Source organism: Rathayibacter sp. AY1B4, from assembly GCF_002932815.1.
Lineage (GTDB): Bacteria > Actinomycetota > Actinomycetes > Actinomycetales > Microbacteriaceae > Rathayibacter.
This window is the reverse complement of the sequence record NZ_PSWN01000015.1, coordinates 1-56,428: the sequence shown is the minus strand read 5'-3', so window position 1 is coordinate 56,428 and position 56,428 is coordinate 1. Positions and strand designations below refer to the sequence as shown.

The following is a 56,428-nucleotide window of genomic DNA, read 5'->3' as shown; positions in this document are numbered from 1 at the left end:
CGGCCGGGGCGACGGGCTCGACGGTCGGCTGCCGGCCCGTCACGGGTTCGGGCCAGACGTACTCCCGGGTCGGCTGGGGTCCGGTTCCGCCGGACGTCTCGGTCGCGGAGGGGATCCGCGTGGTCTCGGCGTCGCTGCTCCAGGTCACCCGGACAGCATAGGCACGCCTTCCGCCGCGCCCGGTGCGCCGCGCGGCTCCCCGTCGACGGGGGACAGCGCCGACCGTCTACTCGAGCGGGTGGAGGAGGCGGTGCAGGAACTGCCGGGTGCGCGCCTCGCGCGGCTCCCGGAGGATCTGCGCAGGGGCGCCCCGCTCGACGACCACGCCGTCGGCCATGAAGACGACCTCCGAGGCCACCTGCCGGGCGAACTCGAGCTCGTGCGTCACGACGAGCATGGTCCAGCCCTCCCCCGCCAGCTCCCGCATCAGCGAGAGCACGTCGCCGACCAGCTCCGGGTCCAGCGCCGAGGTGGGCTCGTCGAAGAGGAGCAGATCGGGCCGCAGCGCGAGCGCCCGGACGATGCCCACGCGCTGCTGCTGACCGCCGGAGAGCTCAAAGGGGTAGGCGCTCCCCCGGCCGCCGAGGCCGACGCGCTCGAGCAGGCGCTCCGCCTCCGGGACCACCTCGGACGCGGAACGGCGCTGCACTCGCAGCGGCCCCTCCGTCACGTTCTGGAGGACGGTCAGGTGCGGGAAGAGGTTGAAGTGCTGGAAGACCATCGCGGAGTGGTCGCGCAGCCCGGTCAGCGCCTTCCGTCCGACGCCGCGGTCGAAGTCGAGGACGCTGCCGTCGGCGAGCTCGACCACCCCGCCGTCCGGCACCTCGAGGCTGTTCAGCGAGCGCAGGACGGTGGTCTTGCCCGAGCCGGACGGCCCGATCAGGGCGACGACCTCGCCGCGGTGGACCTCCAGGTCGATGCCGCGCAGCACCTCCACCCCGCCGAACGACTTGCGGAGGCCGCGGGCCTTGAGCACGGGCCGGGCGTCGGTCGGAGTGTCAGCGGGCGACATAGCGGTCCAATCGCTTCTCGAGCAGGCCCTGGCCGCTGGAGAGCACCAGGCAGATGAGCCAGTAGATCAGAGCGGCCTCGAGGTAGAGGAGCATGAACTCGCTCGACGCGGTGGCGATCTTCTGCGCCTGCCGGAAGAGCTCGGTCACCAGGATGAGGGAGGCCAGCGAGGTGTCCTTCACCAGCGAGATGAAGGTGTTCGACAGCGGCGGGACGGAGACGCGCGCGGCCTGCGGGAGGATGATGCGCCGCAGCGAGAGCGAGCGGCTCATGCCGATCGTGTGCGCCGCCTCCCACTGCCCCTTCGGGACGCTGAGGATCGCCGCGCGGATCACCTCCGCCGCGTAGCCGCCCACGTTGAGGGCGAACGCGATGGTGGCGCTGGGCCAGGGGTCGATCTTCAGTCCGAGGCTCGGCAGCCCGTAGAAGATCACGAACAGCTGCACCAGGAGCGGCGTGCCCCGGATGACGGAGATGTAGGCACGCGCGATCCAGGAGAGGATCCGCACCCGGGAGAGCCGCATCAGGGCGACCGCCAGCGCGAGCACGAGCCCGATGGCGAAGCTCGCCAGCGCGAGCGGGATCGTCCCGACGATGCCCCCGGAGAGGATCGGCCAGAACGACCGGAGGACGAGGTCCATTGTGTTCTCCCGCCTTCGCGGGAGGATCCGCGGTCGGCTCGATCGGGTGGTGGCGTCGGGGGCGGATCGTGTCCGCCTCCTGGGGAATGCTGGCACGCTTCGCGCCGGGGCGGGCGCCCTTGCAGGCGGACCCGCGGCCTGAGCCGCTCCGCCGCTCCCCCGCGACGGGACCGCTCACGCACGAGACGGCCCCTCCCGGAAGGGGAGGAGCCGTCTCGGGGTGGGGCTACTGGGAGACGTCGGCTCCGAAGTAGCGCTCGGAGATGGAGGCGAGGGTGCCGTCCTCGCGCAGCTCGTCGAGGGCGGAGTCGACGGCCTCGACGAGGTCGTCCGAGCCCTTCGGGAAGGTGAAGGCGCTCTCGGAGGTGTCGTCGGTGGTGACGGCGACCTTGAGGCCCGCGGCCTGGTCGGGGTAGGTCGTGGACCAGTCGAGCCAGGTGAGGCGGTCGTTCACGGTCGCGTCGACGCGGCCCTGCTCGACGAGGGCGATGGCCTGCGCCCAGCCCTCGACGCCCTCGACCTCGGCGCCGTTCTCCTGCGCGACGGTGTACCAGTTGCTCGAGAGCGACTGCGCGGTGGTCTTGCCGGAGAGGCCGGCGAGGTCGGTGATCGAGGTGTCGCTCGAGGGGACGATCACGACGCCGGGGCTGACCGAGTACGGCTCCGAGAAGTCGTACTTCGCCTCGCGCTCGTCGTTGATCGAGACCTGGTTCGCGATCACGTCGAAGCGCGCTCCGTCCAGGCCCGCGAACATCGCGTCCCACTGCGTCTCCTGGAAGTCGGGTTCGACGCCCAGCTTCTCGGCCACGGCGGTGATCACGTCGACGTCGTAGCCGGTGAGAGCTCCCGTCCCGCCGTCGGCGTGGAAGGAGAAGGGCGGGTAGGTGCCCTCGGTGCCGATGGTGAGCTTCCCCGACTCCTCGACCTCGGCCAGGGTCAGGCCGGAGCTCGCGGAGGCGGTGCCCTCGCCGCTCGAGCCGTAGACCACGTCGTCGGTCGAGGCGGGCGCGCAGCCGGCGAGGACCAGGGCGGCGGCGGCGGCGGTCGTGCCGAGCAGGACGCGCAGAGAGGTGCGGGCGGAGAGGGTCACGGTGTTGTCCTTCGGTGCATCACGGAGTCGTGGCGGTCCCGCTGCGCCGGATGCGGCGCGGGGATCGACGAGGGGACGGGTCGTCCCGGGGCGGACCGCTGCTCGGCGGAACCGCCCGGAGTGACGATAACCAGTGGAGGGGGCGGCCCTATTCCCGGATGTCGCCGTGTGACGCCGGGAGTCCGGCCAGGAAGTGCTCGGCACCGGCGACCTCGTCGCTCGTGAGGCCCGTCGCCGACTCCGGACGCACCAGGTGGAAGGGGGTGCTCTGCTCGCGGGCCCAGTCGTACGCGTCCTCGTGGAGGTTGTCGTCGATCCACACCACGGCGTCGATCGCGCCGCGCTCGGCGGCCGCCTCCAGCCACACCGCGACGGGCTGGAGCTTGCCCGTCCGGCCCGGGAACCGCGGGTCGCGCGGGAGGCCGCCGTCGAAGGCGATCGCTTCCGTGCCCGCCGGCAGCCCGAGGTCCTGGGCGAGGACCCGCGTCAAGCGCGGCGGCCAGGTCGTGGCCCACACGATCGTGCCGACCGCGGCCAGGCGGGAGACGAGCGCCGCCCGCTCCGGCTCGAGCTCCAGGCGGTGCGAGCCCGAGGCGCGATCGCTGCGGACGGAGGGGTTCAGGACGCCGTCGACGTCGAGCAGGATCAGGGCGGCCATGCCTGTCACCGTAGCGGCGGCGGGGCGGATCGCGCGAGGAGCGCTAGCGTGACGGGATGCCTCCGTCCCTCCTGCTGCCGGGAGGCCGCACAGCCGTGCTGGGGCCGGATCCCGTGCGACCGGAGGCGCTGCTGCTCACGGTCGACGGCGCGGAGCAGTCGCTGATCGATCCGGGCGATCCCCGGGCTCTGCACCTCGAGTACCTCGCGCGCCTCGGCGCGGTGGTCGACGCCGCCGCCCCGCCCGGCGAGCCGCTGCGCGTGCTGCACCTCGGAGCCGGAGCCCTGGCCCTGGCCCGGTACGTCGCCGCGACCCGGCCGGGCTCCGAGCAGCTCGCGGTGGAGAGCGCGGCGGGACTCGTGGAGTTCGTGCTCGAGCACGCGCCGCTCCCCCGCGGCGCGCGCGTCCGGCTCCTCACGGCCGACGCCGCAGGGCCCCTGCCGCCCTGGAGCGCCGACCTCGTCGTGCTCGACGTCTACGACGGGGACGAGATCCCGGAGGCGTTCTACCGCCCGTCCGTCCTCGCTCCGCTCGCCGCCCGGGTCGGCGCCGACGGGCTCCTCGCGGTCAACGTCGCCGACGACGCCGACCACCGGAGGCTGGACCGCCTGCGCGGGGTCGTCCGGGAGCTGCTCCCGGTCACCGCAGCGGTCGGATCGACGGCCTTCGTCGAGGGGCGCACCGGCGGGAACGCGATCCTGCTCGCCTCAGGCTCGGCGCTCGCCGACCACGTCGCCGGCCGCCTGCTGCGCGCCGGCCCGCACCCGGTCTCCGCCGCGGCGGATGGCGACGTCGTGGTCGCCGAGGTGGCGGTAGAAGTCGACCCGTGAGTCGAGAGTGACGCCGGTCTCGAGGTACTTGGCGCGGATCCGCTTGATGTAGGTGCGGACGGTGTGCTCGGCGACGCTGAGGTCGACCGCGACGGTGCGGACCGCGGCACCCGCTCCGTAGGCGCGCATCACACGGCTCTCCTGCGGGCTCAGCACCGGGCGGCGCTCCTCGCGCCCGTGCACGAGCCGGTGGCGGGCGGTGTCCGAGATCCAGGTGCGGCCGGAGGCGACCGAGACGACCGCCGCCGCGAGCTCGCTGGGGTCGTCGCCCTTCCAGACGTACGCCGCCCTCTCCCGTCGCAGCACGGCCCGCACCGGCTCCAGGGAGTCGGAGGAGGAGAGCACGACGAGGCCGACGGTCCGGGCCGCCGCACGCTCGAGGGTGTCGGCCACCTCCTCGCCGGGCACGCCGTCCAGGTCGAGGACCGCGATGCGGTCGACGCCCTCCTCGTCGTGCGAGAACTGCGGCAGCAGCTGCGCGAGCAGCGCCTGCAGCGCGGCGCGCTCGATCGCTGGTCCGTCGACAACGGCCAGCGTGAACCGATCGAATCCGGTCACGGGGGTCCCCTAGCAGGGGCAGGTTCGGGTCCGCCCCGGCTGCACCGTAGCGGTCCGCGACGTCGTCGTGCACGTGATGGGACATTTCGTCTCAGTGGGAGGACGCCCCCAGAGCGCTCCGGATCGGCTCACGGAGCGCGTGGAGGACCACCCGCGGCACCGTCTCCGGCTAGTGTCCCTCTCCATGGACGACAGCGCAGAGGGCTCCCGGCGGGCCCGGAGGATCCCCGCGGAGCAGGTCCGCAGCCGCATGATCGCCACGGCGCGCGACGTCGTCTCCGACCACGGCCTCACGGTGAGCTTCGCGCACCTGCCCATGGAGGAGTACATCCGCCTGGCCGGCGTGCCGCGCAGCTCCGTCTACCGGATCTGGAGCACGCGCGAGGAGTTCGTGGCCGACCTCGTCGGCGAGGTCTTCGTGCGGGACCGGTACGCGGAGGGCGCCGATCCCGAGGCCCAGCAGGAGATGCGCGAGGTCTACGAGCGCTCCACCGATCTGCTCTCCACGGCCGCCGGCCGCCGCCGGGTCGCCTGGGAGACCATCCGCATCGGCGCGCGGGCCAATGCCGAGTCGCTCCGCCGCTCCGCCGACTGGTCCTCGTACAACGCGCTGCTCGCCTGCACCTTCTCGATGGAGGAGGGGCCTGCACGCGACGCCGTGCGCGCCACGGCGAAGCGGATCGAGGGCATGCTCACTCGCCGGATGCGCGACTTCTACGAGGAGACCCTGCAGGTCTTCGGCGGGACGATGCGCCCGGGATTCACGACGCTCCAGCTCGCCCACCTCACCGCGATCGTGATCGACGGGCTCGCGCACCGCGGCCGTCTCCTCGACGACGACCTCGACGCTCCGGTGACCGCCCCCGGCCTCGACGGCGAGCCGGTCGAGTGGACCCTGGCGGCCTGGACGATCCGCTCGATCGTCGACGGGATGCTGGAGCCGGTCGTGGAGGACTGAGCGGACCCCGCGACCCGGATCACTCGTCCGGTTCGGTGAACCCGTCGATCAGCAGCAGCACCGACACCACCGCGAGCGACGGTCCGTCGGGATCGGCCGGGTCGAGCGGGCCGGTCACCAGCTCCGGTGCCGCGATCCGCGCGATGCACAGCCCCTCGATCAGGGCCGAGACGGCGGAGGCGAGAGCGGAGGCGCCGCGGTCCGGGCGCAGCCGGAGCCCCGCCTCGGCGAGGGTGTGCTCGTAGTACTTCGCCATGTTGTCGATGAAGTGCAGCTGGCGGGACCGCAGAGCGGATCCGATGGCGGTCCGTGCCGGCTCTTCGTGCGATCCCACCGCGCCGGCGAGAGCGATGAAGTTGCGCCAGTGCTGCGACGAGAAGACGTTGTCGACGTTCGCGTCGACGGCGACCCGGACGGAGGCGGTCAGGGCCTCGCGGCGCTGCGCCGGGGTCGGCTCGGGGTCGAGGCTGCGGTGGAGGTGGGAGTTCCCGGCCCGCAGGGACGGCTGGTCGAGGCGGGTGGCGAGGACCCTCTCCGGGATCGCGGCGATCAGCTCGTCGTAGAACGACTGGCGGGTGGGCCAGATCCGGTACACGGTGCTGCGCGGAACACCCGCCGAGCGGATGACGTCCTCGAGGGGCAGGTGGGCGACTCCGACGCGCAGGCCCTCGGCGCGGACGACTGCGAGAGCGGCGTCCAGCAGGCGGGTGCGGACCTGCTCGCGGGTCAGGCGGGGAGGACGCGCCGACTCCTCCGCATCGAGGGGGTCGTCGCTCATCAGGCCTCCGGCGCCGGGATGCACGGAGGGAGTCTCCGACATCTGCTGTCCAGCCGAGCGTACCCGGAGGGAGGGCGGAACGTGAGAGGAGATCGGGGACGGGCGCGGCCCGCGCATGCGGCTCGGGTGCCGCGCGGGCCGCGCTGCCTGTCCCCCAGGCGGCCTCCCCATGGGCCGGTTCGACCGTATGCTTCCCGACAGACGTCCGTCAACTCACGCGACATGATGTCTCCTCGGCGGCGTCCGCCGACCGGTCACGAGAACCGCCTCCGGGACTCCTCCGCCGCCGGGAGCGGCCTCGCCGCGGTCTGCGCTCGAGAGGCGTGCGGAGCGGACAGCTCGCCCGCGACGACGTCCGACACGACGCCGGTGGCGTGCTCGACGAGGTCGACGTTCCGGGTCAGCCGCGCGTGGTGGCACGGGCTCGCGTCGACGTCGACCACGAGCTTCGCGAAGCGCAGAGCGTCGCCGAGCCGCGCGAACGGCGAGAGCTCGGCGACGAGGGACGGCACGTCCGCTGCGGCGAGGTAGGTGTAGCGGCAGGTCGAGACCACGTAGTCGTCGACCCCGGCCGTCGCCGATCCGGTCGCGACCATGATGTCGCCGAGGTCGACCGGGGCGCTGGCCAGGCCGAGCGCCACCGCGGCGGTCACCTGGATATCACCCACCAGCGCCGTCACGTGCACGCCGGCGGGCCAGGGCGGCAGGGAGCCGAGCTCGGTCGACCCCGTCCGCAGTCCCTTGCCCGCCGCCGAGGCGAGGGCGTCGATCATCGGCACTCCCGTGCACTCCCCCGCGTGCTCGGCGTCCTCCGAGACGGCGTCCCCGCAGGAGGCGAGCATCGCCGAGACGCTCAGCCGGCTCTGCGGGTCCAGTCCTGCGATCACCGCGGGGCTGACCTGACCGGAGTCGTCGACCATCCGTCCGAGGCGCTCCGCGACGTCGGATCCCGTGTTCGGGGTGCCGAAGGTGAGGACGGACGAGACCATCGAGGCGACGGCGGTCCCGTCGACCGAGCCGCTCAGCGCCTGGCGGGCGGCGAGCCCTCCCATCGAGTGCGCGACGACGACGGCGCGGTGCCCGGTCGCGGAGACGAGGCAGGCGATCGAGGAGGCGAGCGCGTCGCTGATCCCCGGGTCGGTGACCCAGCGCGCGGCGAGCCGGCGGTAGTCGAAGGTGTAGACCGCGGCGCCGTCGATCTGCTGCAGCCGGCCGAGGAGGGACGGCTCGGGAGCGTCGAGCGGAGCGGTCGCCGACTCCGACGACACCATGTCGACGAGATGGGAGAAGGCCCCTGTGCGGTCGGCGTCGTGCGTCGCCGTGCCCAGCCAGCCGTGCAGCATCACGATGGGGACCAGGGCGGCGGCGGAGCGCGGCCGGACGTCGTCGCCCGTGAGCACGGGAGCCAGCTCCGCGACGCCGCAGGACGAGGGTGCGACCGCCTCGGCCGCCTCCGCCCGCTCCGCGGGCACCACGACGACGCCGACCACCACGAGCAGTGCGGCCAGCACGACGATCACGAGTCTCATCCGCGCGTTTCCTCACGTGCCGCGACCAGGACGGGGAACGGGTACAGGCTCGACCCGACGAGCACGCATCGAGTCAATCACCCCGCTCCTGCGGGGGAGGACGCTCGTCGCGAACGGGCGGCCCCCCGTGCGGGTGACCGCGGGCCGGGGACGACGAAGGCCCCGCCGGTGTCCCGACGGGGCCTTCGATCGTTCAGCTCACCTGGATCAGCTGTAGTTGCCCGGCTCGTAGCCGTCGCTCGAGAACGAGTCGAAGTCGACGAACGAGAGGTCGGCGTCGCTGAACGCGGCGTCGTCGGCGAAGATGCGGTTGGGGTACCGCTCGGCCTTCGCCTCCTCGGTCGCCTCGACCGACACGTTCCGGTACTTGGGCAGACCGGTTCCCGCCGGGATCAGCTTTCCGATGATCACGTTCTCCTTCAGGCCCATCAGCGGGTCGCGCTTGCCCTCCATGGCCGCCTGCGTCAGGACGCGGGTGGTCTCCTGGAAGGACGCGGCCGACAGCCACGACTCGGTCGCGAGCGAGGCCTTGGTGATGCCCATGACCTCCTGGCGGGCGGACGCGGTCCGCTTGCCCTCGGTCAGAGCCGCACGGTTGACCTCGCTGTAGCGCGAGCGGTCGACGAGCTCGCCCGGCAGCAGCTCCGTGTCGCCGTGGTCGACCACGGTGACCTTGCGGAGCATCTGACGCACGATGACCTCGATGTGCTTGTCGTGGATCGGCACACCCTGCGAGCGGTAGACGCCCTGGACGCCGCCCACCAGGTGCTTCTGGACCTCGCGGACGCCCAGCACGCGCAGGACCTCCTTGGGGTCGACCGTTCCGACGTGCAGCTGCTGCCCGAGCTCGACGTGCTGGCCGTCCTCGATGAGGAGCTGCGAGCGCTTGAGCACCGGGTAGATGACCGCCTCGTCGCCGTTGTCCGGCTGGAGGATGACGCGGCGGGCACGGTCGGTGTCCTCGATGGTGATCCGGCCGGCGGCCTCCGCGATCGGCGACGCGCCCTTGGGGGTGCGGGCCTCGAAGAGCTCCTGCACGCGGGGAAGACCCTGCGTGATGTCGTCGGCCGAGGCCGATCCACCGGTGTGGAAGGTGCGCATCGTGAGCTGCGTGCCGGGCTCGCCGATCGACTGGGCCGCGATGATGCCGACGGCCTCTCCGATGTCGACGAGCTTGCCGGTGGCGAGCGAGCGGCCGTAGCAGGCCGCGCAGACGCCGACGGCGGACTCGCAGGTCAGGACGGAGCGCACCTTGATGTGGCGCACGCCCGCTCCGACCAGCTTCTCGATGAGCACGTCGCCCACGTCCTCGCCGGCCTCGGCGACGAGCTCGCCGGCCTCGTTCGACGCCGGAGTGGCGAGCGAACGGGCGTAGACGGAGTTCTCGACGTTGGAGTCCTTGATCCAGGCGCCGGTGGCGTCCTGGAGCATGATCGGCAGGTCGAGGCCCTTCGAGGTGCCGCAGTCCTCCTCGCGGATGATGACGTCCTGCGAGACGTCGACGAGTCGACGCGTCAGGTAGCCCGAGTCCGCGGTGCGGAGCGCGGTGTCGGCCAGGCCCTTGCGGGCACCGTGCGTGGCGATGAAGTACTCGGCGACCGACAGGCCCTCGCGGTACGAGGAGATGATCGGTCGGGCGATGATCTCGCCCTTCGGGTTGTTCACCAGGCCTCGCATGCCGGCGATGTTGCGCACCTGCAGCCAGTTGCCGCGGGCACCGGAGGTGACCATGCGGTTGATGGTGTTGTCCGTCGGGAAGTTCGCGCGCATGGCCTTGGCGACCTCGTCGGTCGCCTCGGTCCAGATCTTCACGAGCTCCTGGCGGCGCTCGGCCTGAGTGGTCAGACCCTTGTCGTACTCGGACTCGACCTTCGCGGCCTTCTTCTCGTAGCCCGCGATGATCTCGGGCTTCGACGGAGGCGTGAGGATGTCGGACAGCGCCACGGTGACACCCGAGCGGGTGGCCCAGTAGAAGCCGGCGTCCTTGATCCGGTCGAGCGAGGCGGCGACCTCCACCTTCGGGTAGCGCTCCGCGAGGTCGTTGACGATCCCGGAGATGGTCGTCTTGTCGGCGACCTGCTCGAAGTAGGGGTAGTCGACCGGCAGCGCCTCGTTGAAGAGGGCGCGGCCGAGCGTGGTCTCGAGGAGGACCGGCGCGGTGACCTTGCCGTTCTCGTCGATCTCGACGCCCTCGGGTGCCTGACCCTGCGCGAAGTACACGTCCGACATGCGGATCCTGACCTTCGAGTTCAGGTGCAGCGAGCCCTGGTCCTTCGCGAGGATCGCCTCCGAGACGGAGGAGAACGCGCGGCCCTCGCCGGCGGCGCCCTCGCGGATCGTCGTCAGGTGGTGGAGGCCGATGATCATGTCCTGCGTGGGCAGGGTGACCGGACGGCCGTCCGAGGGCTTGAGGATGTTGTTCGACGCGAGCATCAGGATGCGCGCCTCGGCCTGGGCCTCGACGGACAGCGGCAGGTGGACGGCCATCTGGTCGCCGTCGAAGTCCGCGTTGAACGCGGCGCAGACGAGCGGGTGCAGCTGGATCGCCTTGCCCTCGACCAGCTGGGGCTCGAAGGCCTGGATGCCGAGACGGTGCAGCGTGGGCGCGCGGTTCAGCAGGACGGGGCGCTCGCGGATGATCTCCTCGAGCACGTCCCACACCTGCGGGCGCGAGCGCTCCACCATGCGCTTGGCGGCCTTGATGTTCTGCGCGTGCGACAGGTCGATCAGGCGCTTGATCACGAACGGCTTGAACAGCTCCAGCGCCATCTGCTTGGGCAGACCGCACTGGTGCAGCTTGAGCTGCGGGCCGACGATGATGACCGAGCGGCCCGAGTAGTCGACGCGCTTGCCCAGCAGGTTCTGGCGGAAGCGACCCTGCTTTCCCTTGAGCATGTCGCTCAGGGACTTCAGGGCGCGGTTGCCGGTTCCGGTGACGGGGCGGCCGCGGCGGCCGTTGTCGAAGAGGGCGTCGACCGCCTCCTGGAGCATGCGCTTCTCGTTGTTCACGATGATCTCGGGGGCACCGAGGTCGAGCAGGCGACGGAGTCGGTTGTTGCGGTTGATCACGCGACGGTAGAGGTCGTTCAGGTCGCTGGTCGCGAACCGGCCTCCGTCGAGCTGCACCATCGGGCGCAGCTCCGGCGGGATGACCGGGACGACGTCGAGGACCATCGCGGCCGGCGAGTTGCCGGTGGCGAGGAAAGAGTTGACGACGCGCAGGCGCTTGATGGCGCGGATCTTCTTCTGACCCTTGCCCTCGGCGATCTGCAGGTGCAGCGTCTCGGCCTCGGCCTGGAGGTCGAACTGCTCGAGGCGCTTCTTGATCGCCTCGGCGCCCATGTAGGCCTCGAAGTAGACGCCGTACCGGTCGACGAGCTCGTTGAAGACCGCGTCCTCGGGCTTGAGGTCGCCGACCTTGAGGGTGCGGAACTGCTCCCACACGCTCTCGAGCCGCGCGATGTCCTCGTCGAAGGACTTGCGGATCTGGCCCATCTCCTTCTCGGCGCCGTCCTTGGTGCGGCGCTTCTGGTCGCTCTTGGCGCCCTCCGCCTCCAGGGCGGCGAGGTCGGTCTCCAGGCGCGCCAGACGGTCCGCGATGCGGGAGTCGCGCTGGTCCGAGAGGGTCTTGATCTCGAGCCGGAGCTCGTTCTCGAGCCCGGGCATGTCGGCGTGACGGCCGTCGTCGTCCACGTCGATGATCATGTACGCCGCGAAGTAGATGACCTTCTCGAGGTCCTTCGGCGCCATGTCCAGCAGGTATCCGAGGCGCGAGGGGACGCCCTTGAAGTACCAGATGTGGGTGACGGGGGCGGCGAGCTCGATGTGGCCCATCCGCTCGCGGCGGACCGAGGACTTGGTGACCTCGACGCCGCAGCGCTCGCAGACGATGCCCTTGAAGCGGACTCGCTTGTACTTGCCGCAGGAGCACTCCCAGTCGCGAGAGGGTCCGAAGATCTGCTCGCCGAACAGGCCGTCCTTCTCGGGCTTCAGGGTGCGGTAGTTGATGGTCTCGGGCTTCTTCACTTCACCGTGCGACCAGCGACGGATGTCATCGGCCGTTGCGAGGCCGATGCGCAGCTCATCGAAAGTGGTTACGTCGAGCAATGTTTTCTCCTTGTCGGAAAACAGGGTGTCTCGTCAGAGACGGGAGGTCGTCAGATGCTGGCGCGGATCAGATGTCGTCGACGGAGGACGACTCGAACCGGGAGGAGATGTTGATGCCGAGCTCTTCCGCGGCGCGGTAGACCTCGTCATCGGTGTCGCGCAGGCTGACCGCGGTGCCGTCGGCCGAGAGGACCTCGACGTTCAGGCACAGGGACTGCATCTCCTTGATGAGGACCTTGAAGGACTCCGGGATGCCGGGCTCCTGGATGTTCTCGCCCTTGACGATGGCCTCGTACACCTTCACGCGGCCGAGGATGTCGTCCGACTTGATGGTGAGGAGCTCCTGGAGGGCGTAGGCGGCGCCGTAGGCCTCGAGGGCCCACACCTCCATCTCGCCGAAGCGCTGGCCGCCGAACTGCGCCTTACCACCGAGCGGCTGCTGGGTGATCATCGAGTACGGGCCCGTCGAGCGCGCGTGGATCTTGTCGTCGACGAGGTGGTGCAGCTTCAGGATGTACATGTAGCCGACCGAGACCGGGTCCGGGAAGGGCTCCCCGGAGCGGCCGTCGAACAGCTGCGTCTTGCCGGACGAGCCGATCAGGCGCTCTCCGTCGCGCGTCGGGGTGGTGGAGTCGAGGAGCCCTGCGAGCTCCTCCTCCGCCGCACCGTCGAAGACGGGGGTCGCGACCTTGGTGCCGGGCGCCGCCTCGCGGGCGTGCTCGGGCAGGCGCGCGGCCCACTCCGGCTGACCCTCGACCTTCCAGCCCTGCTTCGCGATCCACCCGAGGTGGATCTCGAGGACCTGGCCGAAGTTCATGCGGCCGGGGACGCCGAGCGGGTTGAGGACGATGTCGACCGGGGTGCCGTCGGCGAGGAACGGCATGTCCTCGACCGGCAGGATCTTCGAGATGACGCCCTTGTTGCCGTGGCGGCCGGCGAGCTTGTCGCCCTCGGTGATCTTGCGCTTCTGGGCGATGTAGACGACCACGCGCTGGTTGACGCCCGAGCCGAGCTCGTCGTCGCCGTCCTGCGCGTCGAACACCTTGACGCCGATGATCGTGCCCTGCTCGCCGTGGGGCACCTTCAGCGACGTGTCGCGGACCTCGCGGCTCTTCTCGTTGAAGATCGCGCGGAGAAGGCGCTCCTCGGCCGAGAGCTCGGTCTCGCCCTTGGGCGTGACCTTGCCGACGAGGATGTCGCCGGGGCGGACCTCGGCGCCGATGCGGATGATGCCGCGCTCGTCCAGGTCGGCCAGGAGCTCGGGGCTGACGTTGGGGAGGTCGCGGGTGATCTCCTCCTTGCCGAGCTTGGTGTCGCGGGCGTCGACCTCGTACTCCTCGATGTGGATCGAGGAGAGGACGTCGTCCTTCACCAGGTTCTGGCTGAGGATGATCGCGTCCTCGAAGTTGTGGCCCTCCCACGGCATGAACGCGACGAGCAGGTTCTTGCCCAGCGCGAGCTCGCCGTTCTCGGTGGCGGGGCCGTCGGCGACGACCTCGCCGACCTCGATGCGCTCGCCGGCCGAGACGACCACGCGGTTGTTGTACGAGGTGCCCTGGTTGGAGCGGTCGAACTTGCGGAGGAAGTAGGTCTGCGTGCCGCCCTCGTCCAGCTGGACGGTGACGGAGTCGGCGGAGACCTCCTGGACGACACCGGCCTTGTCGGCGGTGATGACGTCGCCGGCGTCGATGGCCGCGAAGCCCTCCATGCCGGTTCCGACGACGGGCGACTCGCTGCGCAGCAGCGGGACGGCCTGACGCTGCATGTTCGCGCCCATGAGCGCGCGGTTCGCGTCGTCGTGCTCGAGGAACGGGATCAGCGAGGTCGCGACCGAGACCATCTGGCGCGGCGAGACGTCCATGTAGTGGACGCGCTCGGCGTCGACGAGCTCGACCTCTCCGCCCTTGGGGCGGACCAGGACCTTGCCCTCCGCGAAGCGGAAGTCCTTCGTGAGGGGGGCGTTCGCCTGGGCGACCAGGTACTCGTCCTCCTCGGACGCGGTGAGGTAGTCGATCTGCGAGGTGACGGTGCCGTCGACGACCTTGCGGTACGGGGTCTCGATGAATCCGAAGGAGTTGATGCGCGCGAAGGACGCGAGCGATCCGATCAGGCCGATGTTCGGGCCTTCCGGGGTCTCGATCGGGCACATGCGGCCGTAGTGCGAGGGGTGGACGTCGCGGACCTCGACGCCGGCGCGCTCACGGGAGAGTCCGCCGGGGCCGAGCGCCGACAGGCGGCGCTTGTGGGTCAGACCCGCGAGCGGGTTGTTCTGGTCCATGAACTGCGACAGCTGGCTGGTCCCGAAGAACTCCTTGATCGCGGCGACGACGGGGCGCACGTTGATCAGGGTCTGCGGGGTGATCGCCTCGATGTCCTGCGTGGTCATGCGCTCGCGGACGACGCGCTCCATGCGGGACAGTCCGGTGCGGACCTGGTTCTGGATCAGCTCGCCGACCGCGCGGATGCGGCGGTTGCCGAAGTGGTCGATGTCGTCGACGTCGAGACGCAGCTCGACCGGCTCGCCGTCGCGCACGCCGGGGAGGGCGGTGCGGCCGTCGTGCAGGGCGACCAGGTACTTGATGGTCGCGATGATGTCCTCGACCGTGAGCACCGAGTCGGACAGCGCCTTGTCGATGCCGAGCTTGCGGTTGATCTTGTAGCGGCCGACCTTCGCGAGGTCGTAGCGCTTGGAGTTGAAGTAGAAGTTGTCCAGCAGCGCGCGGGCGGCCTCGGCGGCGACCTGCTCGCCCGGACGGAGCTTGCGGTAGATGTCGCGGAGGGCGTCCTCCTTGGTGAGGATGTTGTCCTTCTCGAGGGTCAGCTCGATCGACTCGTAGCCGGCGAACTGCTCGAGGATCTCCTCGCTCGTCAGGCCGAGGGCCTTGAGGAACACGGTGACCGACTGCTTGCGCTTGCGGTCGATGCGCACGCCGACCTGGTCGCGCTTGTCGATCTCGAACTCGAGCCAGGCGCCGCGGCTCGGGATGACGCGGGCGGAGTAGATGTCCTTGTCGGACGTCTTCTCCTGCTGGCGCTCGAAGTAGACGCCGGGGCTGCGCACGAGCTGGGACACGACGACACGCTCGGTGCCGTTGATGATGAACGTGCCCTTCTCGGTCATCAGCGGGAAGTCGCCCATGAAGACCGTCTGGGTCTTGATCTCACCCGTGAGGTGGTTCATGAACTCGGCCTCGACGTACAGCGGAGCGGCATAGGTCTTGCCGCGCTCCTTGCACTCCTCGATCGTGTACTTCTCGGGCTCGAGGTACGGGTTCGTGAAGCTCAGCTGCATCGTCTCGCTGAGGTCCTCGATCGGGGAGATCTCCTCGAAGATCTCGTCGAGGCCGGAGTTGGCGGGGAGGTCCTCCCGGCCGGCGGCCTTCGCCTCGGCGACGCGGGTCTTCCACGCCTCCGAGCCGACGAGCCAGTCGAAGCTCTCGGTCTGCAGCGCGAGCAGATCCGGAACGGTCAGGGTGTCGCTGATCTTGGCGAACGAGAGACGCGAAGCTCCGCGTCCGTTCTTGGGTGAGGTGGTGGTCGCGGTGGACGCAGCAGCCAAGGAAGGAACCTCCGTAGACCCTCGCGGGTCTCAATCTGTGGGATGTGTGGAGTGGGCTCCCGCCGGACGGGCCGCCACCCCTGCCCGCACGCCGTGCGGACCGAGGCGACTCGGTCTTGGGGGCGGGGCTAGAGTGTGGCAACGGCATCCACCATCTGATGCCGGGTTCCGGTGACCTGCCGACCGCGATATGAGGGCATGGGTACTCGGGAGCGCAAAGTACGAATATAGCCGCATCGCGCCACGCCGCGCAAGTGCGGATGCTTGCGCCGCCCCGCGGGGTCCGGTATACGAGGCCACGGCCTCCCGGATCGATCCGACGGGGCCGGGCGCGGAGACCCGCCGTCCCGCCGCCGCGGCAGACTGGTCGGATGCAGGAACGCACCGGCCGCCGACGCGGAGACGACTCCGAGCACCCCCGCGCCGTGCTCGCCAGCGGGTACACCGCGCGGATCGAGCCCGACCGCCACTCGCCCGAGGCGGCGACCCTGGTCGTCGACGGCACTCCGCAGTCGCACGTCGACCTCGCGGATCCGACGCACCTCTCGTTCGAGTACGTCCGCCGGATCGGCCACGCGATCGACCTCGTCGCCCCCGAGGGCGAGAGCGTCACGGCGCTCCACCTGGGCGCCGGAGCGCTGACCCTCCCCCGCTACGTCGCCGCGACCCGGCCGGGCTCGCGCCAGCAGGTCGTCGAGATCGAGGGCGCTCTGGTCGAGCTGGTGCGCGAGGCGCTCCCGCTCCCCCGCGGGGCGCAGATCCGCATCCGCCAGGGCGACGCCCGCGAGGTGCTCGGCAAGCTGCCGCCCGGGCTGCGCGGCACGGTCGACGTGGTCGTCGTCGACATCTTCTCGGGCGCGCGCACTCCCGCGCACGTGACCAGCGCCGAGTTCTACGGGGCGATCGCGCCGCTGCTCGCCCCCGGCGGCCTGGTCGCGGTGAACGTGGCCGACGGCGGCGCGCTCGCCTTCGCCCGCGCCCAGGCCGCGACGCTCGCCTCCGTCTTCGCGCACACCGCGATCATGACCGACACCCAGATGCTCAAGGCCAAGCGCTTCGGGAACGTGGTGATGCTCGCCTCGGCCGATCCGCTGCCGCTCGACGGCCTGCCGCGGCGCCTCGCCTCCGACCTCGCGCCCTCCAAGCTGGTGCAGGGGCGGGAGCTCGAGAACTTCATCGCCGGCGCCCTCGTCGTCACGGACGAGACCGCCACCCCGTCGCCGCTGCCGGCGCGGAGCATCTTCCAGGTGCGACGGGGCTGACCCGGGCCGCGCGTCGGGGCGCCGTCCGGGGACCCGCCGGTACACTCGACGCCGGGGTCAGCGACCCCGACCGTCCTCTCGTCCGCCGCGCGCGACGATCCGGATCCGCACTCCACGAGGAAGCATCGCCCTGAGCATCATCATCCGCCACGACCCCGCGACCCTCCACGAGGAGATCGACGTCGACGCCGCCCAGGAGCGCCTGGAGGAGATCGGCGCGCTGCGCAGCCTCGCCGCGCTCACCGAGAAGGCGGAGCTGCTGCGCCTGCTCGGGCGCGTCGACGAGGCGTGGGACCTCGCGAACGAGGCCGTCCGCCGCACCCGCTTCTCCGGCGACCGCGCCGAGCTGCTCACCGCCCGCGTCCGCCGCGCCCGCCTCATGCAGCTGCGGGGCCGCACCGACGAGGCCCTCTCGGAGCTCGCGCTCTGCGTCGAGGAGGCGCGCACGCACGAGTGGCACCTCGAGCACTCCTTCGCGCTCAAGCACCGCGGCCTCACCTTCTTCGAGCTGGGCGAGTACGGCCGGGCGATGCGCGACTTCGACGCCGCGACCGCCCTCGGCGAGCGCGTCGGGGTCCCCGAGGAGGAGCTCGAGGTCGCACGCCTGGGCTACGCCGCCGCCTCCGAGTTCCAGGACGGGACCGACCGCGAAGCCCGCACCGACGGCACCGCCCGCGGCCGCCGCCGCGCCGACGGCGACGAGTCCTAGGAAGCGCCACCGGTGGCCGACCTCGAGGACGTGGCCCGCTGGGCCGACGCGCTGATCGAGGAGCACCTCGACCCCTCCTGGTCCTTCGCGCTCGACCACGCGCGCACCCGCGGCGGCGCCTGCCACTGGACGCGCCGCCGGATCACGGTCTCGCGCCACCTCGCCGCCCGCTGGAGCGACGAGGAGGTCCGGCAGACCCTCCTGCACGAGGTCGCGCACGCGCTCGCCGGGCCCGACGCCGGGCACGGACCGCCGTGGCGGCGGATCGCGGCACGGCTCGGCTACACGGGATCGCGCACCCACAGCAACCCGACCGCGGACGAGCTCGCGCCGTGGGTCGGCACCTGCCCGGGCGGACACCTCTTCTACCGCCATCGCCGGCCCACCCGGCCCCTGGCCTGCGGCCGCTGCGCGCGCCGGTTCGAGCCCGCGAACGCGATCCAGTGGCGGCGCCGACCGGTCCCGGCGCCGTGACCCCGGACGAGGCCTCTCACGGCGGCCGCACGCCGGTCACCGGGCAGTGGCTCCCCGAGGCCGACGGCCGGCGGTGGTGGTTCGACTCCGGGAGCCTCGCACTCGACTTCGCCACGACGGGAGCACTGCCTCCGGGAGCGGCCGAGCACCTCGACTCCGATGCCGCCCTGGCCGCCTGGCTCGCCGAGCGCTTCGAGGCGGTCGGCCCCGAGAGCCGGGACGCGCGCCTGGACGACGCGCTGATGCTCCGGGGCGCGATCGCCCGGCTGGCCGTCGCGGCCGAGGCCGGCACCGCGCTCGACCCGCGCGACGTCGACGTGGTCAACCTGGTCGCGGCGATGCCCGATATCCCGCCGGTGCTGGGCGGCGGATCGCGGCAGGCAGGACGGCTCCACGCGGCGGGCAGGCAGGCGCTCGCGTCCATCGCCCGGGAGGCCGTGGGGCTGCTGGGTCCGGCCGCGACCGGACGGCTGCGGCGCTGCGCGGATCCGGAGTGCCGGATGCTCTACCTCGACACGTCCCGCGCCGGGTCGCGCCGCTGGTGCTCGATGCAGCGCTGCGGGAACCGGTCGAAGGTCCGGGCCTACCGGGCGCGCGCCGCCGCCCCGCGCGGCTGACGCACCGCCGCGGCACCGGGAGCGGCGCCGCGGCGGGACGGGTCAGTCGGAGACGCGGACCGAGCGGTCGAAGGCGACGTAGCCCGAGAAGTCCTTGCCGACGCGGTCGAACGCCGTCGGGTAGGGGTGCGGGTACGACCAGGCCTTGTCCTTCTGCAGGCCGTCGCCGGTCTGCACCGAGAAGTACTGGCACTCGCCCTTCCACGGGCAGGTGTAGGGCGTGGGGCTCTCGACGAGCACGCCCTCGGCGATGCTCGACGGCGGGAAGTACCAGTTGCCCTCGATCGAGATCAGGTCGGAGTCGGGGGCGTCGGCGAGGACGACGTCGTTGAGGACGGCTTTCATGCGGGCCAGCTTTCGGTCGGGGCGGGGGGCGGAGGGACCGCCTCCGCCGAACGCTACGCCGGGGGCGTGCGACTGGTCGAGGCAGCGGCTCGGATCCGCAGGGGCTTGTGCGCTCCGCGGACGTCCTGCACCGCTCGGAGGCCGCGCCCGCCGGAGCGGCGGGTCAGCGGAGGACCGACACCTCGTCGACGGCGTCGACCCGGGCGGCGGCGCGGACCTCGTCCGCCCGCCCCTCGGCGGCGAGCAGGCGGCCGGACTCGGACGCGGTGAGCAGATGCGCGCACGCCCGGCGCAGGCCCTCGTAGGACGCGCAGGCCACCGCGGCCTCGGGCGAGACGTGGTCGATGCCCAGCCCGATGAGCGCGTCGACGACGGCGCCGGCCGCCAGCTGGTCCTCCATCGCGAACCGCGCCGCTCCGCTGTCGTCGACGTCGCCGAGGGCGATCACGTTGACGCTGGTGCGCCCGCCGTTCTCGTGCTGGCGCTCCAGGATCCAGCGGGCGACGGCCGAGCGGTCGGCCAGGCCCGCGCGGACGACGCGGCCCTCCACTCCCCCGAGGTCGGGGCTCTCGCCTCCGGGCAGAGCGTCGACGAGCACCGTGACGTGGGCGGGGGCGAGCACGCGGAGGGCGCGGGCCCCCCACTCGAAGCGGATCTGGTAGGTCGACTGGTCGACGGAGGCGGCGGGAGCGGTCACCCTGACACGGTAGCGAGCACCGGAGACGCATACACGTCCGGGGCTCCGCGCGCACCCGGTTCCCGCGCAGGGGCGGGCGGAGGAGGATGTCCCTCGTGAAGGTGATGCTCAAGCACGTGCTCGACACCGACGCCGACTCCGCCTGGCGCGCCCTGCAGAGTCCGGCCGTGTTCCGGGAGGTGATGTCCCCGCTCCTGACCGCCGCGTCGCTGGACGAGGGCGGCTTCCGCCCGACCTGGGGGCTCGGCTCCCACGAGGTCGCGATGGACGCCCTCGGGATCGTGCCGATGGGCGCGCAGGAGATCGACCTCTCCTACCGCCGCGTCCCCTCGATGCCCGACGTGCGGATCCTGCGCGACAGCGGCGGGCCCCTCACGGGCTCCCTCCGCCTCATCACCGCGTGGGACCACCGCATGGCCGTCGCCCCGCTCCCCGACGGGCGCACGCTCTTCCGCGACCGCCTCGAGTTCTCGGCGGGCCTCGCCTCGGCCGCGCTCTGGCCGTCGATGTGGGCGTTCTGGCAGTGGCGCGGCATCCGCATCCGCTCCCTCGCCCCGTCCTGGCGCCACGATCTCGGTGCCGACGCCCGCCCGCGCGGGGAGTCCGCCGCATGAGCCCCGACGGCGTCGCCGAGGAGGAGACCGAGCTGTCGCGCTCGGAGCTCCTGCGCCTCCAGTGGCCCTCCGCCGACGAGGAGGAGCAGGACGACGACGGCGTCTCGCCCCGCCGCCGCCTCACGACCGCGGTCGAGGTGTCGGACTGGCGCCGCCATGTCCAGGCCCTCTACGCGGAGGTGCGCCGGCTCTCGAACGTGGACCTGCTCGCCGCGCACGCATCCTGGATCCGCGGACGCAACGCGCTCTTCGCGCAGCACCCCTCCACCCCCCTCCTCCCGGCCGACCGCGCGCACTTCCGCTCGCTGCCGATCGCGCCCTACGACGCGTCCTGGCGCTACGAACTCGAGGTGGCCCCGGCCGAGGAGGCGCGGCGGATGGACGTGGAGACCGGCACCGACGGCACCGTCCCCTTCGAGCTGATCGGCACGGTCGAGGTGCCGGACGCCGGCAGCCTCGACGTCTGGCGCCTCGCGTCCTACGGCGGAGGCCTGTTCCTGCCGGTCAAGGACGCCCTCGCGGGGACACCCGGCGGCACCTACGGCGGCGGCCGCTACCTCCTGGACACCGTGAAGGGCGCCGACCTCGGCCCGGGCTCCGCCCCGGGGACGCTGGTGCTCGACTTCAACTTCGCCTACAACCCCTCCTGCGCCTACGACCCGGCCTGGGCCTGCCCGCTCGCCCAGGCGGGCAACCGGCTGCCGGTCGAGGTGCCGGTCGGCGAGCGCTACCGGGGCTGACACCGACCCTGGACGTTCTCGGAGGGGCGGCCGATAGCCTCCGGGCGGCGCCGTCGTGCGCCGGAAAGCAGGAAAGCCGCATGCCCCGTCCCGTCCTCCTCGTCACCGGAACCTCCACCGGCATCGGCCGCGCCACCGCGATCGAGGCCGCGCGCGCGGGCTGGCGGGTGGTCGCCACCGTGCGGGATCCGGAGCGAGCGGAGGGCCTGCGCGCCGCCGCCGCCGAGGCACGCGTCGAGCTCGACCTGCGGGCGCTCGACGTGACCGACGCGGACTCCGTCGCGGGCTGCCTCCGCGCCGTGGAGGAGGAGCTCGGCGGTCTCGACGCCCTCGTGAACAACGCCGGAGCCGGCCACCTCGGCACCCTCGAGCTGGAGGATCCGGAGGAGCTGCGCCGCGTGATGGAGGTCAACTTCTTCGGCACCGTCGCGGTCACCCGCGCCGCGATGCCGATGCTGCGCTCGTCCCGCGGTCGCATCGTCACCGTCTCGAGCGTCGGCGGCGCGATCGGGCAGCCGTTCAACGAGGACTACTGCGCGGCGAAGTTCGCGGTCGAGGGGTTCTTCGAGGCGCTCGCCCCGGTCGCCGCCTCCGTCGGCGTCCACGTGTCGCTGATCGAGCCGGGAGCGGTCCGCAGCAGCTTCGTCGAGAACGTCGGCATCGACGCGGCGGCGATGCTCGCGCAGGCCGGCCCCTATGCGCCGGCGCTCGGCGCCTACCTCGACCGCGCCGCGTCGTCCTTCTCCTCGACCCACGCGCAGGACCCGTCCGACGTCGCCGCCGTCATCCTGAAGACCCTGCGCGACCCGGAGCCGGCCTTCCGCTTGCAGACCTCGGACTGGGCGGGCGACTTCGTCGGGACCAAGCTGAGCGACCGCGACGGCTCCCGCGTGCAGGCCGCGATGCGCGGATGGATCGGCATCCACTAGAGTGGGATGGTGCGAGCGCAGCGACTGCGCTCCCCCGCGTCGTAGAACGCCCCTTGTCCCCTAGGACTCTGACCGTCGAGGATCCGTCCCGACCATCTGGCGCACGTGCATGAGGCCCCCGGCCGCGCGCACCGAATCGTACGGCGAACGGATGTGACCACCGTCACCTTCGCCCGAACGCCGATCACCCGCGCCCCGGCCACCGCCCGCGCGTCCTCGATCGGCATGATGCCCCTGAAAGGCACCACTCCATGTCGAACACCCCCCTCTCCTTCAGCGCCCTCGGCGTGCCGGCCCCCCTCGTGGCCGCGCTCACCGCGAGCGGCATCACCGAGCCCTTCCCGATCCAGGTCGACACGCTGCCCGACACCCTCGGCGGACGCGACGTCCTCGGCCGCGGCAAGACCGGCTCCGGCAAGACCCTCGCCTTCTCCATCCCGATGATCGCCCGACTCGGCGGCTCGCTCGCCGGCGGACGCCGCCGCCCCGGCCGCCCGCTCGGACTCGTCCTCGCGCCGACCCGCGAGCTCGCCACGCAGATCACCGCCGCGATGCAGCCCCTCGCCGACGCCTACGGCATCGTCACCACCACGATCTTCGGAGGCGTCTCGCAGCAGCGCCAGGTCGCCGCGCTCAAGCAGGGCGTCGACATCGTCGTGGCCTGTCCGGGCCGCCTCGAGGACCTGATGAAGCAGGGCTTCGTGAACCTCGACGCCGTCGAGATCACCGTGCTCGACGAGGCCGACCACATGGCCGACCTCGGCTTCCTGCCGGTCGTCACGCGCATCCTCGACAAGACCCCCCGCGGCGGGCAGCGCCTGCTGTTCTCCGCGACGCTCGACAACGGCGTGGACAAGCTGGTCAAGAAGTACCTCCAGAACGAGGTGCTCCACTCGGTCGACGAGGCCAACTCGCCCGTCGCGCTGATGACCCACCACGTGTTCGAGGTCGACGGCCTCGACGCCAAGAACGCGCTCGTGAAGACGCTCGCATCCGGCACCGGCCGCCGCATCCTCTTCATGCGCACCAAGCACCACGCGAAGAAGCTCGCCAAGCAGCTCACCGGCCAGGGCATCCCCGCGGTCGACCTGCACGGCAACCTCTCGCAGGTCGCCCGCGACCGGAACCTCGCCGCGTTCGGCGCCGGCACCGTCAAGGTCCTCGTCGCCACCGACGTCGCCGCCCGCGGTGTGCACGTCGACGACGTCGAGCTCGTCATCCACGTCGACCCGCCGATGGAGCACAAGGCGTACCTGCACCGCTCGGGCCGCACCGCCCGCGCCGGCAGCGAGGGAGACGTCGTCACCGTCGTCCTGCCCACGCAGCGCAGCGACGTGAAGACCCTCCTCCGCAAGGCCGCGATCCAGGTCGCGCCCCAGCAGGTGACGGCCGACTCGGCCGCCGTCGCGAAGCTCGTCGGCGACGTCGCTCCGTACGTCACCCCCAGCGCCGTCGTCGAGCCCGTCCGCGGCCAGTCGCAGGGCGGACGCTCGCAGGGCGCCAACGCGCAGCGCAAGCGCGCGGCCCGCACCGAGGGCACCGCCGCACCCCGCGGCGGACGCTCGACGGGTGCCGCGACCGGCGGAGGCGACCGACCCCGCCGCGACCGCACCGCCGCCGAGGGACCCGCCCGCGGCGGCGCCCGCGGAGGCCGCAGCCGCTCGGCCGCCGGCGCCCCCTCGACCTCGGGCGGATCGCGCTCGTTCTACAGCACCGCGACCGGCGGAGCAGCCTCGGCCGCTCCCGCCCGCGAGTCCGCCGGCGGCGGCGCCCGCCGCGGCGGCCGCCGCGCGCAGGGCTGAATCGTTTTGTGCGCCGCGGAGCGGCGCACCGCGGTCGACTTCAAGGACGGTCGCGGCGCGCAGAGCGTGTCGCGACCGGCTAGGTCCGATCCGCTCACACGCGGATCGACCGTTCGCCTCGTGGGCAGCCGCGGAGCGGCGCACCGCGGTCGGCTTCAAGCATGGTCGCGACGCGCAGAGCGTGTCGCGACCGGCTAGGCCGATCCGCTCGCACGCGGATCGACCGTTCGCCTCGCGGGGAGCCGCGGAACGGCGCACCGCGGTCGGCTTTAAGCACGGTTGCGATACGCAGAGCGTGTCGCGACCGGCTAGGCCGATCCGCTCGCACGCGGATCGACCGTTCGCCTCGCGGGGAGCGGCTGGTCCGGGGGCTGGGTGATCGGTGATCGCACGTCAACGCTCGTCCTGATCAGGACGCCGACATCACGAAGGGCCGGGGCCCGCGACTACTGGTCGCGGGCCCCGGCCCTTCGTCGTTCACGCTTCACCTCTTCGAGCGGAGTCCCGCGCAGGGAGCTCCGGAAGTCCTCACCGCGTCCTGATCAGGCGATCCCCTGCTGCGCCGTCGTCGGGCAGAGGCGCCGCCTCTCCTCGCCCGGTCACAGAGGTCCCGTGGACGCCGGATCCACGAGCCGAACGGCGGAGTCGCGTGCCGGCGGATCGGTCCAGGCGGACGCCCGACGCTCCAGCCGGCCCGCCATGCTTGCGAGCCGACCGCGGCGCGCCGCTATCGGCGCGCAGAAGGGAGCGCCGCGGCCGATCCGCGCCGCTAGGACAGGCGGCCGACGGAAGCGAGCGCGGCGCGGATCAGCGCGCCCCGCCCGCCCTCCATCTCGGCGGAGATCGCGTCGGAGCAGGCCTCGTCGGGGGTCATCCAGGTGAGCTCGAGGGCGTCCTGGCGGGGGTCGCAGGTGCCGGTGACGGGGACGACGTAGGCGAGGGAGACCGCGTGCTGGCGGTCGTCGGTGAACGGTCCCATGCCGGGCATCGGGAAGTACTCGGCGACGTGGAAGGGGAGCGGGCTCGCCGGGAGGAGGGGGAAGGCCATGGGACCGAGATCCTTCTCGAGGTGGCGGAACAGCGCGTCGCGCAGCGTCTCGCCGTACATCACGCGGCCCGAGACGATCGTGCGGGTGATCTGGCCGGAGGGGGTCGCGCGCAGGAGCACGCCGACCTCGGTGACCTGCCCGAGCCCGTCGACCCGGACGGGCACGGCCTCCACGTACAGCAGCGGGAGCCGCCGGCGGATCTCGGCGAGTTCGTCGTCGGACAGCCACCCGGAGTTCGGGTCAGGGGTGCGCACGCTCATGCAGCCATTCTCACCCTTCGCGGCTGGTGTTCCGACCGGCGGCGGCGATCCCGCACTCAGGGGGATGATGGTGCGATGGGAATCGACGCGAACGCGGTGCTGTGGTCCTCCTCCGAGCGCGACCGCGTCGGCAGGCCCCTCCTGGTGCTGCTGCACGGCTACGGCTCGCACGAGGGGGACCTGTTCTCGCTCGGCGCCTACCTGCCGCTGGAGCCGGTCCTCGCGTCCCTTCGGGCGCCTCTCGCCCTGGGCGGCGGGGCGAACGCGTGGTGGCCGCTCCGGGTGCCGCTGGTGCCAGATGAGCCGCGGGCCGATCCCGAGGCCGTCGAGGCGGCGGCGGCGGGGGTGATCGAGTGGCTCGACGCTCTGGGGCACCCGGGCCCGGTGGGGCTGCTGGGCTTCTCCCAGGGCGCCGCGCTGGCGGTGCAGCTGCTTCGGCGCGCGCCGGGCCGCTTCGCCTTCGCGGTCGCTCTGTCCGGGTTCGTGGTCCCGCTCGCCGAGGGCGACGACGCGGACGAGCGGCTCGCCCGCGAGCGTCCTCCGGTGTTCTGGGGCCGCGGGACGCTCGACACGGTGATCCCGGAGGAGCTCGTGCGGGACGCGGCGGCCTGGTTCCCGGAGCACACGGCGCTCGACGCCCGGGTCTACGAGGGCGTCGCCCACGGAGTCGGGCAGGCCGAGCTCGCCGACATCGGCACGTTCGTGCGTCTCGGCTTCGCCTGACGGGCGGACTCCCCCGCGTCAAGGGCTCGCCCCCGGGCCGCGGCCCCGGCAATGTCGGAGGTGGCAGGGAGGATGGGTGCATGCCGGACGTCCTCGAGCGCTTCTCCCCCGCCACGCGCGCGTGGTTCGAGGGCGCGTTCCCGGCGCCGACCGCCGCCCAGGAGGGCGCCTGGTCGGCCATCTCGAGTGGAGCGCATGCCCTCGTGGTCGCTCCCACCGGCTCCGGCAAGACGCTCTCGGCCTTCCTCTGGGCGATCGACCGGCTCGTGCAGGGCCCGCCGCCGGAGGATCCGCAGCACCGCACGCGCGTGCTCTACGTCTCGCCGCTCAAGGCTCTCGGCGTCGACGTCGAGCGCAACCTCCGCTCGCCGCTCGTCGGCGTCACCCAGACGGCGCTGCGGCTGAGCGCCGAGGGCATCGGCAGCGTGCCGGCCACGGTCACCGTCGGGGTGCGGTCGGGAGACACGCCCGCCGCCGAGCGGCGCGTGCTGCAGAAGACGCCGCCGGACATCCTGATCACGACCCCCGAGTCGCTCTACCTCATGCTCACCTCGGCGGCGCGCGAGTCGCTCCGCGGCGTCGAGACGGTCATCGTCGACGAGGTCCACGCGGTCGCGTCGACCAAGCGCGGGGCGCACCTCGCCGTCTCCCTCGAGCGGCTCGACGCCCTGCTCCCGAAGCCGGTGCAGCGCATCGGCCTCTCGGCGACGGTGCGCCCGCGCGAGGAGGTGGCCCGGTTCCTCGCCGGCCGCTCCCCGGTCGCGATCGTGGCTCCGGCGTCCGAGAAGCAGTGGGACCTCAGCGTCGTCGTCCCGGTCGAGGACATGTCCGAGCTGGGGACGGCGGCTCCGCAGGACGGATCGACGATGGGGGCCACCGGTCCGCAGAGCGGGTCGATCTGGCCGCACGTCGAGGAGTCGATCGTCGACCGGGTCCTCGCGCACACCTCCTCCATCGTCTTCGCGAACTCCCGCCGTCTCGCCGAGCGGCTGACCGCCCGGCTCAACGAGATCTACGCCGAGCGCCGCGAGCTCGCCGCGGAGCGGGCGCGCGAGGCGGGCGAGCCCGTCGCCGTCGGGGCCCTGCTCGCCGAGGCGGCCTCCTCCTCCGTCCGCCGCTCCCCGGCCGAGGCGATGGGAGCGGCCGGGGGCACGAGCGGCAGCGGGCAGTCCGCGCCCGACGAGGAGCCGCTGCTCGCCCGCGCCCACCACGGCTCGGTGAGCAAGGAGCAGCGCGCGATCATCGAGGACGACCTGAAGTCCGGCCGCCTGCGCTGCGTGGTCGCGACCTCGAGCCTCGAGCTGGGGATCGACATGGGCGCGGTCGACCTCGTCGTCCAGGTCGAGACGCCGCCCTCGGTCGCGAGCGCCCTGCAGCGCGTGGGTCGAGCCGGCCACCAGGTCGGCGAGGTCTCGCGCGGGTCCTTCTACCCCAAGCACCGGGCCGACCTCCTCCACTCCGCCGTGACGACGGAGCGGATGCGCTCGGGCCTGATCGAGGCGATCGCCGTCCCCGCGAACCCGCTCGACATCCTCGCGCAGCAGACCGTCGCCGCGACCGCCCTCGAGAGCCTCGACGTGGACGACTGGTTCGACACCGTCCGCCGCAGCGCCCCCTTCGTGTCCCTGCCCCGCTCCGCCTACGAGGCGACCCTCGACCTCCTCTCGGGCCGCTACCCCTCCGACCAGTTCGCGGAGCTGCGGCCGCGCCTCGTCTGGGACCGCGACGCGAACACGCTCACCGGCCGGCCCGGCGCCCAGCGCCTCGCCGTCACCAGCGGCGGCACCATCCCCGACCGCGGGCTCTTCGGCGTGTTCATGGTCGGCGAGCCGGGCTCGACCGGCAACCGCGTCGGAGAGCTCGACGAGGAGATGGTCTACGAGTCCCGCGTCGGCGACGTCTTCGCGCTCGGAGCCACCAGCTGGCGCATCCAGGAGATCACCTACGACCGCGTGATCGTGACGCCGGCGTTCGGTGAGCCCGGGCGCCTCCCGTTCTGGAAGGGCGACTCGCAGGGGCGCCCCGCCGAGCTCGGCGAGGCGATCGGGGCGTTCACCCGCGAGGTGGGCGCCGCCGCCCCCGAGACGGCGCGCGAGCGCTGCACGGCGGCCGGGCTCGACGAGTACGCGACCAACAACCTCCTCTCCTTCCTCGACGAGCAGCGCCTGGCCACCGGGCAGATCCCGGACGACCGCACCCTCGTGCTCGAGCGCTTCCGCGACGAGCTGGGCGACTGGCGGCTGGTGCTGCACTCCCCGTACGGGATGCAGGTGCACTCGCCGTGGGCGCTCGCCATCGGCGCCCGCGTCCGCGAGCGGCACGGCGTCGACGGAGCGGCGATGGCCGGGGACGACGGCATCGTCGTGCGGATCCCCGACACCGAGTCGGAGCCGCCGGGCTCCGAGCTGTTCCTGTTCGAGCGCGAGGAGCTGGAGCAGCTGGTCACGAGCGAGGTCGGCGGCTCCGCCCTCTTCGCCGCCCGGTTCCGCGAGTGCGCGGCGCGGGCGCTCCTGCTCCCGAGGTACAACCCGGGCAAGCGCTCCCCGCTCTGGCAGCAGCGGCAGCGGGCGGCGCAGCTCCTCGACGTCGCCCGCACCTACCCGACCTTCCCGATCATCCTCGAGACCGTCCGCGAGTGCCTCCAGGACGTCTACGACCTGCCCGCGCTGCTCCGGCTCGCCGCGCGGCTGGACGGGCGCGAGCTGCGGATCCTCGAGGTCGAGACGCCGACCGCCAGTCCGTTCGCGCGGTCCATGCTCTTCGGCTACGTCGCGGCCTTCATGTACGAGGGCGACAGCCCGCTCGCCGAGCGCCGCGCGGCAGCGCTCTCGGTCGACGCGACGCTCCTCGGCGAGCTGCTCGGCCGAGCGGAGCTGCGCGAGCTGCTCGACCCGGCCGTCCTCGCGCAGATCGAGCGCGAGCTGCAGCGCGTCGAGCCCGAGCGCCGCCTCCGCGGGCTCGAGGGCGCCGCCGACCTGCTCCGGCTGCTCGGCCCGCTGACGCTCGACGAGCTCGGGGAGCGCCTGGTCGACGAATCGGTCGCCTCGGCGGACGTCGCGAAGGCGCCCGCGATCGAGCGCGCGGTGCTCGAGGCCGACGTGGCCGCGCTCGTGAAGGCCAAGCGCGTTCTGCCCGTGGGCCTCGGCGGTGAGCAGCGGTACGCCGCGATGGAGGACGCCTCCCGGCTCCGCGACGCTCTCGGCGTGCCCCTGCCGATCGGCGTCCCCGTCGCCTTCATCGACCCGGTCCGCGATCCGCTCGGCGACCTCGTCGCCCGCTACGCGCGCACCCACGGCCCCTTCACCGCCGCCGCCGTCGCCACCCGCCTGGGCCTCGGCGTCGCGGCCGTCACCGACACCCTGCGCCGCCTCGCGGGCGAGCGCCGCGTCTCGGAGGGCGAGTTCCGCCCCACCGGCACCGGGACCGAGTGGTGCGATGCCGAGGTGCTGCGCCGCCTGCGCAGCCGCTCTCTCGCCGCGCTCCGCAAGGAGGTGGAGCCGGTCGACGCGGCCGCGTACGCCCGCTTCCTCCCCGCCTGGCAGCACGTCGGCGGCTCGCTCCGCGGTATCGACGGCGTGGCCTCCGTGATCGACCAGCTGGCCGGCGCGCCCATCCCCGCGTCCGCCTGGGAGTCGCTGATCCTGCCCGCCCGGGTGCGCGACTACTCCCCCGCGATGCTCGACGAGCTCACCGCGACCGGCGAGGTCCTCTGGGCCGGCGCGGGCACCCTGCCCGGCAACGACGGCTGGGTGAGCCTCCATCTCGCCGACACGGCAGGGCTGACCCTCCCCGTCCCCGCCGCCGAGTCCGTGACCCTGACCGAGCTCCAGCAGGAGATCGTCGGCGTGCTCGGCTCGGGCGGCGGCTACTTCTTCCGCCAGCTCTCCGACGCGGTCGGCTCCACCGACGACGCGGGCCTCGTCGAGGCCCTGTGGGAGCTGGTCTGGGCCGGGCTCGTCACGAACGACACCCTGGCGCCGCTGCGCACCCTCGTCGGCTCGACCGGCGGCGCCCACCGCCAGCCGCGCGCCCCCGCCCGCGCCCGCGCGCCCCGGGGCCGGATGACCGCCCGCCCCACGATGGCCACCCGCGTGGGGCCGCCGTCCGCCGGCGGCCGCTGGTCGATCGTGCCGCTCGCGGAGTCGGACGCGACGATCCGCGGGCACGCGCTCGGCGAGACGCTGCTCGAGCGGTACGGGATCGTCACCCGCGGCTCCGTGCAGGCCGAGGGCGTCCTGGGCGGCTTCGCCCTCGCCTACAAGGTGCTGAGCGGCTTCGAGCAGCAGGGCCGCGCCCGGAGGGGCTACTTCATCGAGAAGCTGGGAGCAGCGCAGTTCGGCACAGCCGGCAGCGTCGACCGGCTCCGCACGTTCGCCCCGCAGGACGAGGCGCAGGAGCGCTCACGACCGGTGCTCGCGCTGGCGGCGACCGACCCCGCCAATCCGTTCGGCGCCGCTCTGCCGTGGCCGCAGGGCGAGGGGCACCGCCCCGGTCGGAAGGCCGGCGCGCTGGTCGCCGTCGTCGACGGAGCGCTCGCGGTCTACCTCGAGCGCGGCGGCAAGACCGCCCTCACCTTCACCGCCGACGAGGCGGCCCTCGCCGACGCGGCCGGCGCCCTCTCGCAGCTCGTCCGCTCCCGCGGGGTCGAGAAGCTGACCGTCGAGAAGATCGACGGCGTCTTCGCGCTCGGCACGCCCTTCGGCGACGCCCTCGTCGCCGCCGGCTTCGTCGCGAATCCGCGCGGCCTGAGGATGCGCTCGTGAGCGCCGGAGGGAGCCCGCGTGCCCGAGGGTGACACCGTCTACCGATCCGCCCACAACCTCGCCGAGGCGCTGGACGGCGAGGTCCTGACCCGGTGCGACGTCCGCGTGCCGAAGTACGCGACGGTCGACCTCACCGGCGAGACGATCGACGAGGTCGTCCCCCGCGGCAAGCACCTGCTGATGCGGGTCGGCGACGCGCTGATCCACTCCCACCTCAAGATGGAGGGGAGCTGGCACCTCTACGCCCGCGGCGAGGGCGAGCGGCCGAAGTGGCACCGGCCGGCGTTCCAGGCCCGGATCGTCCTCGAGACCGAAGACTGGCAGGCGGTCGGCTTCGAGCTCGGGCTCCTCGAGATCGTCCCGCGCTCGGCCGAGGAGGACGTGGTCGGCTATCTCGGCCCCGATCTGCTCGGCGCCGACTGGGACGCGGACGAGGCGCTGCGACGCCTGTCCGCCGATCCGGAGCGGCCGATCGGGCTCGCGCTGCTCGACCAGCGGATCATGGCCGGACTCGGCAACGTCTACCGCGCCGAGCTGTGCTTCCTGCGCGGCGTGCTGCCCACGCGCCCGGTCGGCGGGAGCGGCGACCTCGTGCGCACAATCGCGCTCGCGAAGCGGCTCATCACCGTGAACCGCGAGCGGATCGAGCGCACGACGACCGGCAACCTGCGCCCGGGCCAGCAGCTCTGGGTCTACGGCCGCGACCGCAAGCCGTGCCGGCGCTGCGGCACTCCGATCGAGCGCGGTGAGCTCGGCGACGACGAGCTGCAGCTGCGGGTCACCTACTGGTGCCCGCACTGCCAGAGCTGAGGGGCTACTCCTCGACCGCGGAGCGGCGCCCGGGGACGTGCTTCTCGTGCACGCCGACGTCCGTCAGGCGCTCGATGCGGTCGACGTGGCGGCCTGGCTCGCCGCCGTCCGCGACGATCCAGCTGCCGACGAGGAGGAACCCGTCGCGGCCGCCGGCCGTCAGCGGGCCCGTGATCGTGAACGACCCGAGCGCCGGAGTCGAGAACGCCACGCGCACCGGATCCCCGTGCTCGAGTCCCTCGGCCGAGCGCTCCCCGCCGACCTCGTCAGCGTCCGGAGCCAGGGCGATGCTCTGGATCTCGGTCCCCGTGCCGAGGAAGACGTCCGCGACGACGAGCTCGCCGCCGACGGCCTGCCGGACGACCCCCTCGATCCCGTAGAGGCCGTAGCGCGGGGAGCGGACGAGGACGCGCACCGAGTCGCTGATCGCGACCTCGGCGAGAGCACCGCGGATCGAGGCGACGTCCCTCCGCGCGGGAGGGGCGGACAGGGCGTCGAGGATCGGGCTGGGCATCCGATCAGGGTAGCCGCTCCGGGAGCGCACCCGCCCGGCGGATCGGCGGCGGATCCCGGGCGGCCGGGGCGCCGGGTCGCATCGGCCGCCGACGCCGCGCGCGAGCGGCGGAGCGCCGGCCGCGAGGCTCCGGCACCGCGAGACCCCGGCACTGCGGCGACACCGGCACCGCCGGGAGACGCCGGTACTGCGGCAGGCACAGGCACCGCCGGGAACGACGAAGGCCCCGCCTGAGCGGGGCCTTCGGACGATGCGGAGTCGGTGGGATTTGAACCCACGGAACCCAATAAAGGGTTCTCCACCTTAGCAGGGTGGTGCACTCGACCGGACTATGCGACGACTCCCGAGCGCCCGCTGGCGGACGCACGACGACCATCATAACCGCACCCGCGAGGGCCTCGCGACACGGGCGCCCGCCCCTCCGCGGGAAGGCGAGAAGCCGCCTACTGGTCCGACAGGGGCCGGCCGATGGTGCAGGTCTCCTGCTGCGCGGTCTGCCCGGAGACGTCGCTCGGGAGGGTGACCGGCCCGTCGGGTGCGCTCGTCGCGGGGGCGTCGGTCGCGGGGGCGTCGGTGGCCGGCGACTCCGTGGCCGCCGGAGCGTTGGTCGCCCCGGGCTCCTCCCCCGTCGACTGCGAGCCGCCGCCGGTGGTGCCGCTCAACGCGATCGGCTGGTCGGCGAGGAGAGCCGCGTTCAGCGCGGACGCCGCGTCCTCGCTCGGGTACACGCCGTTGCCGTCGATGAAGGTCGGGTACTGCACGAAGACCACGTTCGCGAGGTCGACGTCCTTCACCGCGAGGCCGATCGACACGAGGGTGTTCACGTTCTCGAGCGAGGTCGAGAGCTGCATGTTCGAGACGGCCGCCTTCGCGAGGCCGTAGAGGTTCACCGGGTTCGAGAGCGTCGACGCGCTCTTCACCTTGCGCACCAGCGATGAGAGGTACACCTGCTGGCTCGAGATGCGGGTGAGGTCGCTGCCGTCGCCGACGCCGTGCCGGGTGCGGAGGAACGCCAGCGCCTCGGCGCCGACGAGCGTGTGCGTGCCCGCGTCGAGGTTCAGCCCCGTGTACTCGTCCTGGATCGGGGTGGCGACGCAGACGTCCACTCCGCCGACCGCGTTCGACATCTCGATGACGCCCTCGAACTGGATGAGCGCCGCGTAGGGGATCTCGAGCCCGGTCAGCTGCTCGACCGTCTGCACGGTGCACGCCAGCCCGCCGGCCTCGAGCGAGGTGTTGATCTTCGCCGAGTCCACCGCGTCCGAGACGGCGCCGGTGGCCGGGTCGGTGCAGGAGGGGATCGGGACGTAGAGGTCGCGGGGGAAGCTGACGACCTCCACGGTCGAGTGGTCGGCCGAGATGTGCATGAGCATCGTGACGTCGTTGAGGTTCTCGGCACGCTCGCCGTAGGCCCCGGCGGCCGATCCGTCGGCGCTGTCGCTGCCGGCGAGCAGGATGTTGACGCCGCCCTCGATCGCCCCGATCTCGGGCACGTCGCCTCCGCCCGAGTCGATCCCTAGGTCGACGGACGGACGCGCGCTCCCGGCGATCAGCGAGGCGGCGATCGCCACGATGCAGACCGCGCTGAGCACGCCGACACCCACGCAGGCCGCGAGGATCCGCGCGGCGAAGCGCACGCCGCTCGGGCGGCGCAGGCGGCCGTGCCGTGCTGCTGTGGTCCGGGTGGACGCGCGTTCGCTCATCGGGTCGTACTCTCTCTCGGCTGCGGGACGCGTGTCGTCCCGGAGTCAGCGCGCGAGGTGGAGAGCACCCGTGGTGCCGCCCGCCCTCGGCTCAGCCGAAGAAGCCGACCGAGCAGGTCTGCTGGTCGGCGCTCTGGCCGGTGACCGATTCTGGCAGGGCAACCTTGGATCCGTCCTCGGGAGTCGCTGCAGGAGTGCCGGGTGCCGCCTCGGCCGTCGCCAGCGGATCCGCGGTCGCCGGGCCCGACGGAGCGGCGGTGTCGGCCGGGGCCGCCGCCTCGCCCTCCACGGTCGCGCCGGCGCCCGTGCCGCCGGTGATGGCGATCGGCTGATCGGTCTGCAGGGCGCTCGCCAGGACGTCGCCCGCGGCGCGGTCCGGCTCCACTCCGCTCGGAGTCGCCCCGGTCGGGTACTGCGCGAAGACGACGTCCGCGAGGTCGACGTCCTTCAGCGCGAGTCCCATCTGGACCATCGTGTTCACGTTGTCGAGACCGGTCGAGAGCGTCATGTTGCCGAGCGCCGCCTTCGCGAGACCGTAGAGCGCGACCGGGTTGAGGAGGGTGTCCGCGCTCTTGATCCGGCGCACGAGCGCCGAGAGGAAGACCTGCTGGTTGCTGATGCGGGTCAGGTCGCTGCCGTCGCCGATGCCGTGGCGGCTGCGGAGGAACTGCAGCGCCGCCATGCCCTCGAGCGAGTGCACGCCCGGCTCGAGGTAGGTGTTCGTGTAGGGGTCCGCGATCTCGGTCGCGACGCAGACGTCGACTCCGCCGACCGCGTTCGACATCTCGATCACGCCGTTGAACTGCACGACCGCGCCGTAGTCGACCCGGACGCCCATGAGGTCCTCGACGACCCCTGCCACGCAGCCGAGGCTGACGTCGCTGCCCATCGCCTCGTTGATCTTGGTGTCGTACCGGGCGGGGATCGTCTCACCCGTGGCGGCGTTCACGCACTCCGGGATGTCGACGTACATGTCGCGGGGGAAGCTCACGACCGTCGCGTTGCTGTGGTCGGCCGAGACGTGCATCAGCATGTTGACGTCGTTGAGGACGCTCGTCTCCTCATCGGGGTCGCCGTAGGCGTCGCCCTGGCCCTTCCGCGAGTCGCTGCCGACGACGAGGACGTTGAAGCCGCCCTCCAGTGCGCCGATCTCCGGGGCGCCTCCGGCCTCGACGCTGGAGCCGGCCGCGCCCGGGTGCAGGTCGACCGAGGGCTGCACGGACTGGACGATCAGCGTCGCCGCGATCGCGACCACCGACACCGAGGCGACCACGCCGACACCGCCCACGAGGGCGGCTCCCTTCACCAGGGTCCGCGCGAGGGTGTGCCGCTTCTGGCGGCCGTGCCGCACGAAGGGGCGCGGCGTGCGCGGAGTGTCGCGAGTCTGTGTCGAAGGGCCCGTGCGGCGCATCCGTCTCCCGGTGTCGAGGCGTCAGTGGTGCGGAGGTGAGGGCCGGGCGTCGATCCCGGGCGTCGCGCAATCCTATACAGAGGGCTGGCGCGTTCCGAAGGAGAGCGGGCAGGCCTCCGTCGTCGCGCGCCAGGACGGGCGTCGGAAGGCGCCGGCGGGAAGCGACGCGAAGAACGGGACTCCGCGGCGGACGGCGCGGCGGACGGCGTGGCGGAGGGCGTGGGATTCGAACCCACGAGACGTTTCCGCCCACCAGTTTTCAAGACTGGCTCCATCGGCCGCTCGGACAGCCCTCCCGGCCGCTCCCGCAGGAGCGACATCCGATAGTAACCGCCGAGCGCGCGGGACCGTGGTCAGCGCAGCGCCGAGAGCGCGATCGCCACGCCGTCCTGGTGGACCGAGGGGATCACGGCGGAGGCCACGGCCCGCACCTCGTCGGGCGCCTGCCCCATCGCGAGCCCTGCGCCCTCGGCGGCGGCCCAGGTGAGCATCTCGATGTCGTTGCGGCCGTCGCCCAGCGCGACCACGTCGCTCCGCTCGATGCCCAGCTCCTCGCGGACGACCTCGAGCGCGGTGGACTTGTTGACGCCGTGCGGGGCGATGTCGAGCCAGGCGGTCCAGCCGATGGCGTAGCTGACCTGGTGCAGGCCCATCTCCTCGACCAGCGAGGTGAACTCCTCGATGCCGGTTTCGGGCGAGATCACGACGACGCGGGTGCACAGCCGGCCGAGCAGCTCCTCGAAGGGGACGTGGGTCGTCTCGGCACCCATCACGGCACCGCCCGGGAACGCCTCGGTGTAGAAGAAGGCGCCGTCCGCGTCCTCGACGGCGTAGTGCGCGTCGGGGAGGGAGCGGCGGATGGTCTCGAGGACCTCCGTCGGGTCGAAGGTCTCGACCGTCTCGGGGACGTACGCACCGGACGCGTCGCGGCGGAGCGTGACCGCTCCGTTGCAGCAGATCACGTACTCGGGCGAGATCCCGAGGCGCTCGACGACGGGCAGGGTGGAGGAGGGCGAGCGCCCGGTGGCGAGCATCACCTCGTCGCCCTGGGCGGCCACGCGGGTGATCGCGTCCGTCACCGCGCGGGTGATGGTGCCGTCCTCGTGCATGACGGTGCCGTCGATGTCGAGGGCGACGAGGCGGCGGCCGGAGGCGCGGGCCGCGCTCATGCGACAGGCTCGAGCACCTCGAGGCCGCCGAGGTGGGGCCGCAGCGCCTCGGGGACGAGCACCGAGCCGTCCGCCCGCTGGTGGGTCTCGAGGAGGGCGACGATCCAGCGAGTGGTCGCGAGCGTGCCGTTGAGGGTGGCGACCGGAGCCGTCCTCCCCGACTCGGTGCGGTAGCGGGTGTCGAGGCGGCGGGCCTGGAACGTGGTGCAGTTCGAGGTCGAGGTCAGCTCGCGGTAGGTCTCCTGTGTGGGGACCCACGCCTCCACGTCGAACTTGCGCGCCGCGCTCTGGCCGAGGTCGCCGGCCGCCGTGTCGATGACGCGGTAGTGCAGGCCGAGGCTCTGCAGGACGTCCTCCTGGTACGAGAGCAGGCGCGCGTGCTCCGCCTCGGCGTCCTCGGGGAGGGTGTAGACGAACATCTCGAGCTTGCTGAACTGGTGCACGCGGATGATGCCGCGGGTGTCCCGTCCGCCCGAGCCCGCCTCGCGGCGGTAGCAGGTACTCCAGCCCGCGTAGCGCTTCGCGCCGCCGGAGAGGTCGAGGATCTCGTCGGCGTGGTAGCCGGCGAGGGCGACCTCGCTGGTGCCGGTGAGGTAGAGGTCGTCGTCGCGGAGGCGGTACACCTCGTCGTCGTGCTCGCCGAGGAAGCCGGTGCCGTCCATGATCTCGGGGCGCACGAGGGTCGGCGTGATCAGCGGGGTGAAGCCGGCGGCGAGCGCCTTCTCGAGGCCCAGGTTCATCAGCGCGATCTCGAGGCGGGCGACCAGGCCCTTGAGGAAGTAGAAGCGCGCGCCGCTGACCTTCGCGCCGCGCTGCATGTCGATGCCGTCCAGCAGCTCGCCGAGCTCGAGGTGGTCGCGCGGGGCGAAGTCGAAGACGGGGCGCTCGCCGACCGTCCTGACGAGCTCGAACGACTCCTCGCCGCCCGCGGGGACGCCCTCGATGATCGGGTTGGCGATGCGCTTCACCAGCACGGTGAAGGCGTCGTCGGCCTCGGACGCCTCCTGCTGGGCCTGCTTGGCGGCGGCGGCGAGGCGCTGGGCCTCGGCGACGAGGGCCGCCTTCTCGTCCTTCGGAGCCTTGGCGACGGTCTTGCCGAAGGCGTTCTGCTCGGCCCGGAGCCGCTCCGCCTCGGTGATCGCCGCACGGCGCACGCGGTCGGCCTCGAGCGCCTCGTCGACCAGCTCGACGGAGTCGCCGCGCGCCTCCTGCGAGCGCTTCAGGACGTCCGGGTTCTCGCGCAGAAGTACGGGATCAATCACCCCAGCAGTGTAGAGGAGGGCCGGGACGGGCCGCCGCCCGCGCGTACCCCCGGGGCCGGCTGAGCATCGGCCGCGAGGAGGCATCCGATCGCGCGGACGGCTGCGAATCTGAGTCATCCCCCGAGAACGTCCCCCCGCGTTCGACACCCCTGCTCCCCTGAAGGCTCTCCCATGCACGCCACCCCCCTCATCGACGCGACCCCCGGCGTCGTCCTCGAGCGCGACGGCTCCGTCGCCCGGATCACCCTCAACCGCCCCGACGCCCTCAACGCGATAGATCTCGGCACCGCGCGACTGCTGCTGAGCGCCGTCGCCGATCTCGACGCCGACGCCGGCTGCTCCGTCATCGTGATCGCCGCGGCCGGCCGCGCGTTCTGCACGGGCGGCGACATCTCGGCGATCATGGGGTCCGAGCACCCGGACCACTACCTGCGCGACGTCGCGACCACGACCGCCCAGGTGATCCGCCTGCTCGAGGACAGCCGCGCCGTCGTCGTCTGCGCGATCGACGGCATGGTCGCCGGCGCCGGCATCGCCTTCGCTCTGGCCGCCGACATCGTGATCGCGACTCCCGCCGCCCTCTTCCTCAGCGCGTACGGCGACGTCGGGCTCGTCCCGGACGTCGGAGTCACCGCCGCGCTCCCCCGCGTCGTCGGCCGCCGCCGCGCCCTGGACTTCGTGCTGTCGGGCCGCCCGGTCCGCGCGGCCGAGGCGCTGGAGTGGCAGCTCGTGACCGAGGTCGTGCCGCGCGCCGACCTCGCCGGCCGCGTCGACGAGCGCGTGCGCGCCCTGGCCGCGAAGCCGGCGCACGTCGCGTCCGCCGCCCGCCGCCTCCTGCGCACCGACCCGCTCGACCGCGCCGAGCGCATCGTCGAGGAGACGGACACCCTGGTCGAGTTCCTGGCGGTCCCCGCCACGCGCACGCTCCTGGACGCCGAGCACGAGCGCCAGGCCCGCCGCGCCGCCCGGGCGACCGCCTCGCTCTGACCCGGCGCGAGCGTCCTCGACGCCGCTCCGGCCCCGGGCCGGGCGGACGTCCGCCCGGCGGCCCACGGATCGGCCGGGCGTTCCCCTCCGATCTCGGCTACGGTGGTCCCCGCGAAGGGGAGTAGTTCCCACCGTCCGCCGAGCGGACGACGAGGCGCGTCGACATGCTGGTCCGGGACGATCCGGGCCCGGCGCTCCACCCCGGCTCCGGCCGGGGCGAACGAGACCTTCGGTCAGTCGACGCACGTCCTGACCGGTCCTCTCGCGCGGGTCGGCGGACCTGAGCCAGGAGATCGCATGGCGACCACCGCCCCCACCCCCAGTCCCGCACAGGTGCGCCGCTGGCGCCGCTACCTCGCCGACGAGCTCGCCGAGGCCTCCGTGTACCGCGACCTGGCCGGCCGCCGCTCCGGCGAGGAGCGGGAGATCCTGCTCGCGCTCGCCGTGGCCGAGGGCCGCCACGAGGAGCACTGGCGGGAGCTGCTCGGCTCCGCGGCGGAGCCCGCGCCCCGCCCGGACCTCCGCACGCGCTTCCTCGGCTTCCTCACCCGCCGCTTCGGCTCCGTGTTCGTCCTCGCCCTGATCCAGCGCGCCGAGGCCCGCTCCCCCTACGCCGACGACGACGATGCCACCGAGGCGATGGCCGCCGACGAGCGGATCCACGGCGAGGTCGTCCGCGGGCTCGCCGAGCGCGGCCGGAACCGCCTCTCCGGGACGTTCCGCGCGGCGGTCTTCGGAGCGAACGACGGCCTGGTCTCGAACCTCGCCCTCGTGCTCGGAGTGGGAGCGAGCGGAGTCGGGACGGGCGTCGTCCTGTTCACGGGCATCGCGGGCCTGCTCGCCGGCGCCCTCTCGATGGGCGCGGGCGAGTTCGTCTCGGTGCGCTCGCAGCGCGAGCTGCTCTCGGCCTCCAGCCCGGACCTCGACGCGAACCGCATCGTCCCCGACCTGGACGTCGACGCGAACGAGCTCGCCCTGGTCTACCGTGCTCGCGGGATGACCCAGGAGCAGGCCGACGCGCGTGCCGCCTCCGTCTTCACGGGCCTGCGCGGCGGCGCCGTCACCTCGCCGATCACGCTGGGTGGCCCCGCAGGAGACCCCGACGTCGACGAGCACGAGTCGATCGGCACGGGCATGGGCGCGGCGCTGTCGAGCTTCTGCTTCTTCGCCTCGGGCGCGATCATCCCGGTGCTGCCCTACCTGCTCGGCCTGACGGGGCTCGCCGCGGTGGTCGTCGCCTGCGTGCTCGTGGGCATCGCCCTGCTCGCCACCGGCGCGGTCGTCGGGCTGCTCTCGGGCGCCCCGCCGCTGGCCCGGGCGCTGCGCCAGCTCGGGATCGGCTACGGCGCGGCCCTGGTGACCTACCTCCTCGGCCTGCTCTTCGGCGCGTCCGGAGTCTGAGCCTCGGCCTCGAGGAGCTGCGCGGACTCGCGCGGCTCCTCGGCGCGGGGCCGCACGACGACGCCGCGCCACCGCAGCGCGGCCACTCCGACCGCCAGCAGCAGCGACGCCGGCAGGCAGCCCAGCAGGGGGATGCAGGAGTAGTAGAGGAGCTGCCGCTGGATCCACGCGGGCGAGGGCACGTCGGAGTCGCCGTAGTAGGGCGGAGGCGGCGAGGAGTAGCCGGTGTAGAGGAGCGCGAGGCCGATCAGGGTCCCCGCGAGGCCGGCGAGCAGGAGCACGAGGAGCCACGGGTTCCGCAGCAGGGGCGCCTCGCGCACGGGCTCGGCGGGAGCTGCGGGAGCGGGGGCGGCGGCCGGCTCCGGCAGGGGTGCGGGCGCGGTCTCGGCGCCGAGGCGGTGCGACCGCCGGCCCTCGGCGGCTCCGGCGATGTCGGGCAGGGCCATGATGCGGCGCGGTCCCGGCACGGACGAGGAGCCGGGGCGGACCACGCGCGACTCCGGGAGCGCGGGACGAGCGGCGGCTCCGGACGTGGCGGCGGGAGCGCCGGGGGCGGCACCCGTGCCGGGCCTGGCGAACGCCCGCTCGTCGCCCCTCAGACGCTCCACCGGTCCCGAGAACCCGCGCTGGAAGGCCGGGTCGTAGCGCGGGTCTACCCGTTCGTCGTCGTCGTCAGCCATCGTCGCGACCCGTCATCGTCGTCCCCGGTCATCGTCGACCACCGGCTCGTGGGAGAGGATCCCGCGCAGCCAGTCGCGGGCCTCGAGGAACACCTCGTCGTCGTAGCGTCGCACGGAGGTGACCGGGCGGCGGTCAGCGCGCGGATACGAGCCGAGGAAGATCACCTTCGGGCTGAAGCGCCGCAGCCCCATCAGCGCGTCGGCGACCCGCTCGTCCTGGACGTGCCCGTCGAGGTCGATGACGAACCGGTACCGGCCGAGGGCATCGCCGATCGGCCGCGACTGGATCATGCTCAGGTTCACCCCGCGGGTCGCGAACTGCTCGAGCATGTCGAGCAGGGCGCCCGGCTGGTCGGCCGGGAGCTCGGCGATCACGCTGGTCTTGTCGGCGCCGGTCGGCTCGGGCAGCGCGTGCGAGCGCGAGACGTGCACGAAGCGCGTGACGGCGTTCGGGTTGTCGCCGATCCGCTCCGCCAGCACCGCGACGTCGTGGTGGGCGACGATCCCGGGAGGGGCGATGGCCGCGTCCGCGGGCGATCCGCCCAGCAGGTCGACGGTGGCCTGGACGTTGCTGGAGGCCGGCAGGTGCTCGTGGCTGGGGATCTCACGGTCGAGCCACACCCGGCACTGCCCGTAGGCGACGGGGTGCGCGGCGACGGTGCGCACCTCCTCGAGGCTCGTCCCCGGGCGGCCGACCAGGATGAACGACACCGGCACCAGGTACTCGCCGACGATGCGCAGCCCCGGGATCCGCGCCAGCGCGTCCTGCGCGGCCGTCACTCCGCCCTCGACCGAGTTCTCGATCGCGATCACCGCGCCGTCGCTGCGGCCGGTGACCAGATCGCTCAGCGCCTCCCCCACGTTCGCGACGCTGCGCCACAGCTGTCCGCGCGCCTCCGGGACCTGCGCGAGGGCCGCCTCCGTGAACGTGCCGCTGGGCCCGAGATAGCTGTAGGCACGGGTCTCGGGGGCGCTGTCGGGCATGGCGCAAGCCTAGCCAGCCGCGGTACCCCTGGAGGGGGCCGGACTGCCACTATGGACCGCATGACCGATCGCGCAGGGAAGCCGGCACAGGCCTCCGATCTCATCGACGTCGAGGCCCTCGTGAGGGCGTACTACGAGAAGAAGCCGGACGTCTCCGACCCGGCTCAGAAGGTGGTGTTCGGCACCTCGGGCCACCGCGGATCCTCGTTCGACACGGCCTTCAACGAGGACCACATCGCCGCCGTCACCCAGGCTATCGTCGAGTACCGGACGGAGCAGGGCATCACCGGCCCGCTGTTCATCGGCGCCGACACGCACGGGCTCTCCCGCCCGGCCCTCACCACCGCCCTCGAGGTCCTGGTGGGCAACCAGGTCCGCGTGCTCGTGGACGAGTTCGACGACTTCGTGCCGACCCCGGCGCTCAGCCACGCGATCCTCCGCTACAACAACGACCCCGCGCACACCGACCGGGCCGACGGCATCGTGGTGACCCCCTCGCACAACCCGCCCCGCGACGGCGGCTTCAAGTACAACCCGCCGCACGGCGGCCCCGCCGACTCCGACGCGACGACCTGGATCGCCGACCGGGCCAACGAGCTCATCGCCGACGGCAACCGCGGCGTGACCTCGGCCGAGCCCTCCGCGGTCGAGACGTACGACTACCGCACGCACTACGTCGCGGACCTGGCGAACATCATCGACCTCGACGCGATCCGGAAGGCCGGTGTGCGGATCGGGGCCGACCCCCTCGGCGGCGCCTCCGTGCACTACTGGCAGCTGATCGCCGAGATGCACGGCCTCGACCTGACCGTGGTGAACGGGGAGGTCGACCCGGCCTGGGGCTTCATGACCCTCGACTGGGACGGCAAGATCCGGATGGACCCGTCCTCCCCCAGCGCGATGGCCTCGGTGGTCGCGCGCGCCGGCGACTTCGACATCCTCACCGGCAACGACGCCGACGCGGACCGGCACGGCATCGTCACCCCCGACGGCGGGCTGATGAACCCCAACCACTACCTGGCCGTCGCGATCGACTACCTCTACCGCCACCGCACCGGCTGGCGCGAGGACGCGGCGATCGGCAAGACGCTGGTCTCCTCCTCGATCATCGACCGGGTCGCGGAGTCGCTGGGCCGGCGCCTCTGGGAGGTCCCGGTGGGCTTCAAGTGGTTCGTCCCCGGGCTGGTCGACGGCTCGGTCGGCTTCGGGGGCGAGGAGTCCGCGGGCGCCTCGTTCCTCCGCTTCGACGGCACCGTCTGGACCACCGACAAGGACGGCATCCTCCTCGCGCTGCTCGCCTCCGAGATCGTGGCGGTCACCGGGAAGAGCCCGTCGGCGCTCTACCGCGAGCTGACCGAGCGCTTCGGCGACCCGGTCTACGAGCGCGTGGACGCGGTGGCGACGAAGGCGCAGAAGGCGGCCCTCGGCAAGCTGGACGGCGACGCGATCGCGGCGACGACCCTCGCCGGGTCCGAGATCACCGCGAAGCTCTCGAAGGCGCCCGGCAACGGCGCGGCCGTCGGAGGCGTCAAGGTCGTCACCGAGGACGCCTGGTTCGCCGCGCGCCCCTCCGGCACCGAGGACGTCTACAAGATCTACGCCGAGAGCTTCCGCGGCCTCGACCACCTGCACGAGGTCCAGGCCGAGGCGCGCACGATCGTGGACGCGGCGCTGAACTCCTAGGCGCTGCGCTCAGTCGCCCGAGAAGGCTCGTTCCCGACCAGGAGAACGAGCCTTCGGGCGACTCAGCGGCGGTGAGGAAAGGGCCGGCTACCAGCGCGGGTGGACGGTGGGGCGGAAGTGGGTGTCGTAGAGGGCGTTCACGGCCTCCATGAAGGCGGGGCCGAGGGGCGCGGCGGAGGCGGCGGCCGCGTTGGCGCGGGCCTGCTCGGGCGAGCGGGCGCCGGGGATCACCGAGGTGACGCCCTCCTGCTGGATGATCCAGGCGAGCGCGGCCGCCGCGGGGGCGAGGCCGTGGTCGTCGGCGAGGCGGGAGAACTCCTGCGCGGCCTCCACGCCGGTCGCGAAGTCGACGCCCGAGAAGGTCTCGCCGACGTCGAAGGCGGAGCCGTCGCGGTTGTAGCTGCGGTGGTCCTCCGGCGCGAACACGGTCTCGGTCGTGTAGCGGCCGCTGAGCAGGCCCGAGGCGAGCGGGACGCGCGCGAGGATGCCGACGCCGGCCTCGCGAGCGGCGGGCAGCACCTCGTCGAGCGGCTTGAGGCGGAACGCGTTCAGGATGATCTGGACGCTCGCGACGTTCGGGCGGGCGATGGCGGTCAGCGCCTCCTCCGTGCGCTCGACCGAGACGCCGTAGGCGGCGATCGCGCCCTCGGCGACGAGGGTGTCGAGGGCGTCGTAGACGGCGTCGTCGGAGTAGACGGAGGTGGGCGGGCAGTGCAGCTGCACCAGATCGAGAGTGTCGACGCCGAGATTGGCGCGCGAGCGGTCGGTCCAGATGCGGAAGTTGTCGAGCACGTAGTTGCCGGGGATCTGCTCCGCGCGACGGCCCATCTTGGTGGCGACGAAGACCTGCGCGTCGGGGTGCGCCGCGCGGTAGGCGCCGATCGTCCGCTCGCTGCGGCCGTCGCCGTAGACGTCGGCGGTGTCGAAGAGGGTCACCCCCGACTCCACTGCGGCGTCGAGCACGGCGAGGGCGTCGGTCTCGGCGACGTCCCCCCAGTCGGCACCGAGCTGCCAGGTTCCGAGGCCGACGACGGAGACGGGGGCGCCGGTGCGTCCGAGGATTCGAGTTTCCATGCCTCCACCGTAGGTGCGGCCGAGCCCGCGGCGGACCCCCTTGCGCGTGCTCTAACGTCGAGGGCATGCCCCTCCTCGTGCTCGGAAGCGCCAACCTCGACCACGTCCACCGGGTCGCCCGCATCCCCGCTCCCGGAGAGACGGTGCTCGCCCTCGACGCGAGCACCTTCCCGGGCGGCAAGGGCCTCAACCAGGCCGTCGCGGCCGCACGGACCGAGCCCGGCACCGTCTTCGTCACGAGCCTCGGACGCGACTCGGCGGGAGACCGGCTCGCCGCGGTCCTCGGCGAGGAGCCGCTGGAGCTGCGCGCCCGCCGCGGCGACGTCCGCACCGGCACCGCGCAGATCACCGTGGACGAGCGCGGGGAGAACGCGATCGTCGTCGACTCCGGAGCGAACGCCGCCCTGGTCGGGTTGACCGCCGAGGAGTCGGCCCTGGTGGTGGCGGCCGACGCCCTGCTCCTCCAGCTCGAGATCCCGACAGCGACGGTGACGGAGGCGGCCCGCGCCGCGCGCGCCGGCGGCACGGTGTCGATCCTGAACGCCGCCCCGATCGGACCGCTGCCGGAGGAGCTCCTGGCGGTGCTCGACGTGCTGATCGTCAACGAGCACGAGGCCCGCGAGCTCGCCGCCGATCGCGGCATCACCGCCGCCGACGACGACGCGCTCGCCGCTGCCCTCACCGCGCTGGTGCCGCTCGTGCTGGTCACCCTCGGCTCCGACGGCGTCGTCGTGGCGGTCCGCGACCGCAGGCCGGTGCGCACCCCGGCCTTCCGGGTGGAGGCCGTGGACACCACCGGCGCGGGCGACACCTTCTGCGGCGCCTTCTCGGCCCGGCTCGCCGCCACGGGAGCACGGCTCGACGATCCGGAGCAGCTGGTCGCCCTCACCCGCTGGGCGAGCGCGGCCGCGGCGATCTCGGTCACCCGCGCTGGAGCGGCGGTGTCCGCGCCGACGGCGGCCGAGACGGACGCGTTCCTCGCCGAGCGCGCCTGAGCGGGAAGCTCCTCAGCGAGGACGGAGCGGACACCGACCTCGGGCGGCCCGCAGCACCGTCGCTCCGGTCGGCAGGGTGCACTCCGGAGGAGAGAAGCACGGGACCGCCCGGCCCGGCTCCGCTCCTCGCGGCGAGGCGTCGCGGCCTGCGGACAGCCGCGCCCGCTCCCCGATCCGGCTAGTCGATCGCGGCGACCCGGACGGTCACCCGCGGCCGCAGCTCCGGATGCACCCGGACGCACCACTCGCGCACCGCGGCTCCGATCGCGCGCGCCACGTCCGGCGCGGACGCCTCCGCGGTCACGCAGAGGTCGACGGCCACGGACACCTCGTCCCCCGCGACGCGGACCAGGACCGGATCGGCGAACGTGCCGCCGCTCGCGGTGCCCAGCGGCTCGACCACGATCCCGGTCGCGCTCAGCGCCGTCGCCGCATGCGCGAGCACGTCGCGCATCTCGGGCCTGGCCGGCATCAGGGTCGCGACACCGTCCAGGGCGCGCAGCTCCGCAGCGAGCGCGGACACCGGATCGACCGGGGCCGCCGCCTCGAGGCCGCTCACGACTCCTCCGTCCCGGGGACGTAGACGTCCTCCACGCGGACGTCGATCCTCGACACCCGCAGCTCGGTCTGGGTCAGCAGCCGCGAGTGCACGCGCTCGCGCACCTGCTGGGCCGCCTCGGCGATCGGCACCCCCCAGAAGACCGAGATCGTCAGCTCCACCACGACCTCCGCGCCCGGCTCGGCGATGTCGCCGACCAGGCGGCAGCGGCCGACCAGCACGCCGGCGACGCTGTCGCCCGCCTCGCGCACGAGTCCGCGGACCGCCCCCTCGGTGATCGTGAGCGCCACGTCGGGCTGGACGCTCGCCAGCGGGATGTCGCGTCCGGCCCGCGACTCGCGGCGCACCTGGGTGAGGATCGAGCCGAACCAGCTCTCCTCCGGCGCGGGCAGGCGTGCGGCGTCGTCGTCGATGAGCGCGCCGGAGAGGGCGCGCACGCGCTCGAGGGCGCGCAGAGTGCGCCGGTGCTCCGGCGACTCCTCGATGGCGGGGTCGTACGGAGTGCGCCCGCGGTCGAGGTAGTCGCTCAGCTCGTCGATGCCGATGCCGTCGCCCTCCTGCTCCGTCGCGTCCGCCTCCTGCTCGAGCGCGGGCGGCAGCACGACGTCGTGCTCCCCCGCGCGCTCCGGCCCGTCGCCGGGACCCTGGTCCGCGTTCATCGCGTCTGCTCCCTCATCGCCAGTCCTCCATCGCCACGACCAGCGACTCGCGCGCGCGGGCGAGCTTGCCCCGCACGGCGGTCACCGTGAGACCGAGGTGATCGGCGATCTCGTTGTACGACTCCCCGCCGACCTCGCGCAGCACCCAGCACTGCCGCTGCGACTCCGGCAGCTCGGACAGGGCGTGCGCGAGAGCCCGCATGGCGTCGCTCTGCTCGGCGGCCTCGAACGGGCCGGGCTCTCGGGCCGGGGGATGCTCCACGGCGTCGACGTCGTCGGTCGGGCGGCGCTGGCGCAGCAGATCGACGCTGGAGCGGCTGACGATCCGCATCATCCAGCTGCGCACGCTCGCCGGCTCCTTGAGCTGCGGGAGCTGCGCCCAGACCGTGATCAGCGCGTTCTGCACGGCGTCGGAGGCATCGGCCTGCGAGCCCGTGAGCCGCCAGGCGTAGGCGCGGAGGATCGACTGGTGCCGCTTGACGAGCACCTCGAAGGCGCGCACGTCGCCCTCGGCGGAGCGCTCGGCGAGCAGCGCGTCGCTCGCCGCTTCCAGTCCGGGCACGGCGCCTCCTCCCTCTCCGCTCCTGCGGCCTCGGGCCGCCTTACAGGTGACGCTCAGGAAAAAGTCCACCGAGCACCGTGACGAACGCCGTCCGGGCTCCGTCTCACTCATGAAAGCACAGCCCGACCGGATTCCCGCCGGGCCTTCGACCCCGGTCTGCTCAGCAACGGCAGCCGATGAGACGTCCAGGAGACCTCATGAGCGACACCACGCGCACCCCCTCCACCACCCGCGTCGACAAGAGCTCCGTCGACACGGTGACGAGCCTCGGCGGCTCCCGGACCTCCGGCACCGCCCAGGGCACCACGGTCATCGACGACAGCGTCGTGGCCAAGGTCGCCGGCATCGCGGCCCGCCAGGTGCCCGGCGTCTTCGCCCTCGGCAACAACGCCGCCCGTGCCTTCGGCGCGATCCGCCAGGCCGTCGGCGGCGCCGACCACGCCCAGGGCGTGAGCGTCGAGGTCGGCGAGACCCAGGTCGCGGCCGACGTGACCATCGTCGTCGAGTACCCCGTGCCGATGCAGAAGGTCGCCGACTCCGTCCGCGCCGCCGTCTCCGAGGCCATCACCGAGCTCGTCGGCATGGCCGTCTCCGAGATCAACGTCGCCGTCGTCGACGTGCACATCCCCGGCGACGACAAGGACGACGAGGCCACCGAGAGCCGCGTCCGATGAGCGACTTCCAGCGCCCCGCGCCCACCGCCCCCGGCGGCCGCAGCACCGTCCTCGGTGTCGTGGTCGGCGCGATCCTCGCCTTCGCGGCCCTGATGTTCGGATTCTGGGGCTTCGTCCTCACCGCCCTCTTCATGGCCCTCGGCGTCGTTATCGCCCGCATCGCCGACGGCACCCTCGACGTGCGCAGCCTCGTGGACGTGTTCCGCGGCCGCACCACCTCCCGCTAGGAGCCCACCGTGACCGCTCTCGACACGCGTCCCGCATCGCCGGTGGCGGGCACCGTCACCATCACCGTCCGCTCCATCGAGCGCGCCGCCGTGGCGATCGTCCACGAGGAGCTGGGCGTGGAGGTCTCCGCGATCCGCGTCCGCCTCTCCGATGACCGGGGCGGCCTCGCCCTCGCGGTAACCGCGCCGGTCGTGGTCGAGCCGGGCACCGCCCTGGCCGGCGGCTCCCTGCTCGAGCGCCTGCACGGCGATCGCACCCGCATCGCCACCCGCATGGAGGCGCTGACCGGGCGCACCGTCAGCCGGATCGACATCCGGGTCACGGGCACCCGCACCCGAAGCACGAGGAGAGTCGCATGAGCCCCGCACCGTCGGCGCCCGACACCCGCTACAGCCGCTACCTCCGTCGCGAGACCCACAAGTCCCGCTCCGCCGCGCAGATCGTCGTCCTGGTGCTCATCGCCCTGGTCGCGGCCTACGTCGGCACGGAGGCGGTGCTCGCGATCCTCGGCGCCACGCCCCTGCTCGCCGCACCGTCCGCCCTGCTGGGCGCGATCGTCGGAGTCGCGTCGCTGGCGAACCCCGCCCTCATCGGCGTGGCCGTCGGCACGGGCGTCCTCGCCCTGGTCCTGCTGGTGCTCGCACTGGCGCCCGGGGCCCGGGCCCGCCACACCGTGGACGACGACCGCCTCGCCGTGGTCGTGGACGACGGCGTGATCGCCTCCTCCCTGGCCCGTGCAGCCCGCACGGCCGCCCACTCCCGCCGCGAGGACACCCGCGCCTCGCTCGGCCGGCGCACCGCACTGGTCGAGGTGACCCCCGCCTCCGGCATCGCGGTCGACCGCGACGCCGTGCAGAGCGCCGTCGACGAGGAGCTCGCCCGCATCGGCGCGAAGCCCGCCCCGCGCTCCACCGTCCGCGTCTCGACCTCCGGGAGGATCTGATGACCACGAGCAACCGCTTCGTCAACCGGCTCGTCCTGCTCGTCGTGGGCCTCGTGCTCGCGCTGGTCAGCGCCGGAGCCGTCCTGATCGCCGTCTCGCAGCCGGTCCGCGACTCCGTCCTCTCCTTCGCCGACGGCGAGGGCGCGGCCCTGGTCTCGCGCCTCTCCCCCGAGGAGGGCACCGCTTGGAGCGATGCCGCCGTCCTGTGGCCGCTCTACGCCGTCGTCGGAATCTGCCTCCTCGGCATCGTCCTCGCGCTGGTGATGGCCTTCGCCCACGGTCACGGCCGCACCGGCACCGTCCTACGCGTCGAGGCCGAGGGCGCGCCCGCCGGAGGGATCGAGATCGCGACCGGCTTCGCGGAGGACGTCCTCGAGACGGCTCTCGCCGGGCGGACGGAGCTCCTCGACGTCACGGTCGCGGCCTACCGCCACGGCTCCGAGACGGCGCTGAAGGTGCGCGTCCTCCCCCGCGGCGGCGTCTCGCCCCGCACCGTGGTCGACGCCGTGCACCAGGAGGTCGACGCGCTCGACGCCCTGCTCGGCGCCCGCCTGCCGGTCCTGCTCGAGGTCGCCTCGAGCGCCCGGGCCGGCTTCTCCAAGGAGGACCGGGTCGCCTGACTCCGGTCCCGCAGCTTCCCCGGCACCCGCCGGCGGATGGTCACACCGAACAGAAGGAGCCCCTCATGGGTGCAGACGACAAGATCCGCAACGCAGCCGAGAACCTGGTCGGCAAGGCCAAGGAGGCCGTCGGCAAGCTGACGGACAACGAGCGCCTCGAGGCCGAGGGCCAGGCCGACCAGACCAAGGCCCACACCAAGAAGGTCGGCGAGGACGTCAAGGACGTCTTCAAGAAGTGATCTGACCGGAACCTCGACGGGGCCGTCACCGCATCAGCGGTGGCGGCCCCGTCGTCGTGCGTGGAGCGGGTGCGTCGAGCGTCAGACGCCCCAGAACATGATCCGGCCGGCGGAGGCCGCGTCGATGCTCTGGTCGTGGTTGTCGGCGGTGTGCGAGGAGTAGAGGATCCTGTCGCCGTCGACGCTGGTCACGACGCCCGTGTGGTCCCAGTCGCCCGAGCCGTCCCAGTCGAACTGGACGATGTCGCCCGGCTTCACCCGGCTCCGCTCGGAGTCGGGGATCGCGGTCGCGCGCTCCGGGTGCGCGGCGAGGTAGGCGTTGAACGCTGTCGACGACGCCCAGGCGGAGCTGTACCCGCCGGAGGAGGAGTAGCTCCACTCGCCGTCCATCTCCCAGCCGCGGGCGATCAGCGACTGCGAGGTGAAATTGACGCAGTCGTTGCCCGAGATCACGCCGTACTGGGCCGAGTTGTAGTCGTTCCAGTAGGTGGAGAGGTAGTCGAGCTGCGAGGCCAGGCGGCTCGCGTCCAGCGCGGCCTGGGCCTTCGCGGCCTCGATCGCCGGGTCGGGCGTGTAGGCGAAGGTGATCGCCGAGGCGACGACCTTCGTGCTGGCGAGCACGCCGGTCGCGGCGAAGCTGGGAGTGGCGGCCGCGGTCGGGGCGGCGAGGTCGGTCGAGGCCTCGGCCGTCGTGCCCTCAGCGGAGCCCGACGTGTCGACGGCCGGCTGCACCGTGTCGGCCGGGGTCCCGTCGACGGTGACCGCCGCGGCGGAGTCGGTGACCGCGTCGAACGTGATGGCCTGACCGTCGGCGTCGAAGAAGGCGACCGGGACCTCGCCCGCTGCCTCTCCGTCGGCCGGAGGGGCGGTGACCGTGATCTGGTCGGGGTTGTCGACCGCGACGCTGCCCTCGGCCTCGCCGAAGCGCACGGTGGCGACCGAGTCCAGGTTCGATCCCTCGAGCGTCACGCTCGTGCCGCCGGCGACGGTGCCGGAGGTGGTGGAGACGGAGCTGAGGACGACCCGGGCGGAGGCGGTGGTCGCGGGGAGCACGGCGACGCTGGTCGAGGTCGGAGCAGCGGACGGCGTCGCGGTGGCCGACTCGGCCGAGGAGCCCGTGCCGACGGTGAGGCTCAGGCTCGACGCGACGGCCACGACGACGAGCCCGCCGGAGACGGCAAGCGCCAGCGTGCGCGGGGACGGGCGGAAGAAGGAGGCCCCGCGGCGGGCGGGCGCGGTGCGGAGCCGGTGCCCCTCCGCTTCGCGGCGGTCGCGGCGGGACGAGAACGATCCCTCCGGAGCGGGGTGCACCGGGGCGGGAGCCGAGGGCCGCGCGGGGGCGGCGGCGGGTGCGGCGGGCCGGATGCGGCCCTCGCGCTCGCGGGCCTCGCGGCGGGTCAGCGGAGCGCCGGGGGTCGGCGCGGGGGTCGCGGGGCGGTCGGCGGGCAGGGTGGAGCGGGTGGAGCGAGGGGGCACAGAGAGGTCTCACGGGTCGGCGGCTCGGCGGGGGACCGGGCTCGGGAGCAGGGGAAGCGGCTATGTCACCAGGCGGGGGTGGGAGACCCGTCAGACGGGCCTCCGAAAGCGCTCCGAATAACAGTACGGTAACGAGCGGCGCGTGTCACGCCCGATCGTGTCCGTCTGTGATCGCTAGACCGCCTAGGAAGTGGTCCCCGGTGCGTAATCGGGCGCATCCGGAAGGCCGAAGGCGCGCTCGAGCGTCTCGATGCCGGAGTCGTGCAGGTACCCGGAGAGCTGAGTCCCGACGTACCGTAGGTGGTACGGCTCCGACTCGTACCCCGTGATCGGAGTGGTGTCGGGCTTGTAGCGCACGAGGAAGCCGAAGCGATGGGCGTTGGCGCCGACCCACTGCCCCTCCGGAGTGTCGCCCCAGCAGATCTCGAGCGCGCACGCGCCCGACGCTCCCACCACGTCGACCGCCCAGCCGGTCTGGTGCTCGCTGTGCCCCGGGCGCGCACTCGTCGCATCCGCTCCCGCCTGCCCGCGCGAGGACACCCAGCCCGCGTAGACGCTGACCTGGGTGTCGTAGGAGCGGTAGGCGCTCTGCACCGCCAGCGAGAGGCCGGCCTCGGAGCGGGCTGCGGCGAAGAGCGGGACGAGGGCGTCCGCGGTCGCCTGGCGCATCGGCTGCCGGTTGACGTAGGGCACGTCGGGGAAGGTCAGGTCGGCGGGGACGTAGTCGACCGGCGCGAGCGTCCGCAGCTTGTTGACGACGACCCAGGTGCTCGCCGGGTCGTCGACGGACTGCGCGGTGAGGTCGATCCCGGAGGCGGTGGGAGTGGGTGTGGGAGTCGGAGTGGCGGTCGGCTCCGCTGTGGGCGCCGACGTGGTCGCGGCGGCGGAGGGCGACGGAGCGGGCGGCGCCGTCGAGGGGGTCGGCGAGGGCGCCGGCGCTCCGTTCCCGATGGCGGCTCCGACCCCCAGCGCGGTCAGGCCCGCCGCGGCGGCCACACCCCCGATGACCAGGGCTCGGCGGCGGACGGGGCGCCCATCGGTCGGCTCGTTCTCGTTCGACGTCATCCTCCGAGCCTAGACAGACCCGTTCCTGCGCATCTGCTGAAGCACCGGCGATCGGTTCTGTCCACCCGTGCCCCTCCACGCGGGTCGCGCATATCCTCTAAGGATTCACATAAGCAGACCCCCTAGCTTGAGTGACAGCCACGACTCCGCGTGCGACCGCCCCCTCGGCCGCACGGCCCCCCACGGAGCCGTCGATGGAAGGACCCCATGCTCCGACCCCTCACCGCACCCTCCGTCCCTCTCGCCGCCCTCGCTCGGACGCTCGAGATCGGCGACGAGGGCGGCCTGACGGCCGAGATCAGCGGAGTGACGCTGATCGCCTCCGACGTCGAGCCCGGCGACCTCTTCGTCGCCCTGCCCGGGGTCAATTGCCACGGGGCCGAGTTCGTCGAGCAGGCCGTGGCCCGCGGCGCCTCCGCCGTGCTGACCGACACCGCGGGCGCCGACGCCGCGCGCGCGACCGGTCTGCCCGTCCTCGTGGTCGACGACCCCCGCTCCCGCCTGGGCGCCGTCGCCGCCGCCGTCTACGGGACGGCCGAGCGCTCCCCCGTGCTGCTCGGCGTGACCGGCACCAACGGCAAGACGTCGACCGTCCACATGCTCGAGGGGATCCTCCGCCAGCTCGGCGTCGTGCCCGGCCTCAGCTCGACCGCTGAGCGTCACATCGGCGACACCTCGGTGACCAGCGGCCTGACCACCCCGGAGGCGACGGAGCTGCACGCGCTCGTCGCCCGCATGGAGGAGGAGGGCGTCGGCGCGGCCGCGATCGAGGTCAGCGCCCAGGCGCTCACCCGCCACCGCGTCGACGGCGTGGTCTTCGACGTCGCCGGCTTCACGAACCTCAGCCACGACCACCTCGACGACTACGGCGACATGGACACCTACTTCGGCGAGAAGGCCCAGCTGTTCCAGCCCGATCGCGCGCGCCGGACCGTCGTCTCGCTCGACTCCCCCGCGGGCGCGCGCCTCGTCGAGGTCGCCGGCGTGCCGGTCACCACGATCACCTCCCTCCCGGGCGTCGACGCCGACTGGACCGTGACGGTGCTCGAGCAGGAGTTCGGCCGCACCCGTTTCCGGATCGGCAACCGCGAGGGCCGTGCCATCACGACCTCCGTCCCGATCATCGGCACCCACATGGCCGCGAACGCCGGACTGGCGATCGTGATGCTGATCGAGTCCGGTCGGCCGATCGGCGAGATCCGCGCCGCGCTGCACCGGGACGGCGGAGTGGACGCCTCCCTCCCCGGCCGCACCGAGCGCGTCTCGGGCGACCGCGGCCCCACGGTGTACGTCGACTTCGGCCACAGCGCCGACGCCTTCGCCCGCACCCTGGAGGCCGTCCGCGAGATCACTCCGGGCCGCGTGATCATGGTGTTCGGCGCCGACGGCGACCGGGACGCGCTCAAGCGCCCGGCGATGGCCGAAGCCGCCGTCCTGGGCAGCGACGTGCTGGTCGTGACCGACCACCACCCGCGCTTCGAGGATCCGGCCTCGATCCGGCGCACCCTCGTCGAGGCCGCCCGCGCCGCACGTCCGGACGCCGAGATCCACGAGGTCGACGACCCCAAGCGCGCCATCCGCGTCGCCGTCTCCCTGGCGCACGAGGGCGACGCCATCCTCTGGGCCGGCCCCGGGCACCAGAACTACCGCGACATCCTCGGCGTGCGCACGCCGTACTCGGCCCGAGCCGAGGCCCGCGCGGCGCTCCGTGAAGCCGGCTGGGCGGACGAGGCGGTCCCCGCTCCGGCCTGACGCACGGCCTCGGCACGGCGGCCCTGAGATCCCGTTCAGGCTCGCCGGACGCTCTGTCGCGCTCTCCGCACGCGGTGTAACTTTGCGCAGCACGCAACGTTTGCGGCGGATCGCCGTGCCTGGACGCGTCCGCCAGACAAGGGGACCACCGTGGCCGACTCCGCCTCCGCTCCATCCGCTCCGACCTCGACGCCGTCCGGCGCCGTGATGTCGCACCGGCAGATCCTGTTCGTCATCTTCGGCCTGATGGCGGGGATGTTCCTCTCCTCGCTCGATCAGACCATCGTCGGCACCTCGATGCGCACCATCGCGGACGACCTCGACGGCCTCTCGCAGCAGGCGTGGGTGACCACCGCCTACCTGATCGTCTCGACGATCGCGACGCCGATCTACGGCAAGCTCTCCGACATCTTCGGACGCCGCCCGCTCTACCTGATCGCGATCGTGCTGTTCCTGATCGGCTCGACGCTCGCCGGCTTCTCGACCTCGATGCTCGGCCTCGCGGGCTTCCGCGCCGTGCAGGGCCTCGGCGCCGGCGGGCTCATGTCGCTCGCGCTCACGGTGATGGGCGACATCCTGCCCCCGCGCGAGCGCGCCAAGTACCAGGGCTACTTCCTGGCCGTCTTCGGGATCTCCAGCGTCGTCGGACCGCTCATCGGCGGCCTGCTCGCCGGCACCCCCGAGATCCTCTTCATCACCGGCTGGCGCTGGGTCTTCCTGATCAACCTCCCGATCGGCGCCGTCGCGCTCTTCATCGTCGTGCGGTTCCTCCACCTGCCCAAGCCCGCCGGCAAGCGCTCGGTGCGGATCGACTGGTGGGGCGCCTCCCTCGTCGTCATCGCCGCGGGACCGCTGCTGCTGATCGCCGAGCAGGGCCGCGAGTGGGGCTGGGGCTCGCCGATCGCATGGGTCTGCTACATCGTCGGCGCACTGGGCGTCATCGGCTTCATCGCAGCCGAGCGGATGATGGGCGACGACGCGCTCATCCCCCTCAAGCTCTTCCGCTCGCCGACCTTCTCGATGGCGACCGTGCTGGGCGTCCTCGTCGGCTTCGGCATGTTCGGCGGCATGATGGCGATCCCGCTGTATCTGCAGCTGGTGAACGGCGCCACGCCGACCGAGTCCGGCTTCCTGATGCTGCCGATGATCCTCGGCCTGATGATCGCCTCGATCGTCTCGGGTCAGATCATCTCGCGCACGGGCCGCTACCGCGCCTTCCCGATCGTCGGCACCTTCCTGATGTCGGCCGCGTTCTTCTACTTCACCTTCGTGACGATCGACAAGCCGGTGATCTTCATGATGGGCGGGATGCTGATGCTGGGCCTCGGGCTCGGGCAGATGATGCAGACCCTCACCCTGGCCTCGCAGAACTCGGTCGACGTGGCGAACATGGGAGTCGCGACAAGCGCCTCCACGTTCTTCCGCCAGATCGGCGGCACCCTGGGCACCGCCGTGATCTTCTCGGTGCTGTTCAGCCGCATCCCCGACACCATCGCCGCGGCCTTCAAGAACCCGGCGCTCGCGGCGGATCTGCAGCGGGCCGCCACCGACCCCGCCGTGGCCGCGGACCCGGCCAACGCCGGGATCCTGAAGCTGCTGCAGTCGCAGGACACCGCCGCGATCGGCTCCGCGCTCGACGGGGACACGTCGTTCCTGAACACCGCGGACCGCGCCCTGTCGGCCCCGTTCCTGACCGGGTTCAACGACGCGACCGTGACCGTGTTCCAGGTCGCGCTGGGCGTGGTCCTGCTGGCCTTCGTGCTCTCGTGGTTCCTCAAGACCCCGCCGCTGCGCGCGAAGTCGGCCATGCAGGAGGCGCACGACCTCGCGGCCGAGGACAGCGCGGAGGAGCTGCGTCGCACGGACCCGCAGCTGGCCGCGCGCGCCGGGGCCGACCTGGCCGCGGGCAGCATCGAGCCGGACGTCCGGACGGACTCGATCCGCACCGCTCCTCCGCGCGACGGGCACGGCGCCCACCGAGCCTGATCGGGAAGCGCCGACGGACCGCGTCCTGCGCTCCGCTCCTCCCCTCCGAGGCGCCGCCTCCGCCGTCCGGACACCGCCCTCGCTGCGGTGTCCGGACGGGGAGGCGGCGCCTCGCGGTCGTCCGGGGCGCGATATCCCGCGTTCCGGGGCGAGAGAGCGCTCCACCGGGGCTCTAGGATGGTCGGACCGCTGCCGAAGGAGTCCGCAATGAGCGCCGCCCCCACCCCCTCCCCGCCGCCAGCGCGCCCGCCCCCCCCGCCCCACCACCCCCCACCGCGCCACCCCCACC

At 72.9% G+C, this 56,428-nt stretch carries 50 protein-coding genes and 2 tRNA genes (1 of these 52 cut by a window edge); 24 read left to right on the top strand and 28 right to left on the bottom strand.

Annotated features, from left to right (window positions below):
• From C5D66_RS16815 to C5D66_RS11130, 6 genes are all read right to left on the bottom strand, one after another.
• A protein-coding gene (locus C5D66_RS16815) for a hypothetical protein (protein WP_146079319.1) crosses the window boundary here: on the bottom strand, positions 1-148 show its beginning. 560 nt of this gene lie to the left of the window's left edge; only the first 148 of its 708 coding nucleotides appear in the window; the start codon lies at positions 146-148; its stop codon lies off the left edge, out of view.
• A 78-nt stretch (positions 149-226) separates the two neighbouring features.
• Positions 227-1,012: an amino acid ABC transporter ATP-binding protein gene (locus C5D66_RS11150; protein ID WP_104255701.1), complete on the bottom strand. Its 786-nt coding sequence runs from the start codon at positions 1,010-1,012 to the stop codon at positions 227-229.
• Positions 999-1,652 (bottom strand): amino acid ABC transporter permease, encoded by a 654-nt coding sequence (locus C5D66_RS11145; protein ID WP_104224574.1) that lies wholly within the window; start codon positions 1,650-1,652, stop codon positions 999-1,001. The genes C5D66_RS11150 and C5D66_RS11145 overlap by 14 nt, the downstream gene beginning before the upstream one ends.
• Before the next feature lie 226 nt (positions 1,653-1,878).
• A complete protein-coding gene (locus tag C5D66_RS11140) occupies positions 1,879-2,742 on the bottom strand; it encodes an amino acid ABC transporter substrate-binding protein (RefSeq protein ID WP_374952934.1) in 864 nt (287 codons plus the stop codon).
• Between the two features lie 148 nt (positions 2,743-2,890).
• A complete protein-coding gene (locus C5D66_RS11135) occupies positions 2,891-3,400 on the bottom strand; it encodes an HAD domain-containing protein (RefSeq protein WP_104255700.1) in 510 nt (169 codons plus the stop codon).
• 707 nt (positions 3,401-4,107) lie between these two features.
• Positions 4,108-4,788: a LuxR C-terminal-related transcriptional regulator gene (locus C5D66_RS11130; RefSeq protein WP_104255699.1), complete on the bottom strand. Its 681-nt coding sequence runs from the start codon at positions 4,786-4,788 to the stop codon at positions 4,108-4,110.
• Between the two features lie 184 nt (positions 4,789-4,972).
• Between C5D66_RS11130 and C5D66_RS11125 the strand changes: the two genes are divergently transcribed.
• Positions 4,973-5,746, top strand: a complete 774-nt coding sequence (locus tag C5D66_RS11125; protein WP_146079318.1) for a TetR/AcrR family transcriptional regulator — start codon at positions 4,973-4,975, stop codon at positions 5,744-5,746.
• A 19-nt stretch (positions 5,747-5,765) separates the two neighbouring features.
• Here the strand turns inward: C5D66_RS11125 and C5D66_RS11120 are convergent, their stop codons facing one another.
• From C5D66_RS11120 to rpoB, 4 genes are all read right to left on the bottom strand, one after another.
• The gene (locus C5D66_RS11120; protein ID WP_146083162.1) at positions 5,766-6,524 is read right to left on the bottom strand and encodes a TetR/AcrR family transcriptional regulator; all 759 of its coding nucleotides are present in this window, start codon (positions 6,522-6,524) and stop codon (positions 5,766-5,768) included.
• 254 nt (positions 6,525-6,778) lie between these two features.
• Positions 6,779-8,053, bottom strand: coding sequence for a triacylglycerol lipase (locus C5D66_RS11115; protein ID WP_104255696.1), 1,275 nt, complete (start codon positions 8,051-8,053; stop codon positions 6,779-6,781).
• 207 nt (positions 8,054-8,260) lie between these two features.
• Entirely contained in the window at positions 8,261-12,160 is a 3,900-nt protein-coding gene (locus tag C5D66_RS11110; RefSeq protein WP_104224580.1) for a DNA-directed RNA polymerase subunit beta', read from the bottom strand.
• 67 nt (positions 12,161-12,227) lie between these two features.
• Positions 12,228-15,719, bottom strand: a complete 3,492-nt coding sequence (gene rpoB, locus C5D66_RS11105; RefSeq protein WP_104224581.1) for a DNA-directed RNA polymerase subunit beta — start codon at positions 15,717-15,719, stop codon at positions 12,228-12,230.
• A 371-nt stretch (positions 15,720-16,090) separates the two neighbouring features.
• Between rpoB and C5D66_RS11100 the strand changes: the two genes are divergently transcribed.
• The 4 genes from C5D66_RS11100 to C5D66_RS11085 all read left to right on the top strand — a co-directional run bounded on the left by C5D66_RS11100 (position 16,091) and on the right by C5D66_RS11085 (position 18,781).
• Positions 16,091-16,981, top strand: a complete 891-nt coding sequence (locus C5D66_RS11100; protein WP_104255695.1) for a spermidine synthase — start codon at positions 16,091-16,093, stop codon at positions 16,979-16,981.
• A 379-nt stretch (positions 16,982-17,360) separates the two neighbouring features.
• Positions 17,361-17,690 carry a hypothetical protein gene (locus tag C5D66_RS17175; protein WP_181027192.1) on the top strand — a complete coding sequence of 110 codons (330 nt, stop codon included), beginning with the start codon at positions 17,361-17,363 and terminating at the stop codon, positions 17,688-17,690.
• Between the two features lie 12 nt (positions 17,691-17,702).
• A complete protein-coding gene (locus C5D66_RS11090; protein WP_104233929.1) occupies positions 17,703-18,164 on the top strand; it encodes a SprT-like domain-containing protein in 462 nt (153 codons plus the stop codon).
• Positions 18,134-18,781 (top strand): CGNR zinc finger domain-containing protein, encoded by a 648-nt coding sequence (locus C5D66_RS11085; protein ID WP_258063864.1) that lies wholly within the window; start codon positions 18,134-18,136, stop codon positions 18,779-18,781. Before C5D66_RS11090 ends, C5D66_RS11085 begins: the two co-directional genes overlap by 31 nt.
• Before the next feature lie 42 nt (positions 18,782-18,823).
• Here C5D66_RS11085 and C5D66_RS11080 read toward each other — a convergent pair whose 3' ends face one another.
• Complete coding sequence (locus tag C5D66_RS11080; RefSeq protein ID WP_104224584.1) at positions 18,824-19,126, bottom strand: DUF427 domain-containing protein; 303 nt, start codon at positions 19,124-19,126, stop codon at positions 18,824-18,826.
• A 163-nt stretch (positions 19,127-19,289) separates the two neighbouring features.
• Positions 19,290-19,823: a 2-phosphosulfolactate phosphatase gene (locus C5D66_RS11075; protein WP_104226768.1), complete on the bottom strand. Its 534-nt coding sequence runs from the start codon at positions 19,821-19,823 to the stop codon at positions 19,290-19,292.
• An 86-nt stretch (positions 19,824-19,909) separates the two neighbouring features.
• Here C5D66_RS11075 and C5D66_RS11070 point away from each other — a divergent pair, with 86 nt between their 5' ends.
• From C5D66_RS11070 to C5D66_RS11055, 4 genes are all read left to right on the top strand, one after another.
• Positions 19,910-20,437 (top strand): hypothetical protein, encoded by a 528-nt coding sequence (locus C5D66_RS11070; protein WP_258063863.1) that lies wholly within the window; start codon positions 19,910-19,912, stop codon positions 20,435-20,437.
• Complete coding sequence (locus C5D66_RS11065; RefSeq protein ID WP_104255694.1) at positions 20,434-21,177, top strand: DUF1684 domain-containing protein; 744 nt, start codon at positions 20,434-20,436, stop codon at positions 21,175-21,177. The genes C5D66_RS11070 and C5D66_RS11065 overlap by 4 nt, the downstream gene beginning before the upstream one ends.
• An 80-nt stretch (positions 21,178-21,257) precedes the next feature.
• Entirely contained in the window at positions 21,258-22,106 is an 849-nt protein-coding gene (locus tag C5D66_RS11060) for an SDR family oxidoreductase (RefSeq protein ID WP_104255693.1), read from the top strand.
• Positions 22,107-22,357: 251 nt separating this feature from the next.
• Positions 22,358-23,908 carry a DEAD/DEAH box helicase gene (locus C5D66_RS11055; protein ID WP_104225114.1) on the top strand — a complete coding sequence of 517 codons (1,551 nt, stop codon included), beginning with the start codon at positions 22,358-22,360 and terminating at the stop codon, positions 23,906-23,908.
• A 769-nt stretch (positions 23,909-24,677) separates the two neighbouring features.
• On the opposite strand, the gene C5D66_RS11050 is transcribed toward C5D66_RS11055, so the two are convergent.
• Positions 24,678-25,217 (bottom strand): NUDIX hydrolase family protein, encoded by a 540-nt coding sequence (locus C5D66_RS11050; RefSeq protein ID WP_104225113.1) that lies wholly within the window; start codon positions 25,215-25,217, stop codon positions 24,678-24,680.
• A gap of 75 nt (positions 25,218-25,292) precedes the next feature.
• Between C5D66_RS11050 and C5D66_RS11045 the strand changes: the two genes are divergently transcribed.
• From C5D66_RS11045 to C5D66_RS11035, 3 genes are all read left to right on the top strand, one after another.
• A complete protein-coding gene (locus C5D66_RS11045; protein ID WP_104226771.1) occupies positions 25,293-25,940 on the top strand; it encodes an alpha/beta hydrolase in 648 nt (215 codons plus the stop codon).
• Positions 25,941-26,020: 80 nt separating this feature from the next.
• Entirely contained in the window at positions 26,021-30,703 is a 4,683-nt protein-coding gene (locus C5D66_RS11040; RefSeq protein WP_104274376.1) for an ATP-dependent helicase, read from the top strand.
• Positions 30,704-30,721: 18 nt separating this feature from the next.
• A complete protein-coding gene (locus C5D66_RS11035) occupies positions 30,722-31,513 on the top strand; it encodes a DNA-formamidopyrimidine glycosylase family protein (protein WP_104226773.1) in 792 nt (263 codons plus the stop codon).
• Positions 31,514-31,517: 4 nt separating this feature from the next.
• Here C5D66_RS11035 and C5D66_RS11030 read toward each other — a convergent pair whose 3' ends face one another.
• From C5D66_RS11030 to serS, 7 genes are all read right to left on the bottom strand, one after another.
• The gene (locus C5D66_RS11030; protein ID WP_104274375.1) at positions 31,518-32,027 is read right to left on the bottom strand and encodes a hypothetical protein; all 510 of its coding nucleotides are present in this window, start codon (positions 32,025-32,027) and stop codon (positions 31,518-31,520) included.
• Positions 32,028-32,280: 253 nt separating this feature from the next.
• Positions 32,281-32,371 (bottom strand) — tRNA-Ser (locus tag C5D66_RS11025).
• A 99-nt stretch (positions 32,372-32,470) separates the two neighbouring features.
• Positions 32,471-33,730 (bottom strand): LCP family protein, encoded by a 1,260-nt coding sequence (locus C5D66_RS11020; protein ID WP_104274374.1) that lies wholly within the window; start codon positions 33,728-33,730, stop codon positions 32,471-32,473.
• 91 nt (positions 33,731-33,821) lie between these two features.
• The gene (locus C5D66_RS11015; protein ID WP_258059448.1) at positions 33,822-35,036 is read right to left on the bottom strand and encodes an LCP family protein; all 1,215 of its coding nucleotides are present in this window, start codon (positions 35,034-35,036) and stop codon (positions 33,822-33,824) included.
• A 313-nt stretch (positions 35,037-35,349) separates the two neighbouring features.
• Positions 35,350-35,437: transfer RNA gene (locus C5D66_RS11010), tRNA-Ser, on the bottom strand.
• Positions 35,438-35,494: 57 nt separating this feature from the next.
• Complete coding sequence (locus tag C5D66_RS11005; protein ID WP_104274373.1) at positions 35,495-36,310, bottom strand: HAD family hydrolase; 816 nt, start codon at positions 36,308-36,310, stop codon at positions 35,495-35,497.
• Positions 36,307-37,572: a serine--tRNA ligase gene (gene serS / locus C5D66_RS11000; RefSeq protein ID WP_104233941.1), complete on the bottom strand. Its 1,266-nt coding sequence runs from the start codon at positions 37,570-37,572 to the stop codon at positions 36,307-36,309. Before serS ends, C5D66_RS11005 begins: the two co-directional genes overlap by 4 nt.
• Positions 37,573-37,743: 171 nt before the next feature.
• Here serS and C5D66_RS10995 point away from each other — a divergent pair, with 171 nt between their 5' ends.
• Positions 37,744-38,559, top strand: coding sequence for an enoyl-CoA hydratase/isomerase family protein (locus C5D66_RS10995; protein ID WP_104274372.1), 816 nt, complete (start codon positions 37,744-37,746; stop codon positions 38,557-38,559).
• Between the two features lie 297 nt (positions 38,560-38,856).
• Positions 38,857-39,960 carry a VIT1/CCC1 family protein gene (locus C5D66_RS10990; protein WP_104224963.1) on the top strand — a complete coding sequence of 368 codons (1,104 nt, stop codon included), beginning with the start codon at positions 38,857-38,859 and terminating at the stop codon, positions 39,958-39,960.
• Here the strand turns inward: C5D66_RS10990 and C5D66_RS10985 are convergent.
• Positions 39,921-40,640 (bottom strand): hypothetical protein, encoded by a 720-nt coding sequence (locus tag C5D66_RS10985; RefSeq protein ID WP_104274371.1) that lies wholly within the window; start codon positions 40,638-40,640, stop codon positions 39,921-39,923. The genes C5D66_RS10990 and C5D66_RS10985 overlap by 40 nt on opposite strands.
• 12 nt (positions 40,641-40,652) lie before the next feature.
• Positions 40,653-41,624, bottom strand: a complete 972-nt coding sequence (pheA, locus tag C5D66_RS10980) for a prephenate dehydratase (protein ID WP_104255680.1) — start codon at positions 41,622-41,624, stop codon at positions 40,653-40,655.
• A 60-nt stretch (positions 41,625-41,684) separates the two neighbouring features.
• On the opposite strand from pheA, the gene pgm reads away from it, so the two are divergent.
• Positions 41,685-43,307 (top strand): phosphoglucomutase (alpha-D-glucose-1,6-bisphosphate-dependent), encoded by a 1,623-nt coding sequence (gene pgm, locus C5D66_RS10975; protein WP_104226793.1) that lies wholly within the window; start codon positions 41,685-41,687, stop codon positions 43,305-43,307.
• A gap of 87 nt (positions 43,308-43,394) precedes the next feature.
• Here pgm and C5D66_RS10970 read toward each other — a convergent pair whose 3' ends face one another.
• Positions 43,395-44,381 carry an aldo/keto reductase gene (locus C5D66_RS10970; protein WP_104274370.1) on the bottom strand — a complete coding sequence of 329 codons (987 nt, stop codon included), beginning with the start codon at positions 44,379-44,381 and terminating at the stop codon, positions 43,395-43,397.
• Between the two features lie 65 nt (positions 44,382-44,446).
• Between C5D66_RS10970 and C5D66_RS10965 the strand changes: the two genes are divergently transcribed.
• The gene (locus C5D66_RS10965; RefSeq protein WP_104255679.1) at positions 44,447-45,376 is read left to right on the top strand and encodes a ribokinase; all 930 of its coding nucleotides are present in this window, start codon (positions 44,447-44,449) and stop codon (positions 45,374-45,376) included.
• Positions 45,377-45,554: 178 nt separating this feature from the next.
• On the opposite strand, the gene C5D66_RS10960 is transcribed toward C5D66_RS10965, so the two are convergent.
• Genes C5D66_RS10960 through C5D66_RS10950 form a run of 3 tightly spaced genes read right to left on the bottom strand, consistent with a single transcriptional unit; the run spans position 45,555 to position 47,156 of the window.
• Positions 45,555-45,935, bottom strand: coding sequence for a hypothetical protein (locus C5D66_RS10960; protein ID WP_104274369.1), 381 nt, complete (start codon positions 45,933-45,935; stop codon positions 45,555-45,557).
• Complete coding sequence (locus C5D66_RS10955; RefSeq protein ID WP_104233947.1) at positions 45,932-46,594, bottom strand: Asp23/Gls24 family envelope stress response protein; 663 nt, start codon at positions 46,592-46,594, stop codon at positions 45,932-45,934. Before C5D66_RS10955 ends, C5D66_RS10960 begins: the two co-directional genes overlap by 4 nt.
• A 13-nt stretch (positions 46,595-46,607) precedes the next feature.
• Complete coding sequence (locus C5D66_RS10950; protein WP_104224956.1) at positions 46,608-47,156, bottom strand: RNA polymerase sigma factor; 549 nt, start codon at positions 47,154-47,156, stop codon at positions 46,608-46,610.
• Positions 47,157-47,353: 197 nt separating this feature from the next.
• Between C5D66_RS10950 and C5D66_RS10945 the strand changes: the two genes are divergently transcribed.
• From C5D66_RS10945 to C5D66_RS10920, 6 genes are all read left to right on the top strand, one after another.
• A complete protein-coding gene (locus C5D66_RS10945; RefSeq protein ID WP_104255677.1) occupies positions 47,354-47,830 on the top strand; it encodes an Asp23/Gls24 family envelope stress response protein in 477 nt (158 codons plus the stop codon).
• Entirely contained in the window at positions 47,827-48,057 is a 231-nt protein-coding gene (locus tag C5D66_RS10940; RefSeq protein WP_104224954.1) for a DUF2273 domain-containing protein, read from the top strand. The genes C5D66_RS10945 and C5D66_RS10940 overlap by 4 nt, the downstream gene beginning before the upstream one ends.
• 9 nt (positions 48,058-48,066) lie before the next feature.
• The gene (locus C5D66_RS10935) at positions 48,067-48,417 is read left to right on the top strand and encodes a hypothetical protein (protein ID WP_104274368.1); all 351 of its coding nucleotides are present in this window, start codon (positions 48,067-48,069) and stop codon (positions 48,415-48,417) included.
• Positions 48,414-49,001 (top strand): DUF6286 domain-containing protein, encoded by a 588-nt coding sequence (locus C5D66_RS10930; RefSeq protein WP_104274367.1) that lies wholly within the window; start codon positions 48,414-48,416, stop codon positions 48,999-49,001. The genes C5D66_RS10935 and C5D66_RS10930 overlap by 4 nt, the downstream gene beginning before the upstream one ends.
• Entirely contained in the window at positions 49,001-49,621 is a 621-nt protein-coding gene (locus C5D66_RS10925; RefSeq protein WP_104274366.1) for a hypothetical protein, read from the top strand. The genes C5D66_RS10930 and C5D66_RS10925 overlap by 1 nt, the downstream gene beginning before the upstream one ends.
• A gap of 65 nt (positions 49,622-49,686) precedes the next feature.
• The gene (locus C5D66_RS10920) at positions 49,687-49,860 is read left to right on the top strand and encodes a CsbD family protein (RefSeq protein ID WP_104226788.1); all 174 of its coding nucleotides are present in this window, start codon (positions 49,687-49,689) and stop codon (positions 49,858-49,860) included.
• Between the two features lie 81 nt (positions 49,861-49,941).
• On the opposite strand, the gene C5D66_RS10915 is transcribed toward C5D66_RS10920, so the two are convergent.
• Both C5D66_RS10915 and C5D66_RS10910 read right to left on the bottom strand, forming a co-directional pair.
• Complete coding sequence (locus C5D66_RS10915) at positions 49,942-51,336, bottom strand: amidase domain-containing protein (RefSeq protein ID WP_104326907.1); 1,395 nt, start codon at positions 51,334-51,336, stop codon at positions 49,942-49,944.
• Positions 51,337-51,519: 183 nt separating this feature from the next.
• Positions 51,520-52,401 carry a D-alanyl-D-alanine carboxypeptidase family protein gene (locus C5D66_RS10910; RefSeq protein ID WP_104256681.1) on the bottom strand — a complete coding sequence of 294 codons (882 nt, stop codon included), beginning with the start codon at positions 52,399-52,401 and terminating at the stop codon, positions 51,520-51,522.
• A gap of 207 nt (positions 52,402-52,608) precedes the next feature.
• Here C5D66_RS10910 and C5D66_RS10905 point away from each other — a divergent pair, with 207 nt between their 5' ends.
• Both C5D66_RS10905 and C5D66_RS10900 read left to right on the top strand, forming a co-directional pair.
• Positions 52,609-54,153, top strand: coding sequence for a Mur ligase family protein (locus C5D66_RS10905; RefSeq protein WP_104256680.1), 1,545 nt, complete (start codon positions 52,609-52,611; stop codon positions 54,151-54,153).
• A 207-nt stretch (positions 54,154-54,360) separates the two neighbouring features.
• Positions 54,361-56,139 (top strand): MDR family MFS transporter, encoded by a 1,779-nt coding sequence (locus C5D66_RS10900; protein WP_104226227.1) that lies wholly within the window; start codon positions 54,361-54,363, stop codon positions 56,137-56,139.
• Positions 56,140-56,428 lie beyond the last annotated feature (289 nt).

Excerpts from the sequence above, each read along its gene's own strand:
- C5D66_RS11150 (WP_104255701.1), bottom strand. The coding sequence starts at position 1,012 with ATGTCGCCCGCTGACACTCCGACCGACGCCCGGCCCGTGCTCAAGGCC.
- C5D66_RS11145 (WP_104224574.1), bottom strand. The coding sequence starts at position 1,652 with ATGGACCTCGTCCTCCGGTCGTTCTGGCCGATCCTCTCCGGGGGCATC.
- C5D66_RS11135 (WP_104255700.1), bottom strand. The coding sequence starts at position 3,400 with ATGGCCGCCCTGATCCTGCTCGACGTCGACGGCGTCCTGAACCCCTCC.
- C5D66_RS11125 (WP_146079318.1), top strand. The coding sequence starts at position 4,973 with ATGGACGACAGCGCAGAGGGCTCCCGGCGGGCCCGGAGGATCCCCGCG.
- C5D66_RS11120 (WP_146083162.1), bottom strand. The coding sequence starts at position 6,524 with ATGAGCGACGACCCCCTCGATGCGGAGGAGTCGGCGCGTCCTCCCCGC.
- C5D66_RS11115 (WP_104255696.1), bottom strand. The coding sequence starts at position 8,053 with ATGAGACTCGTGATCGTCGTGCTGGCCGCACTGCTCGTGGTGGTCGGC.
- C5D66_RS11100 (WP_104255695.1), top strand. The coding sequence starts at position 16,091 with ATGCAGGAACGCACCGGCCGCCGACGCGGAGACGACTCCGAGCACCCC.
- C5D66_RS17175 (WP_181027192.1), top strand. The coding sequence starts at position 17,361 with ATGCAGCTGCGGGGCCGCACCGACGAGGCCCTCTCGGAGCTCGCGCTC.
- C5D66_RS11080 (WP_104224584.1), bottom strand. The coding sequence starts at position 19,126 with ATGAAAGCCGTCCTCAACGACGTCGTCCTCGCCGACGCCCCCGACTCC.
- C5D66_RS11070 (WP_258063863.1), top strand. The coding sequence starts at position 19,910 with ATGTCCCTCGTGAAGGTGATGCTCAAGCACGTGCTCGACACCGACGCC.
- C5D66_RS11065 (WP_104255694.1), top strand. The coding sequence starts at position 20,434 with ATGAGCCCCGACGGCGTCGCCGAGGAGGAGACCGAGCTGTCGCGCTCG.
- C5D66_RS11060 (WP_104255693.1), top strand. The coding sequence starts at position 21,258 with ATGCCCCGTCCCGTCCTCCTCGTCACCGGAACCTCCACCGGCATCGGC.
- C5D66_RS11055 (WP_104225114.1), top strand. The coding sequence starts at position 22,358 with ATGTCGAACACCCCCCTCTCCTTCAGCGCCCTCGGCGTGCCGGCCCCC.
- C5D66_RS11050 (WP_104225113.1), bottom strand. The coding sequence starts at position 25,217 with ATGAGCGTGCGCACCCCTGACCCGAACTCCGGGTGGCTGTCCGACGAC.
- C5D66_RS11045 (WP_104226771.1), top strand. The coding sequence starts at position 25,293 with ATGGGAATCGACGCGAACGCGGTGCTGTGGTCCTCCTCCGAGCGCGAC.
- C5D66_RS11040 (WP_104274376.1), top strand. The coding sequence starts at position 26,021 with ATGCCGGACGTCCTCGAGCGCTTCTCCCCCGCCACGCGCGCGTGGTTC.
- C5D66_RS11030 (WP_104274375.1), bottom strand. The coding sequence starts at position 32,027 with ATGCCCAGCCCGATCCTCGACGCCCTGTCCGCCCCTCCCGCGCGGAGG.
- C5D66_RS11020 (WP_104274374.1), bottom strand. The coding sequence starts at position 33,730 with ATGAGCGAACGCGCGTCCACCCGGACCACAGCAGCACGGCACGGCCGC.
- C5D66_RS11005 (WP_104274373.1), bottom strand. The coding sequence starts at position 36,310 with ATGAGCGCGGCCCGCGCCTCCGGCCGCCGCCTCGTCGCCCTCGACATC.
- C5D66_RS10995 (WP_104274372.1), top strand. The coding sequence starts at position 37,744 with ATGCACGCCACCCCCCTCATCGACGCGACCCCCGGCGTCGTCCTCGAG.
- C5D66_RS10990 (WP_104224963.1), top strand. The coding sequence starts at position 38,857 with ATGGCGACCACCGCCCCCACCCCCAGTCCCGCACAGGTGCGCCGCTGG.
- C5D66_RS10985 (WP_104274371.1), bottom strand. The coding sequence starts at position 40,640 with ATGGCTGACGACGACGACGAACGGGTAGACCCGCGCTACGACCCGGCC.
- pheA (WP_104255680.1), bottom strand. The coding sequence starts at position 41,624 with ATGCCCGACAGCGCCCCCGAGACCCGTGCCTACAGCTATCTCGGGCCC.
- pgm (WP_104226793.1), top strand. The coding sequence starts at position 41,685 with ATGACCGATCGCGCAGGGAAGCCGGCACAGGCCTCCGATCTCATCGAC.
- C5D66_RS10970 (WP_104274370.1), bottom strand. The coding sequence starts at position 44,381 with ATGGAAACTCGAATCCTCGGACGCACCGGCGCCCCCGTCTCCGTCGTC.
- C5D66_RS10965 (WP_104255679.1), top strand. The coding sequence starts at position 44,447 with ATGCCCCTCCTCGTGCTCGGAAGCGCCAACCTCGACCACGTCCACCGG.
- C5D66_RS10955 (WP_104233947.1), bottom strand. The coding sequence starts at position 46,594 with ATGAACGCGGACCAGGGTCCCGGCGACGGGCCGGAGCGCGCGGGGGAG.
- C5D66_RS10945 (WP_104255677.1), top strand. The coding sequence starts at position 47,354 with ATGAGCGACACCACGCGCACCCCCTCCACCACCCGCGTCGACAAGAGC.
- C5D66_RS10940 (WP_104224954.1), top strand. The coding sequence starts at position 47,827 with ATGAGCGACTTCCAGCGCCCCGCGCCCACCGCCCCCGGCGGCCGCAGC.
- C5D66_RS10930 (WP_104274367.1), top strand. The coding sequence starts at position 48,414 with ATGAGCCCCGCACCGTCGGCGCCCGACACCCGCTACAGCCGCTACCTC.
- C5D66_RS10925 (WP_104274366.1), top strand. The coding sequence starts at position 49,001 with ATGACCACGAGCAACCGCTTCGTCAACCGGCTCGTCCTGCTCGTCGTG.
- C5D66_RS10920 (WP_104226788.1), top strand. The coding sequence starts at position 49,687 with ATGGGTGCAGACGACAAGATCCGCAACGCAGCCGAGAACCTGGTCGGC.
- C5D66_RS10910 (WP_104256681.1), bottom strand. The coding sequence starts at position 52,401 with ATGACGTCGAACGAGAACGAGCCGACCGATGGGCGCCCCGTCCGCCGC.
- C5D66_RS10905 (WP_104256680.1), top strand. The coding sequence starts at position 52,609 with ATGCTCCGACCCCTCACCGCACCCTCCGTCCCTCTCGCCGCCCTCGCT.
- C5D66_RS10900 (WP_104226227.1), top strand. The coding sequence starts at position 54,361 with ATGTCGCACCGGCAGATCCTGTTCGTCATCTTCGGCCTGATGGCGGGG.